The 57,671-nt window shown below is 61.5% G+C and carries 48 protein-coding genes, 3 tRNA genes and 1 pseudogene (1 of these 52 running past the window's edge); 24 read left to right on the forward strand and 28 right to left on the reverse strand.

Going from position 1 to position 57,671, the window contains the following annotated elements; all coding sequences use genetic code 11:
• The coding region (locus CCR96_RS24255) for a hypothetical protein (RefSeq protein WP_207192036.1) at positions 1–187 on the reverse strand (187 nt) is incomplete at its 3' end.
• Positions 188–368: 181 nt separating this feature from the next.
• On the opposite strand from CCR96_RS24255, the gene CCR96_RS20525 reads away from it, so the two are divergent.
• Complete coding sequence (locus tag CCR96_RS20525) at positions 369–677, forward strand: CCDC90 family protein (RefSeq protein ID WP_201223022.1); 309 nt, start codon at positions 369–371, stop codon at positions 675–677.
• A gap of 233 nt (positions 678–910) precedes the next feature.
• Here the strand turns inward: CCR96_RS20525 and CCR96_RS20530 are convergent.
• The 3 genes from CCR96_RS20530 to CCR96_RS20540 form a co-directional block, all read right to left on the reverse strand.
• Positions 911–986 (reverse strand) — tRNA-His (locus CCR96_RS20530).
• Between the two features lie 81 nt (positions 987–1,067).
• Positions 1,068–1,144: transfer RNA gene (locus CCR96_RS20535), tRNA-Arg, on the reverse strand.
• An 85-nt stretch (positions 1,145–1,229) separates the two neighbouring features.
• A tRNA-Pro gene (locus tag CCR96_RS20540) sits at positions 1,230–1,306 on the reverse strand.
• Positions 1,307–1,506: 200 nt separating this feature from the next.
• Between CCR96_RS20540 and folD the strand changes: the two genes are divergently transcribed.
• On the forward strand, positions 1,507–2,364 hold the full coding sequence (gene folD / locus CCR96_RS20545) for a bifunctional methylenetetrahydrofolate dehydrogenase/methenyltetrahydrofolate cyclohydrolase FolD (RefSeq protein WP_201223024.1): 858 nt from the start codon (positions 1,507–1,509) through the stop codon (positions 2,362–2,364).
• A 142-nt stretch (positions 2,365–2,506) separates the two neighbouring features.
• Here folD and cysS read toward each other — a convergent pair whose 3' ends face one another.
• Positions 2,507–3,895, reverse strand: coding sequence for a cysteine--tRNA ligase (gene cysS, locus CCR96_RS20550; RefSeq protein ID WP_201223026.1), 1,389 nt, complete (start codon positions 3,893–3,895; stop codon positions 2,507–2,509).
• A gap of 234 nt (positions 3,896–4,129) precedes the next feature.
• On the opposite strand from cysS, the gene CCR96_RS20555 reads away from it, so the two are divergent.
• Entirely contained in the window at positions 4,130–4,618 is a 489-nt protein-coding gene (locus CCR96_RS20555) for a peptidylprolyl isomerase (protein ID WP_201223249.1), read from the forward strand.
• A gap of 33 nt (positions 4,619–4,651) precedes the next feature.
• Positions 4,652–5,437: a UDP-2,3-diacylglucosamine diphosphatase gene (locus CCR96_RS20560; protein ID WP_242519254.1), complete on the forward strand. Its 786-nt coding sequence runs from the start codon at positions 4,652–4,654 to the stop codon at positions 5,435–5,437.
• A 15-nt stretch (positions 5,438–5,452) separates the two neighbouring features.
• On the opposite strand, the gene CCR96_RS20565 is transcribed toward CCR96_RS20560, so the two are convergent.
• From CCR96_RS20565 to CCR96_RS20575, 3 genes are read right to left on the reverse strand one after another with little or no spacing between them, the layout of a single operon-like run.
• The gene (locus tag CCR96_RS20565) at positions 5,453–5,806 is read right to left on the reverse strand and encodes a hypothetical protein (protein WP_201223028.1); all 354 of its coding nucleotides are present in this window, start codon (positions 5,804–5,806) and stop codon (positions 5,453–5,455) included.
• A 2-nt stretch (positions 5,807–5,808) separates the two neighbouring features.
• Positions 5,809–6,951, reverse strand: a complete 1,143-nt coding sequence (locus CCR96_RS20570) for a phytoene/squalene synthase family protein (RefSeq protein ID WP_201223030.1) — start codon at positions 6,949–6,951, stop codon at positions 5,809–5,811.
• Positions 6,932–8,473: a phytoene desaturase gene (locus CCR96_RS20575; RefSeq protein ID WP_242519255.1), complete on the reverse strand. Its 1,542-nt coding sequence runs from the start codon at positions 8,471–8,473 to the stop codon at positions 6,932–6,934. Before CCR96_RS20575 ends, CCR96_RS20570 begins: the two co-directional genes overlap by 20 nt.
• A 255-nt stretch (positions 8,474–8,728) precedes the next feature.
• On the opposite strand from CCR96_RS20575, the gene CCR96_RS20580 reads away from it, so the two are divergent.
• The 8 genes from CCR96_RS20580 to CCR96_RS20615 all read left to right on the forward strand — a co-directional run bounded on the left by CCR96_RS20580 (position 8,729) and on the right by CCR96_RS20615 (position 18,393).
• The gene (locus CCR96_RS20580; protein WP_201223031.1) at positions 8,729–10,837 is read left to right on the forward strand and encodes a DUF2868 domain-containing protein; all 2,109 of its coding nucleotides are present in this window, start codon (positions 8,729–8,731) and stop codon (positions 10,835–10,837) included.
• Complete coding sequence (locus CCR96_RS20585; RefSeq protein WP_201223033.1) at positions 10,837–12,276, forward strand: GTPase/DUF3482 domain-containing protein; 1,440 nt, start codon at positions 10,837–10,839, stop codon at positions 12,274–12,276. Before CCR96_RS20580 ends, CCR96_RS20585 begins: the two co-directional genes overlap by 1 nt.
• Before the next feature lie 16 nt (positions 12,277–12,292).
• Positions 12,293–15,103 (forward strand): monovalent cation/H+ antiporter subunit A, encoded by a 2,811-nt coding sequence (locus CCR96_RS20590; protein ID WP_201223035.1) that lies wholly within the window; start codon positions 12,293–12,295, stop codon positions 15,101–15,103.
• On the forward strand, positions 15,103–15,429 hold the full coding sequence (locus tag CCR96_RS20595) for a Na+/H+ antiporter subunit C (protein ID WP_201223037.1): 327 nt from the start codon (positions 15,103–15,105) through the stop codon (positions 15,427–15,429). The genes CCR96_RS20590 and CCR96_RS20595 overlap by 1 nt, the downstream gene beginning before the upstream one ends.
• Positions 15,426–17,036 carry a monovalent cation/H+ antiporter subunit D gene (locus CCR96_RS20600; RefSeq protein WP_201223039.1) on the forward strand — a complete coding sequence of 537 codons (1,611 nt, stop codon included), beginning with the start codon at positions 15,426–15,428 and terminating at the stop codon, positions 17,034–17,036. The genes CCR96_RS20595 and CCR96_RS20600 overlap by 4 nt, the downstream gene beginning before the upstream one ends.
• Before the next feature lie 7 nt (positions 17,037–17,043).
• Positions 17,044–17,535, forward strand: a complete 492-nt coding sequence (locus tag CCR96_RS20605) for a Na+/H+ antiporter subunit E (RefSeq protein WP_201223041.1) — start codon at positions 17,044–17,046, stop codon at positions 17,533–17,535.
• A gap of 148 nt (positions 17,536–17,683) precedes the next feature.
• Positions 17,684–17,980 (forward strand): K+/H+ antiporter subunit F, encoded by a 297-nt coding sequence (locus CCR96_RS20610; protein WP_207192037.1) that lies wholly within the window; start codon positions 17,684–17,686, stop codon positions 17,978–17,980.
• Entirely contained in the window at positions 17,977–18,393 is a 417-nt protein-coding gene (locus CCR96_RS20615; RefSeq protein ID WP_338035925.1) for a Na+/H+ antiporter subunit G, read from the forward strand. The genes CCR96_RS20610 and CCR96_RS20615 overlap by 4 nt, the downstream gene beginning before the upstream one ends.
• Before the next feature lie 23 nt (positions 18,394–18,416).
• Here CCR96_RS20615 and CCR96_RS20620 read toward each other — a convergent pair whose 3' ends face one another.
• The 5 genes from CCR96_RS20620 to CCR96_RS20640 form a co-directional block, all read right to left on the reverse strand.
• Entirely contained in the window at positions 18,417–20,798 is a 2,382-nt protein-coding gene (locus CCR96_RS20620; protein WP_201223042.1) for a fatty acid cis/trans isomerase, read from the reverse strand.
• Positions 20,799–21,043: 245 nt separating this feature from the next.
• A complete protein-coding gene (phbB, locus tag CCR96_RS20625) occupies positions 21,044–21,820 on the reverse strand; it encodes an acetoacetyl-CoA reductase (protein ID WP_201223044.1) in 777 nt (258 codons plus the stop codon).
• Positions 21,821–21,925: 105 nt separating this feature from the next.
• The gene (locus tag CCR96_RS20630) at positions 21,926–22,297 is read right to left on the reverse strand and encodes a phasin family protein (RefSeq protein ID WP_201223046.1); all 372 of its coding nucleotides are present in this window, start codon (positions 22,295–22,297) and stop codon (positions 21,926–21,928) included.
• Positions 22,298–22,884: 587 nt separating this feature from the next.
• On the reverse strand, positions 22,885–23,355 hold the full coding sequence (phaR, locus tag CCR96_RS20635; protein ID WP_201223054.1) for a polyhydroxyalkanoate synthesis repressor PhaR: 471 nt from the start codon (positions 23,353–23,355) through the stop codon (positions 22,885–22,887).
• 229 nt (positions 23,356–23,584) lie between these two features.
• On the reverse strand, positions 23,585–24,769 hold the full coding sequence (locus CCR96_RS20640) for an acetyl-CoA C-acetyltransferase (protein ID WP_201223056.1): 1,185 nt from the start codon (positions 24,767–24,769) through the stop codon (positions 23,585–23,587).
• Between the two features lie 198 nt (positions 24,770–24,967).
• Between CCR96_RS20640 and phaE the strand changes: the two genes are divergently transcribed.
• Both phaE and CCR96_RS20650 read left to right on the forward strand, forming a co-directional pair.
• Complete coding sequence (gene phaE, locus CCR96_RS20645) at positions 24,968–26,143, forward strand: class III poly(R)-hydroxyalkanoic acid synthase subunit PhaE (protein WP_201223058.1); 1,176 nt, start codon at positions 24,968–24,970, stop codon at positions 26,141–26,143.
• A 245-nt stretch (positions 26,144–26,388) separates the two neighbouring features.
• On the forward strand, positions 26,389–27,453 hold the full coding sequence (locus tag CCR96_RS20650) for a class III poly(R)-hydroxyalkanoic acid synthase subunit PhaC (RefSeq protein ID WP_201223060.1): 1,065 nt from the start codon (positions 26,389–26,391) through the stop codon (positions 27,451–27,453).
• Between the two features lie 38 nt (positions 27,454–27,491).
• Here CCR96_RS20650 and CCR96_RS20655 read toward each other — a convergent pair whose 3' ends face one another.
• Positions 27,492–27,992, reverse strand: coding sequence for an Lrp/AsnC family transcriptional regulator (locus tag CCR96_RS20655; protein ID WP_201223061.1), 501 nt, complete (start codon positions 27,990–27,992; stop codon positions 27,492–27,494).
• 75 nt (positions 27,993–28,067) lie between these two features.
• Complete coding sequence (locus CCR96_RS20660) at positions 28,068–28,913, reverse strand: Fic family protein (RefSeq protein WP_242519256.1); 846 nt, start codon at positions 28,911–28,913, stop codon at positions 28,068–28,070.
• Positions 28,914–29,398: 485 nt separating this feature from the next.
• Between CCR96_RS20660 and leuA the strand changes: the two genes are divergently transcribed.
• Entirely contained in the window at positions 29,399–31,258 is a 1,860-nt protein-coding gene (leuA, locus tag CCR96_RS20665; RefSeq protein WP_201223065.1) for a 2-isopropylmalate synthase, read from the forward strand.
• Here leuA and CCR96_RS24845 read toward each other — a convergent pair.
• Together CCR96_RS24845 and CCR96_RS20675 are read right to left on the reverse strand one after the other, a co-directional pair.
• The gene (locus CCR96_RS24845) at positions 31,173–32,390 is read right to left on the reverse strand and encodes a calcium:cation antiporter (protein WP_242519257.1); all 1,218 of its coding nucleotides are present in this window, start codon (positions 32,388–32,390) and stop codon (positions 31,173–31,175) included. The genes leuA and CCR96_RS24845 overlap by 86 nt on opposite strands.
• A gap of 101 nt (positions 32,391–32,491) precedes the next feature.
• Positions 32,492–32,881 carry a thioredoxin family protein gene (locus CCR96_RS20675; protein ID WP_201223067.1) on the reverse strand — a complete coding sequence of 130 codons (390 nt, stop codon included), beginning with the start codon at positions 32,879–32,881 and terminating at the stop codon, positions 32,492–32,494.
• Between the two features lie 189 nt (positions 32,882–33,070).
• On the opposite strand from CCR96_RS20675, the gene CCR96_RS20680 reads away from it, so the two are divergent.
• On the forward strand, positions 33,071–33,502 hold the full coding sequence (locus tag CCR96_RS20680) for a DUF29 domain-containing protein (RefSeq protein ID WP_201223074.1): 432 nt from the start codon (positions 33,071–33,073) through the stop codon (positions 33,500–33,502).
• Between the two features lie 36 nt (positions 33,503–33,538).
• On the opposite strand, the gene CCR96_RS20685 is transcribed toward CCR96_RS20680, so the two are convergent.
• The 3 genes from CCR96_RS20685 to CCR96_RS20695 all read right to left on the reverse strand — a co-directional run bounded on the left by CCR96_RS20685 (position 33,539) and on the right by CCR96_RS20695 (position 41,467).
• Entirely contained in the window at positions 33,539–38,350 is a 4,812-nt protein-coding gene (locus CCR96_RS20685; protein WP_201223076.1) for a DUF3320 domain-containing protein, read from the reverse strand.
• A 386-nt stretch (positions 38,351–38,736) separates the two neighbouring features.
• A complete protein-coding gene (locus CCR96_RS20690) occupies positions 38,737–39,633 on the reverse strand; it encodes a hypothetical protein (RefSeq protein ID WP_201223078.1) in 897 nt (298 codons plus the stop codon).
• Positions 39,626–41,467 (reverse strand): AAA family ATPase, encoded by a 1,842-nt coding sequence (locus CCR96_RS20695; RefSeq protein ID WP_201223080.1) that lies wholly within the window; start codon positions 41,465–41,467, stop codon positions 39,626–39,628. The genes CCR96_RS20690 and CCR96_RS20695 overlap by 8 nt, the downstream gene beginning before the upstream one ends.
• Before the next feature lie 627 nt (positions 41,468–42,094).
• On the opposite strand from CCR96_RS20695, the gene CCR96_RS20700 reads away from it, so the two are divergent.
• The 8 genes and pseudogenes from CCR96_RS20700 to CCR96_RS20740 all read left to right on the forward strand — a co-directional run bounded on the left by CCR96_RS20700 (position 42,095) and on the right by CCR96_RS20740 (position 47,408).
• The gene (locus tag CCR96_RS20700; RefSeq protein WP_201223082.1) at positions 42,095–42,367 is read left to right on the forward strand and encodes a type II toxin-antitoxin system Phd/YefM family antitoxin; all 273 of its coding nucleotides are present in this window, start codon (positions 42,095–42,097) and stop codon (positions 42,365–42,367) included.
• Positions 42,348–42,623 carry a Txe/YoeB family addiction module toxin gene (locus CCR96_RS20705; RefSeq protein ID WP_201223084.1) on the forward strand — a complete coding sequence of 92 codons (276 nt, stop codon included), beginning with the start codon at positions 42,348–42,350 and terminating at the stop codon, positions 42,621–42,623. Before CCR96_RS20700 ends, CCR96_RS20705 begins: the two co-directional genes overlap by 20 nt.
• Before the next feature lie 234 nt (positions 42,624–42,857).
• Positions 42,858–43,871, forward strand: coding sequence for a porphobilinogen synthase (gene hemB / locus CCR96_RS20710; RefSeq protein ID WP_201223086.1), 1,014 nt, complete (start codon positions 42,858–42,860; stop codon positions 43,869–43,871).
• A 13-nt stretch (positions 43,872–43,884) separates the two neighbouring features.
• Positions 43,885–44,859: a shikimate dehydrogenase gene (aroE, locus tag CCR96_RS24850; protein WP_242519258.1), complete on the forward strand. Its 975-nt coding sequence runs from the start codon at positions 43,885–43,887 to the stop codon at positions 44,857–44,859.
• A 162-nt stretch (positions 44,860–45,021) separates the two neighbouring features.
• Positions 45,022–45,297: pseudogene (locus CCR96_RS20725) on the forward strand (NAD(P)-dependent oxidoreductase); the annotation flags it as partial.
• 10 nt (positions 45,298–45,307) lie between these two features.
• Positions 45,308–46,003, forward strand: a complete 696-nt coding sequence (locus tag CCR96_RS20730) for a hypothetical protein (RefSeq protein ID WP_201223090.1) — start codon at positions 45,308–45,310, stop codon at positions 46,001–46,003.
• Between the two features lie 103 nt (positions 46,004–46,106).
• Entirely contained in the window at positions 46,107–46,472 is a 366-nt protein-coding gene (locus CCR96_RS20735; RefSeq protein WP_201223092.1) for a DUF6164 family protein, read from the forward strand.
• Between the two features lie 48 nt (positions 46,473–46,520).
• Entirely contained in the window at positions 46,521–47,408 is an 888-nt protein-coding gene (locus CCR96_RS20740) for a 2-hydroxy-3-oxopropionate reductase (protein ID WP_201223094.1), read from the forward strand.
• On the opposite strand, the gene CCR96_RS20745 is transcribed toward CCR96_RS20740, so the two are convergent.
• The 8 genes from CCR96_RS20745 to ptsP form a co-directional block, all read right to left on the reverse strand.
• Complete coding sequence (locus CCR96_RS20745) at positions 47,405–47,983, reverse strand: anthranilate synthase component II (protein ID WP_201223095.1); 579 nt, start codon at positions 47,981–47,983, stop codon at positions 47,405–47,407. The genes CCR96_RS20740 and CCR96_RS20745 overlap by 4 nt on opposite strands.
• A 166-nt stretch (positions 47,984–48,149) precedes the next feature.
• Positions 48,150–48,914, reverse strand: coding sequence for an HNH endonuclease (locus tag CCR96_RS20750; protein WP_201223097.1), 765 nt, complete (start codon positions 48,912–48,914; stop codon positions 48,150–48,152).
• A 65-nt stretch (positions 48,915–48,979) separates the two neighbouring features.
• Positions 48,980–51,085 carry a DEAD/DEAH box helicase gene (locus tag CCR96_RS20755; protein ID WP_201223099.1) on the reverse strand — a complete coding sequence of 702 codons (2,106 nt, stop codon included), beginning with the start codon at positions 51,083–51,085 and terminating at the stop codon, positions 48,980–48,982.
• Between the two features lie 755 nt (positions 51,086–51,840).
• On the reverse strand, positions 51,841–53,382 hold the full coding sequence (gene trpE / locus CCR96_RS20760) for an anthranilate synthase component I (RefSeq protein ID WP_201223101.1): 1,542 nt from the start codon (positions 53,380–53,382) through the stop codon (positions 51,841–51,843).
• A 349-nt stretch (positions 53,383–53,731) separates the two neighbouring features.
• A complete protein-coding gene (locus tag CCR96_RS20765; RefSeq protein WP_201223103.1) occupies positions 53,732–54,418 on the reverse strand; it encodes a phosphoglycolate phosphatase in 687 nt (228 codons plus the stop codon).
• 38 nt (positions 54,419–54,456) lie between these two features.
• Positions 54,457–55,155 carry a ribulose-phosphate 3-epimerase gene (gene rpe / locus CCR96_RS20770; RefSeq protein ID WP_201223105.1) on the reverse strand — a complete coding sequence of 233 codons (699 nt, stop codon included), beginning with the start codon at positions 55,153–55,155 and terminating at the stop codon, positions 54,457–54,459.
• Between the two features lie 169 nt (positions 55,156–55,324).
• The gene (gene mgtE / locus CCR96_RS20775; protein WP_201223107.1) at positions 55,325–56,686 is read right to left on the reverse strand and encodes a magnesium transporter; all 1,362 of its coding nucleotides are present in this window, start codon (positions 56,684–56,686) and stop codon (positions 55,325–55,327) included.
• Positions 56,687–56,807: 121 nt separating this feature from the next.
• Positions 56,808–57,671, reverse strand: partial view of a phosphoenolpyruvate--protein phosphotransferase gene (gene ptsP, locus CCR96_RS20780; RefSeq protein ID WP_201223114.1) — the end only. The gene runs 885 nt beyond the window's last position; 864 of the gene's 1,749 nt are visible here — the last part of the coding sequence; its start codon lies beyond the right edge, outside the window; it ends in the stop codon at positions 56,808–56,810.

A 57,671-nucleotide genomic window follows, 5' to 3' on the forward strand; every position in this document is an offset into this window, starting at 1 on the left:
GGTGCAAAGCTTCTTTGTCCAGGCACTGCAACTCGATGAGTTTACCCTTCGGTTGGAGGGCGTGGAGACCGGTTCTATCGAGGCTTGAACCGGCCAGCATGGCTTTTTTGAACTCCGAAACGTGAGTTATGAGTCTGTCCTTCTCTTGACGATACGGCCGGGTGGCTTTCGCGGCAGCTTGCCGCAAGCGCGATCCTATCTGCAATGCGGCTTCCGGTCACCCGAGCGGTCCTGGCATGGGTGTTCTAGAGCTGGATATCTTGCAAAATCATGGGCCATGATCCTGTCACCTCCTTGATAGCAACAGATCGGTAGCACTGCCCGGATTTTTGCAACACCAAGTCAATCCGCCGACACGGATACCGATGATGGCAACACTGACATTCGACACCCACAAGTTCATTCAGGCCCTGGAAACGACGGGCTTCAGTCGCGATCAGGCCGAGGGGCTGGCCGAAGCGCTCAAACAGATCCAGGAAGAGCAGCGCCCGGTGACCCAGGAGTATCTGGACTACCGACTCAAGAGCGAACTGGCGGAACTCAAGCTCGATCTGATCAAGTGGGTGACCGGCGCGCTGGTCGCCCAAGCTCCTATAACCCCACTGCCCCGTTGGTCGGCGCGACCAAATCCAAGACAGAATGGGCGTTATGAAGGCGGCTATGGACGGTCAAGCTGACTGGGAGGAAGAGCAGGTCCAACCGCGGCTTCGGCAAAGTGAACCTAAAACGAGCAGATGCCGTTGCGTCCGCAAGTGAGAGTTTTCGCGGGCTTAACATGTCGAAGGAGTGTTGTTCGCCGCCGAGGCGAACTTTCAAAATTGGCGCAGCCCGAGATCCTTGGAACCTGGGCCGCCAATAGGAAAAGAAAAAGCGCTTCGGTTTCCCGTAAGCGCTTGTTTTTCTTTTTTCTTGGGGTGGACGATGGGGATCGAACCCACGACCGCAGGAGCCACAATCCTGTGCTCTACCAACTGAGCTACGTCCACCATTGAAACCAAATCCGCCGCTGCACGGCGGATGACGACATCAAAGCTCTGTCATTTCAGCGCCTGTGTCAAGGGAGCGTTTGGCACGCCCGGCAGGACTCGAACCTGCGACCAACGGCTTAGAAGGCCGTTGCTCTATCCAGCTGAGCTACGGGCGCTCGTGTCATCGGTCGTTGCCTACTGGAGAAGTTCCAATCTTCGTCTGCTCTTGTGAGCATAGGCAGGCGCTCGAAGCACCAAATGTGGTCGGGGTAGAGGGATTCGAACCCCCGACATCCTGCTCCCAAAGCAGGCGCGCTACCAGACTGCGCTATACCCCGATATACGATTGCATCGCGGCAAGCTCGAGCGAACCGACCCAGCTTGCCACTGCCCAACCTTGGAATGGCTAAGCCGATATAGAGTACGCGGTTGGGGTTCTTTCGTCAATGCGTCGGTCAACCTGCTTGCGCCAGACCAATGCAGTTGGACCACGACCGGGTTAGCATTGCAGGCTAGCCTGACTGGGAGCACAGCACAGATGAGCGCACAGATTCTTGACGGCAAAGCGATCGCAGCCGAAGTCCGCACCGATGTGGCAGCGAGTGTCGCGGCGCGCTTGAAAACGGGCCGAACGACACCCGGTCTTGCAGTTGTTCTCGTCGGCGAGAATCCGGCCTCGCAGGTCTATGTGCGCAACAAGCGCAAGGCTTGCGCCGAGGTGGGGTTCCACTCGGAACTGCACGAGCTATCTGGCAGTGTCTCGCAAGCAGAGCTGCTCGACGTGGTCGATCGGCTGAATGCCGATCCGGCCATCCACGGCATTCTCGTGCAGCTTCCGCTACCGGCGCAGATCGATCCCGAGGCCGTGATCGAGCGCATCTTGCCGACCAAGGATGTCGACGGTTTCCATCCCTATAATGTCGGCCGACTGTCGCTGCGCATGCCGGTGCTGCGCCCATGCACACCGAAGGGCGTGATGACGCTGCTCGAGCGTACCGGACAACCGTTGGAAGGCTTGGATGCCGTCGTGATCGGCCAGTCGAATATTGTCGGTCGCCCGATGGCGCTGGAGCTACTCGCAGCACGCTGCACCATCAGCGTTTGTCATAGCCGAACCAAAGCCCTCGCCGAAAAGGCCCGCGCTGCCGATCTGTTGGTGGTCGCGATTGGCCGTGAACGATTCGTACCCGGCGATTGGATCAAGCCCGGAGCCATCGTGATCGATGTCGGCATGAATCGCGACGCCGCCGGCAAGCTCTGCGGCGATGTCGACTTTGAAGCCGCACAACCGCATGCCAGCTGGATCACACCCGTGCCCGGCGGCGTTGGACCCATGACGATCGCCAGCCTGCTGGAGAATACCTTGCAGGCCGCTGACCTTGCCGACAACCGCTGAAGTCTAGTGGCTCAGGGGCCATGCCGAGATGCGGCATTAGCCGCATGGCAGCGCGGCAGCATGATGGCATGCCAGGCCAGCATGGCAGCATGGCAGCATGGCAGCATGATGGCACGCCAGGCCAGCACGCCAGCTAGGCTCCTTAGCCGCGGCGCCAGGTGGTGCCGCCGGCACCGTCCTCGAGCTGAATCCCAGCGGCCTGCAACTGGTCGCGAAGACGATCAGCTTCGGCGAAGTTGCGTGCCCGCCGCGCCTCGGCACGCGCCGCGATCAAACCCTCAATCTCGGCATCACTCGGACCCGACGTCCGCGCCGCCCCTTCGCCACGCAGGTAGGCATCGGGTTCTTGCTCAAGCAGGCCGAGTACGCCTGCAAGCTCGCGCAGCACGGCGCCAAGCCCAGCCGCGGCCAGTGGATCGGTGTCACGGAGTCGGTTGATCTCGCGCGCTAGATCGAACAGCACCGCCAGCGCCTCGGGGGTATTGAAATCATCGTCCATCGCCGCCTTAAAGCGCTCCCGCGCCTGCTCGCCCCCAGCCGACGCTGCCGCCGGTAGCCCACGGAGGGCCGTATACAGCCTGGTGAGCGCGGCGCGGGCGCCATCGAGTTGGCTGTCGTCGTAGTTGAGCGGGCTGCGGTAATGACTGCCGAGGATGAAGTAGCGCACCTCCTCGGGTTGGTAGCGCTCAAGGATCTCGCGCACGGTGAAGAAGTTACCCAGCGACTTCGACATCTTCTCGTCGTTGACGCGGACGAAACCGTTGTGAATCCAGACGTTGACGAATGGCTCACCGGTCGCGCCCTCCGACTGCGCGATCTCGTTCTCGTGATGTGGGAACTGCAGATCAGCGCCACCGCCGTGGATGTCGAAATGGTTACCGAGTCGGCAGGTCGACATGGCCGAGCACTCGATGTGCCAACCCGGGCGGCCCTCGCCCCAAGGCGCGGCCCAAGCCGGCTCACCGGGCTTGGCCGCCTTCCAGAGCGCGAAGTCGAGCGGATCACGCTTGGCTTCGTCGACCTCGACCCGGGCGCCAGCCCGCAGATCCTTGGGGTCTTTCCCGGACAGGCGACCGTAGCCGGGAAAGCTCGCGACGGCGTAGTAGACATCACCGTTATCAGCCACGTAGGCATGGCCATTGTCGATCAGGCGCTGGATCATCGCCACGATCTCGTCGATATGGGCTGTCGCGCGCGGCTCGTCTGCAGGCGGCAGGATGCCAAGCGCGGCCGCGTCTTCGTGCATGGCAGCGATGAAACGCTCGGTCAGGTCGCCGAACGCCTCGCCGTTTTCGGCCGCACGCGCCAAGATCTTGTCGTCGATGTCCGTGATGTTGCGGACATAGTTGACCTCGAAGCCGCTGCGCATCAGCCAACGGTAGATCACATCGAACACCACCAGCACCCGCGCATGACCAAGATGGCAGTAGTCGTAGACGGTCATGCCACAGACGTACATCCGGACCTTACCGGGCTCGATCGGCTGGAACGGGGCCTTGCGGCGAGTCAGGCTATTGTGGATGTGCAACATATCAGGTGAGGTCTATGCAGGACGGAAATGGATACTAGCGTACCTAGCAGATCGCCACCTCGGAGGATGGAGCGTTTGTTTCACGGTAACAAAAGGGCGCGGGTAGACCAAAACGAGTCGCTGAATGCCAATCCGCGGCTCAACGCGAGCGCGGCCGCGGGCACGAATCGGCGCCGATGGGCGAATCTAGCGCGTAGTTTTGATAAGCTGAAGCCAGAAACCACGGAGACACCTATGATTAAGCTTCAGACCAACCACGGCGACATCCTGATCGAACTCGATTACGACAAGGCACCCGTCACTGCCGATAATTTCGAGCAGTACGTTCGCGACGGCCACTACGACGGCACGCTGTTCCATCGCGTGATCGACGGCTTCATGATTCAGGGTGGCGGCATGGACGTCAACTTCACACCAAAACCGACCCGGCCGCCGATCGAGAACGAGGCCAACAACGGTCTCAAGAACACGACCGGCTCGGTCGCGATGGCACGTACCAACGACCCGCATTCCGCCTCGTCTCAATTCTTCATCAACGTCTCGGACAACAGCTTCCTTGACCATCCGGGGCAAGATGGGTGGGGCTACTGCGTGTTCGGCCGAGTCATTGAAGGCATGGACGTCGTCAACGCCATCAAAAACAGCAAGACGGGTGGTCGCCAAGGCCATCAAGACGTTCCGATCGACGATGTCATCATCGAGAAGGCCGAGATTACTGATTGAACAATTGTCCGCCTGTCCGCCAGCTCCGGGCAAATGCTGAGTAAAGTCGCCGCTCGGCGGATGCAAGACCCGCCCGTAGGCGAGACGCTGTTCATCTCGGATCTGCATCTCTCGCCACGGCGGCCTGCACTCATCCGGCTCTTCATCGAGTTTCTCGAGCAGCGCGCGCCAGCGGCAACTCAACTCTTCATTCTTGGCGACCTGTTCGATGCCTGGATCGGTGACGACGACGACCCGCTGCCCGAGGTGCGAGCCGCGCTCAAGCGGCTCACTGACCGGGGCACCCGCTGCTTGATCATGCATGGCAACCGCGACTTCCTGCTTGGACGGCGATTCGCGCGGACGACCGGCTGTGAGCTGATTCGCGACCCTTGCCTGATCCAGCTCGACGACGAGCCAATCTTGCTCATGCACGGTGATCTGCTCTGCACCGATGACCTAGCCTACCAGCGCTTTCGACGGCGAGTGCGAAATCCGATCGTGCAGCGCCTGTTCCTCTGGTCGCCGCTGAGCAAACGACGAGGCATCGCCGCCCGCTATCGACAGCGCAGCGGTGAGGCGATGGCGCAAAAGCCCGACGCGATCATGGATGTGAACAGCGCGGCGGTCAGCAAGCAGATGCGCCGCGCTGGCGTGCGCCGGCTGATCCATGGACATACGCATCGGCCGCAGGATCATGCCCTAGAACTCGACGGTCAGCCGGCGCTGAGACAGGTGTTATGCGACTGGACGGACGATCGTGGCGAGCTTCTCGTACATCAGTCAGGCACTTGGCGCCGGGAGCCTTGGGTAGCTACCGGCGCTGGTTACACGCCCTGACCAATCAAAAACCCCTCATCCGTTGGCGAAATCCAGCCCCAACTTGTTGTAGTGGGTCCGAATGACAATCCAGCCCGTGTAGGCGATGATCAGGATCAGCAGCCCGAAAAGATCGAACAGAGAGAGATAGAGCTTCAGGTCAGACAGGAAGTAGCCACCGATGAGCAGTAGCGACGCAAAAGCGCCATAAAACAGGAAAAAGGGCATAAACGACATGCCCATCGCGGTCCAGACGGGATCAACCTCACCCCGACCGCCGTTCGCGTCCGCACGCTCGCGGGCGCTGATCACCAAATTACGATGCCGCGCACTGCGCCAGATGTAGAAGGCGCCAAGCACCAGCGCCACGATGCCGATGTAATAGCTCAAAATCAACCTCCTCCGGTGGAGACCCGCATTAGACTGCCATCCTGGCCGAGTGACGCCATCCGTTGACGCTCGTCTAGGGTCGCAAACAGGTCTAGAACCCAGATCAGCTTCTCACCGACCGATTGCGGGCTATCTTGGCCGATCTGACGCTGGCTTGCAGCTTGGCCTGAACGCAAAACAGCCCCCCGCGACCTTGCCAGGCCCTCCTTCGCCGCGGCCGCACTGACCAGGAATTGATTCTCGGGCAGCGCCGATTCAGCACAGCTTCGGCCCGGAAAGGGTGTCGCAGCAATCGCTCGACTTAAGAGTGTCACCTTTCGACCCGGCGGCACAACCGCGCGCGTTGTCACGGAATCGTAGCCGTTGCGCGTAACCTCGCGACCGATCTCGGCATAGAGCAGACGGGCGGCATAGATGCCGGGCCGGCAAGACACCGGCAGCTTGGCGATACCGGACTCGGCGCGCTGATAGATCGCTTCGGCCATGTCTAGGACACGCTTGACCACAGCGCCAACCGCGTCGTTAAAGGTCGGATTGGCCAGCCAGGCCTCGATATCCAAGCCCTCCTCGCGCAGCCACGCCTTCGGCAGGTAGACACGTCCGTTGCGCGCATCTTCACCAACGTCGCGACAGATGTTGGTCAGCTGCATCGCACTACCGAGATCACAGGCGCGTGCCAGCACGCTCGGCGAGCGGGCCCCCATGATCACGGTCATCATGGCGCCAACCGCAGCGGCAACCCGGGCCGAATAGTCGAGCACGCCCTCGATGGTCTCGTAACTGCGCCCCTCGGCATCCCAAGCAAAGCCTTCGAGCAAGGCCTCCGGCAGCGCGCGCGGCAGGTCGAAACGCTCGACTGTCGCGGCAAAGGCGCGATCGGGAGCCAACGGCAATGGCCGCCCCTGATAGACGCGCTCAAGTCGCTCGCGCAATTGCTCCAAGGCGGCTCGCTGGTCAAGCTGTTCGTCGATCGCATCATCGGCAACGCGGCAGAATGCATAGAGCGCCGCCGCCGGGTCGCGGATCATCTTCGGCAGGAAGAAGGACGCGGCGAAGAATGACTTCGAGCCGGTACTCAACATCTGCCGACAAGCAGCGAGATCGGCTGCTTCCGAGGTTTGGGTTTCACGCAAAAACAGAGGCATCGGGGACCACCGTATCCAGTACACGCGCTGTCGAGATGACGCCGGGAACCCCCGCTCCGGGATGCGTACCAGCGCCGACCATGTAGAGGTGCTCGACCTCTTCGCTCTTGTTGTGCGGTCTGAACCAAGCGCTCTGCAGCAGCACCGGCTCGAGACTAAACCCAGCACCCTTGACCGAGCAGAGACGCTGCTCGAAGTCGTTGGGCGTGGTAATCATCGACACCGCTAGCTCATCCTCAAGATGAGGCAGCAGGGTATCGGAAAGATAGGCCGAAATCGCGCGCCGATAAGGCTCTGCGCGCTCCGACCAATCGACGTCGGCATCCAGGTGTGGTACCGGCGCGAGGACGTAGAAGGTATCGCAGCCCTCTGGCGCTAGCGACGGATCGGTCGCGGTCGGGCGATGCAGGTAGAGACTGAAATCGTCCGCCAGCACCTTGCGATTGAAGATATCTTGCAACAGCCCCTTATAGCGCGGCCCAAGCAGGATACTGTGATGCTTCACATCTTCATAGCGCCGCTTGGTGCCGAAGTACCAGACGAAGAGGCCGTTCGAGTACTGCGCTTTGTCGAGCTTGCGATCCGTCCAATGCTTACGCTCGATACCCGGCAACAAGTGCTTGTAGGTCCAAGCGACATCGGCATTGGAGACCACCACGTCGGCCGCGATCTGCTCGCCATCCTTGAGCTTGACGCCGGTCGCCTTGCCGTTCACAACGGTGATCTCGGCAACCTCGGCCTTCAGGCGCAGCTCGCTGCCCTGGCCCTCAATGAGGCTCACCAGACCGTTGACGATGGCGCCCGTACCGCCCATGGCCGAGTGCACGCCCCAGTGCCGCTCGAGGAAGGAGATCAGAGAGTAGATCGAGGTCACCGTAAACGGATTGCCGCCGATCAGCAGCGGATGGAACGACAGGGCCACTCGCAGGCGCTCGTTCTTTACATACTGCGAGACCATGGCGTAGACGCTACGATAGCTGCGCAGTGCAACCATCTTCGGTACGATCTTCGCCATGTCCTGCCACTGGGTGAAGGGGACATGGCCAAGCTCGACGAAACCGACCTTGAAGATCTCTTCACTCGCTTTGATGAAGCGCTCATAGCCGGCAACATCCTCGGGCGCTAAGCGCTGCACCTGTGCGCGCATCGCATCGGCATCGCCGTTGGTGTCAAACACCTCGCCATCATCGAAACGGATGCGATAGAAGGGGTCCATCGGACGCAAGTCGATGTCTTCCTTGAAGCTGCGACCACACATCTGCCAGAGCTCTTCGAGCAAGAAGGGCGCGGTGATGATGGTCGGACCGGCATCAAACTTGAAGCCGTCGAGTTCGTGCACGTAAGCACGGCCGCCCGGAGCATCCAATTTCTCAACAACGGTTACCCGGTAGCCGCGGGCGCCCAAACGAATCGCCGCGGCCAGCCCGCCAAAGCCGCTTCCGATGATCACGGCGTGAGGCTGGCGCCCTGTTTGCAGCGCGCGAGCGGCAATCGTTCCTGCCTGGGGTGGGTCAGTAGTCAAAGTGTCAACTCAAGCTGATGTCAATCATGCCTGACAGTATAGCAGCCGAAATTTTTCCTGCGCCAGCAGCGTTCGCTGCATTCGTCCATGTCTCTTGCCTTATGTCAAGCACCACGCCACAGGCTTGATCCTTAGACCATGGCCGTTATACCTTCCATCCAGAATCCAAATAACGGCGTGGCGCATGAATGGTTCGCGTGGTCTCTGCGAGCCATCCGGGCAAGCCATCTCACCGGTGAGTCGTACACTTAATTCATGCTCTCCCTTTTACGGCGTCTTGCGCCCAACCGACATAGCGCACGCGACGGCAAGTCCGGGCACTTGCGTTGGCAGGTTCCCGACCTGATCGATTTCGACTACTACGTCGATGAAGACGAACGCTTGCTGCGTGAGCACCCGGCTGAACGCCGGCACTTAGCCGAGCGCGATCGCGCTATCTACAAAGACCGGATCGAGCCGTTTATCGGCGACGCGGATGCCCATACGCGTCAGCATCGCAACCAGGCCCTGCGCTGGTGGCTCGAACGCCGACGCGATCAGGAAGAGCCGGAGATTGCGGAATTGCTTCCTGGCCAGGCCTTCGCGCGCGCGCAGCGCTTAGTCGCCACGGCGATGGGCCTGGTCGGCTTGGCGATCGGCATCGGCGCCGCATCAACGCTGCTCCATTACGAAGGCGATCATCCCGTCAATGTCTCCTGGTACCTATTCTGGCTGGTGCTGTTTCAACTGATCCTGGTCGGCACCACCTTCGGGCTTTGGTACGGCCGGCGCTCCAAGCTCATCAAGGGCGCCACACAGGACATCTCATTCCTCGGCCAGGTGTTGCGCCCCCTGTTCTCGCGCGCTGCGCGCTGGGTGCAAAAACAGCGCCTGACGCATGTGCGACCTGACCTGCAAGAGCGCGCCAAGGCCAAGCGCGGCCTGCTGCAGGCTAACTACGCGCTCTACGGCCCAGCGAGCTACTTGCCCGTGCTAGTACCCGCGCAGGTGTTTGGCATTGGCTTCAATATCGGCGTCATCTTCATGACCATGGCCCTGATCTGGTTTGCGGATCTCGGTTTCGGCTGGGGCTCGGCGATGAATATCCGCGCCGAGACCATCCAGGGCCTGATACGGTTCATCGCCCTGCCTTGGAGCTGGCTGCTCGGCGAAGGAGTAGGCCTGCCAACGCTGGATCAGATCGCTGGCACCCGCATCAGCCTCAAAGACCCCCTGTATGTGCTCGATGCTGGGCACCTACGCTCTTGGCGCTGGTTCTTGGTGCTCTCGGTGCTCACCTACGGCCTACTCCCGCGCATCGCCTTGCTCGGCCTCTCGGCCCTCAAGCAGCGGCGGGCACTGGCTGCCCTGCCCTTCACGCATCAGTCCGCGCAAGCGCCCTATGCGCGGATGATCACGCCAAGCCTCGAGACCAAGATCATCCGTAACGGCGAAGGGCCTGAGATGCCGATCCCGGCCCCGCTCAAGCCGCTCAGCAAACCGACCGCTGCACCGCGACCGGCGAAGACCGACGCTCGTGTTGAACCCAGATCTGAGCCCAGATCTGAGCCCAAATCCGAGCCCAGCGATGAGCCGCATACCACGACCGCGAGTGCACCATCGGCGGCAACGCAAACGAGGTCGGAAACAACCGCTGCAGCGCCATCACATCCACCCTCGGCACCCGAGCCCCAGCAGACACCGCCGGCACCACCATCCGCAGCCTCTAAGCCGAAACCTGAGCCGAAGCCTGAGCCGAAATCGACACCGAAGCCTGAGTCGCGCCCGGAACCGCTGCCACTGCCCGGTCCAGCGGAGACGAGCACCGGCCCGTCGACGCAACCGCCTAGCGCCCATGCAGCGCTCGAACGCACCAGCGCAACGCCTGAATCCGAGGCGCCGCCTGTGGATCGGGTCACTGTCGATGCCGATGCCTGCGTGCTGCTCCTGCATATCGATGTTGCCGACCTGCTGGCGGAGCAGGATCATGCGCGGCTGCAGCAACTGCTGCGCAGCCAGACCGGCTGGCGGGTGGCTGCCGCAGTGACCTACGGCGGCGGCCGTGCGATGGCGGATCAGACCGTCGAACTGATCAGCAATGCGATTTGGCACGCACCGCCGCCTCGGATCGCGCTGATCCAAGACGGATCACAGCCCCCGATCACCGAAAATCTCCGCTTTTTGCGCAGCGTCCGCGCCGCAGCTGGCGAGCAGGCGCAGGTATTACTGGCGCTGATTGGCGATCCTGACGACGATGAAGATGATCCGCTGCCGCCACTGAGCGATTTCGACTTTGCCGATTGGCAGCGCAAGATCGAGCAGATGGGCGACCCCTATTTGCGGCTGGTCATGCTCGCGCCGCCTGATGATGATGAGGCTGAATGATGGAAGCTCAGGTTCCTACACTCGCCATCGTTGGCCATCCGAATGCCGGAAAATCGTCGGTCGTCGCTACGCTGACCGAGAACGATCGCATCGCCATCGACAAGCGCGCCGGCACCACGACACGCTCTGACGAATATCCGGTCGAGATCGATGGCAAGGCGGTGATGCGCTTCGTCGACACGCCCGGCTTTCAGAATCCGACCGATATCCTCGAGTGGTTTCAACAGCATGCAGACGAGATCGATCTCCCGCGCGCATTCTTGAATGCGCACGCCAATGACCGGCTCTACAGTCACGACTGCGCCTTGATGCGGCCGCTTGCCGATGGCGCAGGCATCATCTTGGTGGTCGACGGCTCAAAGCGAATCAAGGAGAAGGACCGCACCGAGATGGAACTGCTGCGCCTCACCGGACGTCCGCGCATGGCCATCCTCAACAACCTGACCAGTAACACCAAGCACATGGCCGCTTGGCAGGACGCACTCAACAAGTCCTTCAACTCGGTGCGCGAGTTCAACGCGCATCGCGCCACCTATGCTGAGCGCATCGCACTCCTGAACGCCCTCAAGACCATCGACCAACGCTGGGAGCCGATGCTGCACGAGACGGTGCGCGCCTTCGAGCGCGACTGGCAGCGGCGCATTGATCACAGCGTCGATAGCATCCTCGACCTCCTGCGCAAGGCGTTGACCTTCAAGGTGGTCAAGATCGTCAAGTTGAACGAACTCAGCTCGGACCGAGAACGCGAGTCGATTCGCCAACGCCTGAACGAGAGCCTGCAGGATGGGCTCCGCACGCTCGAAACGGAGGCCCAGACCGAGATACGAACGCATTTCAAGCATCACGTCTGGAATGTCGCGCCCGACTCCTTGCTGGTCAAGGATCTGTTTTCAGACGAGGTCGAGCGCCATCTCGGTCTCAACCGGCATCAGACGGTCCTCGCGAGTGCTGCCGCGGGTGCCGCCACTGGGGGGGCGATCGATCTGGGTGTCGGGGGCCTCTCGTTCGGCGCCGGCACCCTGATCGGCGCCGGCGTTGGCGGCGTGCTCGGCGTGCTCGGCACCTCGCAGCTGGCCAAGCTCGATATCCAGCGCACACTCGGCGTCGAGCGCTTCACGCTCGGGCCGGTGAGCAACCCCCGCTTCCCGTTTGTCCTGCTCGACCGCAGCATCCTCTACTGCGCGCGCGCCATGAACTGGGCCCATGGCCGCCAGGCGGCCGATGAGAGCGCGCCCAACCGCGTTCCAGATCAGGCGCCGAAGAAGCAGCGTGGATTTACCGAGGCCCTCGACGGCGAAGATCATAAGGTCCTGGCCAAATTCTTTGCCGCCGCCCGCAAGGGCAAGCATTCCACACAGGAACAGCGCGTCCGCGAGATCTTAGGCAGCATCCTGCACGATCTGTCCACCGACAAGATCGACAGCCGCGCAAATCTCTAAGGTTCGTCTTTAAGCCATGACCAACCTGCCACTGATCGTTCTGATCCCGTTCATCGGCGCCATGCTACCGCCCTGGGCCGTGATGACCGGGCGGCCTTGGTCGGCCTGGGTCACTGGCGGCGTCGCCCTCGCAGCCCTGGCGCTGACGATCGTCCCAGGCCTATCGGTGATGCAGGGCGAGACCCTGATCTGGCAGTTGGACTGGTTCCCTGCGTTAGGGCTGTCGCTCGCATTCCGGCTCGATGGCCTGGCGCTGCTGTTCGTGCTGATGATCCTCATCATCGGCCTGCTGGTGATCCTGTACGCGCGCTGGTATCTCGCCGAGCAGGACCCAATGGGCCGCTTCTACGCCTATCTACTGCTGTTCATGGGCTCCATGCTCGGACTGGTGATGTCCGAGAACCTGATCCAACTGCTGATGTTCTGGGAGCTGACCAGCATCAGCTCCTTTCTGCTGATCAGCTATTGGCGCCAGCGTGCGGATGCCCGCCAAGGCGCGCGCATCGCGCTCGCGATCACCGGCGGCGGTGGTCTCGCCTTGCTCGGTGGCATCCTCCTGCTCGGGGAGATCGTCGGTAGCTACGACCTCAGCGCCGTGCTGGCCGCGGGCAAGCGTATCCATGCTGATCCGCTCTATGTGCCGGCACTGGTGCTGATCCTGCTCGGGGTGTTCACCAAGTCGGCCCAGTTTCCGTTCCATTTCTGGCTGCCGCATGCGATGGCAGCGCCAACCCCGGTCAGCGCCTATCTACACTCGGCGACCATGGTCAAGGCTGGCGTGTTCTTGCTCGCCCGGCTGTTCCCGGCCCTCTCCGGCTCTGAGGCCTGGACCTGGATCGTCGCCCCTGTCGGGCTGCTGACGTTGCTGGTCGGTGCTTATAATGCCTTTTTCAAACATGACCTCAAGGGCCTGCTGGCCTACTCGACCATCAGCCACCTCGGCCTGATCACCCTGCTGTTCGGCATTGGCACACCCTTGGCGGCGGTCGCTGGCGTGTTCCACATCATGAACCATGCGACCTTCAAGGCATCGCTGTTCATGGCCGCTGGCATCATCGATCACGAGGCGGGCACGCGCGATATGCGCCGCCTCGCCGGACTCTGGAAGTTCATGCCGCAGACCGGCCTGTTGGCAATGATTGCCGCCGCTGCCATGGCCGGGGTGCCGCTGCTGAATGGATTCTTGTCGAAGGAGATGTTCTTCGAGAAGACCGTCTACATGGCCAGTTTCGCCGAAAGCTTCTGGTTGTTGCCGGTGCTGGCGACGATTGCGGGCGCGCTCGCGGTCGCCTACTCGCTGCGCTTCATCCATGATGTCTTCTTCAACGGCACCCCAACCGACCTGCCGCGTACCCCGCATGACCCCTCGCGCTGGATGCTGGTGCCGGTCGAGGTGTTGGTGGTGATCTGCATCGCGGTCGGTATCCTACCGAGCCTCACCTTCGGGCCGCTGCTCGGGATCGCCGTCGGCGCCGTGCTGCAGGCGCCAGCCCCTGACTACAGCCTCAAGGTCTGGCACGGCTTCACGCCAGCGCTCGGCATGAGCATGCTGGCGCTCGCCGGTGGCGCCCTGATCTACGCGATTCGCCAACCGCTGTTCCGCTGGCACGAGACACTGTTCGGCCGCATCGATGCGCGCGCCCTGTTCGAGGGCTTTGAGCGCGCCCTGCTCTGGAGCAGCCGCGCCTTAGATCAACTGATCCATCGTCGATCTTTGCAGTTCATGCTCATGGTGTTGATCAGCGCCGCGCTGGTCATGCTGGCGCGCGGTTTCTGGGGCATGCCCATCACGGGCAGCGCCACCCTGCTGCCGATCGACCCGGTCAGCACCAGCGCCGCCCTCTGCCTAGCAGCCGGCGCCATCGGCACGGTCGTCTGGCATCGGCAGCGTTGGACCGCGCTGGTGATGCTGAGCGTAGTCGGTCTGATCATCGCGCTGGCCTTCGTCAAGCTCTCAGCGCCGGATCTGGCACTCACCCAGCTCTCGGTCGAGATGGTCACCATCGTGCTGCTCTTGCTGGCGCTGCACTTTCTGCCCAAACGCACGCCGCGCGAATCCTCGCTGCCGCGCAAGCTGCGCGACCTGCTGCTGGCCCTGCTTGGCGGCGGCGCCACCGCGCTGCTGACCTGGGCGGTGCTGACACGCCCCTACGACAGCATCTCCGGTTGGATGCTCGAGAACAGCGTTCCCGGCGGTGGCGGTACCAATGTGGTGAATGTGATCCTGGTCGACTTCCGCGGCTTCGACACCCTCGGTGAGATCACCGTGCTCGCCATCGCCGCGATCGGCATCTACATGATGCTGCGCGATCTGCGGCTCGACGTCCCGCTCACCGACGACCAGGGCCGGCCCTGGAGCAGCGATGTGAATCCGCTCATCCTCGCCACCTTCTCGCGCTTGCTGTTGCCCTTGGCGCTGATGGTCGCGGTGTTCATCTTCCTGCGCGGCCATAACCTCCCTGGCGGTGGCTTCATCGCCGGGCTGATCATCTCGGTGGCGCTGGTGATGCAATATCTGGCCAATGGCATCGCCTGGACCAAACTGCGCCTCTCTGGCGAGCTGCATCCGCTGATCGGCCTGGGCCTGCTGCTGGTAACCGCCACCGGGCTTGGCAGCTGGTACTTCGGCTATCCGTTCCTGACCTCGACCCATGGCCATCTGCATCTACCCGTCATCGGTGATCTCGAGCTGGCCTCGGTCATGCTGTTCGATCTCGGCGTCATGCTGGTGGTCATCGGCATCACCCTGGTGATCCTGATCCGACTCGGCCGCATTGGCCTCGTGCAACGCCGTGTTGCCATCGACGATTCCGACTTAAAGCGCTAATGGAAGCACTCATCGCTCTCTCCGTCGGGCTCCTAACGGCCTGTGGTATCTACCTGCTTCTGCGCGGACGGACCTTTCCGGTCGTGCTCGGCATCACCCTACTGTCGTATGCGGTGAACCTGTTCTTGTTCGTCATGGGCCGCTTGAGCATCGGGGTGCCAGCCATTCTCGAGCCGAATCGCACCGACTATGCCGACCCCTTACCCCAGGCACTGGTGCTGACCGCCATCGTGATCGGCTTCGGCATGACGGCCTTTGTCGTCGTGCTCGCGTTGCGGGCGCGGGCCGACCTGGGTAACGACCACGTCGATGGACGCGAGCCATGACTGACCTTGGCAACCATGTAGTCATTGCGCCGATCCTGGTGCCTTTGCTGACCGGCACCCTGCTGGTGCTGCTGCGCGGCAGCGCGACGCCGCTGCGCCGCACCATCAGCATGCTCGGCATCCAGCTACTGCTCGCGGCCTCGCTCTGGCTGCTGCTGCAGGTTGCAAACGGCGATCTGCTGGTCTATCAGCTCGGTAGCTGGGCCGCGCCTTATGGCATCGTGCTGGTCGCCGATCGACTCTCCGCGGCGATGGTGATGGTGACCTCGGTGCTCGCCCTGTTCGCGATGATGCACGCGATCCAGGGCAGCGATCGGCGCGGGCGCCAATACCACGTGCTGTTCCAATTCCTGCTGATGGGCCTGAATGGCGCCTTCCTCACCGGCGATCTGTTCAACCTCTTTGTCTTCTTCGAGATCTTGCTGATCGCCTCCTATGGCATGCTGCTGCATGGCGGTGGCGCAGCCCGGAGCAAGGCCGGCCTGCATTACGTGGTCGTCAATCTGGTCGGCTCGAGCCTATTCCTGTTCGCGGTCGGCACCCTCTACGGCGTGCTCGGCACGCTGAACATGGCCGATCTCGCGCTGCGTGTCGCCGCCTTACCGCCTGAAGAGGTCGGTCTGGTCCGTGCGGCGGCGCTGCTCTTATTCGTAGTGTTCGCACTCAAGGCCGCGCTGGTGCCCCTCCACCTCTGGCTGCCCGGCGCCTATTCGGCCGCGGGTCCGGCCTCAGTCGCCCTGTTCGCGATCATGACCAAGGTCGGCGGCTATTCGATCCTCCGCGTCTACAGCCTGATCTTTGGCGCCGAGGCGGGTCCGCTCGCCAACCTGGTCGAGCCCTGGCTGCTGGTGCTCGGGCTCCTGACCATCATCGTCGGCACCATCGGCGTCTTGGCCAGCCGCAACCTGGCCCTGTTGGTCGCGTACCTGGTGGTGATCTCGAGCGGCAGCATCCTGACTGCGTTTGGCCTTGGCAGCCAGGCAGCACTGAGCGCCGGCCTCTATTACAGTTTCCAATCCGCATTGGTCACCGCTGCCCTGTTCATGCTCACCGAGAATGTCGCCCGTACCCGCGGTGCCTTTGCCGACCAACTGCGTGCCGGACCGATGCTGCCGGCAGCGAATCTGCTCGGCGGGCTCTTCCTGGTCTTGGCCCTGGCCGTGGCTGGCGTGCCGCCGCTGTCTGGATTCATCGGCAAGGTCTTGATCATCCAGGCCAGCCTGGACACCCCAGCAATCGCCTGGATCATGGCCATCGTGCTCAGCACCAGCCTACTGACGCTGATGGCATTGGCGCGCGCCGGCAGCACCTTATTCTTCAAGACCGACACCAACGCCGGCGCCGCCACTTTGCCAGATACGGCTAACCTGGTCCCGGTGGCAGCGGTGGCGGTGATCAGCCTGCTCTACGTGGTCTTCGCCAGTCCGATCTACAGCTATACCGAGGCGGCCGCGGCCCAGCTCCTGAGCCCTGCAGACTACATCGAGGCGGTCCTCGACGCCGAGACGCAGGCTAGCGATGAGACGCGACTCGACAGCAAGACGTTAATTGAAGGCGAGACGACGCCAGACGGCATGGCATTGCCGTCACACGCTGGTGGGCATTGATTAACCGATGAAAACGTTATTCCCACATCCGATCCTGTCACTCATGCTGCTGGGCCTCTGGCTGCTCCTGGTCAACTCGATCAGCCCCGGTCAGATCCTGCTCGGCGCGCTGCTGGCTTGGCTGATCCCGCTCTACACCGCGCGCTTCTGGACCGCTCAGATCCACATCCGGCGACCCCTGCTCCTGCTCAAGCTCACCGGCACCGTACTCGTCGATATCCTAACCGCCAACATTGCGGTCGCGCGCTTGATCCTCGGACCGAGAGCGCACATCCAGCCTGGCTTTATTCGCATGCCACTGCGCGTGAAGGGGAACGTTAGCGTCAGTCTGTTGGCGAACATCATCACCCTCACACCCGGCACCCTATCAGCCTCGCTGAGTCCCGATCGCAGTGAACTGATCATCCACGCGCTGCAGGGCAATGAGCCCGAGGCGATTATCGCTGACATCCGCGAGCGCTACGAGCAACCGCTACTTGATGCTCTGGAACAGACCTGAGGTTTTTGAAAGGATGAACGATGAAGGGTTAAGTGGATGGATGGCAGTGTCTTGAAATTTCTTCTTATCCGCGGTTGAAAATGCTCTTTTTGGGTGAATCAATCCCGACAATGGTTGACGAAGTCAGGTGACTGATGGAGACAAGGCGATGAACGAGCTGCCCGAGACCGGGCTGATCCTCAACCTGGCGCTAGCAGTGGGCTTCCTGCTGGTGACCGTGGCGGTATTGCTGTCGCTCTGGCGCCTGCTCATCGGCCCAGATCAACCAGACCGCATCCTGGCCCTCGACACCCTCTATGTGAACACCGTCGCGCTGCTGGTGCTGCTCGATATCAAGCTCGCCAGCAGTCTCTACTTCGAAGCCGCGCTACTGATCGCCTTATTCGGCTTCGTCGGCACCGTGGCCCTGGCCAAGTTCTTGACCCGAGGGGACATCATCGAGTGACTACCGAGCTAACAACGCTGCTGGTCGAGATCTTCGTCGCGTTGCTGATCCTGATCGGCGCCGGCTTTACCCTACTCGGCTCCTTCGGCCTGGTCCGCCTACGCGACCTCTATGAGCGGCTGCACACCCCAACCAAAGCCACCACCCTCGGCGTCGGTAGCCTGCTGATCGCCTCAGCGGTATTCTTTACCTGGCGCGAGCCCGGCGTCTCGCTACACGAGGTTCTCGTCGCCGTGTTCCTCTTCATCACCGCGCCAGTCAGCGCACATCTCATCGCCAAGGCGGCCTTACACCAGCGCAGCCCAAGCCGCTCTGGACTGCCGCCCGAGACCTTGCTTGAAAAGCATGATGGTCACGGCGCGAAACCGAGGCCCGACGCCGAGACCAAACAGAAACCTAGCCAACCCGGTTGACACTCACCACTACTCACCACTACTCAGGTCTCCGGCGTGTCGTAGTAGCTGAGGTCGAGCCAGCCTGCGAGGTCACCGCGCTGGTCAAAGTTCCAGGCATTGATCCAGTCGTAGAAGGGCCAGAATCCATGGCTGTTGCGGAGGATGGCGTAGCGCTGTTTGAATGCGGTCCAGTCCTGCTTGGTGTTCACGGCGCTCAAGGCCGACAAGAAGCCGGGCGCCTCTTTTAGATCCAGGTCGACGAACAGGTTCGGAAACCCATTCACCAGGGTCGGATAAACGCTCATCGTGTCCTTCTCCGGCATCGACTCGCCATTCTCGAACACCAGGGTGTACTGAGACTTGTAGGCGCGGTTGGCGATCAGCGAATAGATCCGGTGCGCGTCGCCCTGATTGAGCCGGAGCACGATCACGCTCGGCAGATGCGGCACGAAAGACAAGCCTTCGACAGCGGTTAGCGTCGAGATCGCCGCCTCCCAGTCGCTAAAGCCGGCCATCGACGCGCCAAGCTCGACCTTCGGTTTTTGCCGCGGGTTCAGGGGGTCAGGCAGGCCGCTAACCGTTGGGCCGAGACGGCGTTCGAGCTGCTCGATCAGATTCATCAGCGGATCATCGCCACTGACCTTGACCTGCGTCGGCTGATCCTTACCCGCGAAGGGCACCACGGCCAGGCCAATGCGACCGATGCCCTGCGTCCATGTCTGCCGCAATACCTCCCGATTATCGCTCGGCAGCAGGGTCAGAAAGTTATCCTCGAACGCTTGGCGCAGGAAGTTGAAGAACAGCAGCGTCTCAAGCTTGAGACCATCGCCCTCCCAGTAGGCAAAGCCGGCGACGGTGTCGTAATACATGCGCTCGAAGCCAGCGAAGTTGATCAGCCAGAGTGTGCGCGGCACGCCACCCTGCGCGCCCTTGACCACAGAGACATTGGTCTCGTGACGCAGCACCGTCAGCCAGGCATTGCGATTGGTTCCGTCGCCATCCCAAACCGCATCGAGCGACCAGCCTTCGGGAAACAGTTTGTCCTTCGTCTCGGCGAAGGCCTGCAGGTAATCGGCATTGCCGAACACCGAGCGGTCCATGAAGGTCTCCCAGCTATCCAGACCCAGCATCGGCATTTGCACGGAAGGATCGAATTTCGGATCGAGGAAGAAGACCCAGAACTGGTCCTTGACCGCATAGGTCGCTGTTTGGCCGTTGCAGACCGGCCCGTAGGTGATGCCGCCGACGATCACCTCGGCGTTTTCGAGCATGAATCGGTAGCGTGATTCGGCCGGGATCGCCGCAAAGACCTGGAGTGCATTGTCGCTGCCCCAGCCCGGGGTGAGGTCGATCGTATCGCCCCAGCCCTTGCCGGTGTCGAGTGCGAACAGCTGGGTCAGATGATCAATCTGATCCAGCGACAGGGTCCAGAGGAAATGATTCTTCTGCACCGGCGACGCGCTGAGCTTCTCGAGCCGATACCAAAAATGCTCGACGTTGGCGTAGCTGTAGGGATCATCGTAGGGCAGCCCAGTGCCAATGATCGCGACCGGCTGCCCGGGCGGTGTCTTCGAGCGCACGAGCCGGAACTGATCACCTGGGCTTTCTTCCAGCACGATGGTCGCCAGGAAGACATGCTCGAAGAGATAGCGACTGACCAGCTGCGCCCGCTTGTCGTCTTGATTGAAGAAGGACTCCCAGCGCGCGACGGCTGTCGGCTCCGCAATCTTCTCAGCGGCCTTGTTCTGCGCATCGCTCGGACCTGGCGAGCCGGCCGCGACCCAGTCCTTCAGGATACTGAACTGAGCCTCGGTCAGCGCCGGCAGCCCGAACGGCATGCCGATAGCGGGATGCTTCTTGAGCTCCGCCTTGAGCGCCGCGGGGGTCGGTGGACAACGGGCGTTGAAGCGATCCGGGCGCAGACCGTCGAGCGCATCGCGCGCGAACCCGTGGTCGTTGTGGCGCATGCCGGCCTCGACCATCAAATAGAGTAGCGACTGCTCGAGGTTCTCTGCCGCTGCACCCTTGTCAGCAACAATCGGGAAAAAGCCTCTGTTGCGCCAGGCTTTTACCGAATCGGCCGCGTCCATGTCCGTGCGAGGAGAATTGCCGATATGATTCGAGTAGGCATTCAGGCCGAATCCGCCGCGCCGCAGGCCTCGGAACGAATCCAGCTTGACATTGCAGGGCGAGCCCAGGCAGCCATGGCAGGCAATGCAGCGGCTATTGAACAACGGCTGCACATCATCGACGTAGTCGGGCGTGTTGCCGGCGTCCGAGGATCGCTCCGGCTGCGCCGGATCTGCCACCGACGTTAACGGGTCAGCGTCATCCGCATCAGCGGCGAGTGCCGCGGACCATGCAAGCACCGACAGTAACGCCAAGGCGGCGACGCTATGCCAGCGGATGAGCGATAGAGCCATTCGAAGCGACCTCGACGCAGCTAACCACACAGGGCGGTTAGATTAACATGCTGCATTGGTGCGCTAGCGATCCTTAAACGCTTCACCTGCTGGCTCGAACCCTGCCGAACAGGTCGCACACAGGCCATAAAAAAGGCCCGGTAAAGGGGTACCGGGCCGAACTGTCTCTTAGGAGAGAGACGAGGAGGACACTGAGGCTGGTGGCTCGTCAAGCGGCGAGCCAGCCAGGCTGAATCGATGACCAATTAGTGCATGAATAAGCCGCCGTTCACGGGCAGGTTGGCGCCGGTGACATAGCCATTGGCTTCGTCTAGGAGAAAGGCAACCGCGCTTGCAATCTCCTCTGGCCGGCCCATGCGGCGCATCGGCACACTGGCAACGATGGCCTCGCGCACATCGTCACGCATGGCTAGGGTCATCGCTGTCTCGACATAGCCCGGCGAGATCGTATTCACGGTGACGCCCTTCGAGGCACCTTCTTGCGCCAGCGTCATGGTGATGCCGTGCATGCCAGCCTTAGCGGCGGCATAGTTGGCCTGGCCGAATTGCCCACGCTGGCCGTTCACCGACGAGATGTTGACCACGCGCCCAAAACCGGCCTCGAGCATGTCTTCCCAGACCTGACGGGTGACGTTGAAGACGCTGTTCAGATTGACGTCGATCACGGCGCGCCACTGCGCCTCGTCCATCTTCTTGAAGGTCTTGTCGCGGGTGATGCCGGCGCAGTTGATCAGCGCTGCGACGGTCCCTTGGTCGGCCTTGATCGCGGCAATCATCCGCCCGCAATCCTCGAAGTCAGAGACATCGCCGGCGATGGTGTCGACCGTCAGACCTTCGCCAGCCAGATCATGACGCCAGGCGACGGCGGCCTCTTGCTCCGACGGGTGATGGTTGGCAACCACGCGCCAGCCATCCTGTGCCAGGCGCCGGCAGATCGCTGTACCAATGCCGCCGATGCCGCCGGTGACCAACGCCACGCGGCCAGCGGGCTGCTGGGCAGCCACTGTGTTTGAGTCAGTCATATCAATCAATTCCCCGTCTGCTGCGCGCCACGACCGGACCTCAGCGGTGAGTCGCGAGCCCGCGGGCTCGCTCATCAGCAGAGGTCCAATCTCGCCGATCGCTGTTCAGGCCTTAGCTGCGGCCTCGAACAGGCTGCCACCCTCACGCATCTCGGCAACGGTGGTCTCATACCAGCCCCGATACTCATCACGGGCTTCGGTCGCGAACTCCAGGTTGGTCTTGGTCTCGGCCATCATCTGCTCGCTGGCCTCCTTGGTCATGTCGACTTGGGCCTTGTACAGATCGCTGTAGCCGCGGGCCTCGGTGGCAATGCGCATCAGCTTGGTGCCCTGCTCCATCCAACGGCCGAACATGTCCATCTGGCGAGTCGCCATGCGCTCGGCCAGCTTCATGTTCAGCTCGCCCAAGGCGGTCATGCGCTCGACACTGTTGTTGGTCAGCTCGTTCAGGGTCTTCATGTTTTCGTTGAGGTTCATGGTGGTGCTCCGATTTGTGCAGTGCAGCATTTGTTGCAGTGCACAATAGTCGTCGTCCGGACCGCTGTCAAGACGTCTGAGCAGAAAAATGCTGCAGCGCAGCATTCAGTAGGAGTCGACAGCCCGTCGAACCGGTGCTGATACCGGATCACATCCTGTTGAGAAACGCCCGGGTTGGGCTGTGAATAAGTTGTCGATCGATTCAAGAGGCTTTTTTGTCCACAGGTCATCAACCACTGACAAGCACCTGTATCACGGCCTTATCATTTTCTTAAAGCATTGAAAATTAAGTTTTTTAAGCGCAATTATCAAGCTATCAACAGGGCTTACTATGATGACTAGTAGAATATTCAACTAATAATAGTAAAACCAGAAACCAATCTGGCATTGCGCATCCGAGCCGATCAGCTAAAGCCGCTGACATCGGCCGAAAATGACAAGATGGATAAGATGAGTTTCATGGCGCTGGATCAGCGCCTTGATGGCCTGAGCGCTAGCCTCGACAGCTCGGTAAGGCGGCAGGACTAGCGATAACGGCGTCGAAGTGAGCGTCTTGGCTTGTGTGCGAGGGGGGGGTATAAGTTGGCCTACTCGCCTTTGTGCTCAGTCTCAGGATCATGAGGCTCAAAGCCGGCGGCGCGGAGAAACTCTTTCTGCGCATTGGCCCAAAGTTCGAGGTTGCGCTCGGTCATGCGGCCAAGCAGCTCTAAGGGCTTGGTGCCAAGATCATCGGCCAGATGTTGTTGCTGACGGGCGAAGGCATCGAGCGATTGCTCGAGATAATGTGCGAACATCCCCTGCATGGTGCCGCCATAGAAGCGGATGATCTGGGCCAGCATGTTGGCGCTGAACAAGGGCTCGCCGCCGGTCTCTTCCTCGAGCATGATCTGCAATAGGATCGAGCGCGTGAGATCCGTATCATTGGCAGTATCCAAGACCCGAAACGGGGTGCCCTGCATCACCAGCGCGCGAACATCCGCCAGTGTGATGTAGCGGCTCAGCTCGGTGTCGTAGAGCCTCCGGTTTGGGTATTTTTTGATGATGCGCTCGGCGGTCATCGCATAGCCCTGCGGGGTTCGTGGGACGTCTAAGCCCAGTAATCCTTCAGTTTAGTCCAGCGCGAAGCCGCACGAACTGTGTGGGATCAACGATGTTTCTCGGATCGACGCGGCGGAGCGACGGTCAAATCAACGCGCCGAATGAGTTCGATCCGCCACTAAACAGGCCCGAGCCCATGCATCCGTTTCAGGCGCCGATGCACTGGGACGGATCGAACAAGCGCCGAACTCAGTCGCGCGCCACGGCCAAGGCCACGCCTTGCCCACCACCGATACAAAGCGTCGCCAGACCCTTCTTCGCATCACGCCGCTGCATCTCATGCAGCAAGGTCACCAGCACCCGCGCGCCAGAGGCGCCGATCGGATGGCCAATCGAGATGGCGCCGCCGTTGACGTTGACCTTGTCTTGATCCCAGCCCATCTCTTGGTTGACCGACATCGCCTGGGCGGCGAACGCCTCGTTGGCCTCGATCAGATCCAGATCGGCGACCGTCCAGCCGGCCTTTTCCAAGCACTTGGTCGAGGCGGGAATCGGGCCAGTACCCATGATCGCGGGATCAACACCGGCGCTAGCGAAGGCGACGACGCGCGCCAGCGGTGTCAGGCCCAGCGCCTTGGCCTTCGACTCGCTCATCACCAGCACCGCCGCCGCACCATCGTTGACGCCGGAGGCATTGCCCGCGGTGACGGTGCCCTCCTTATCGAAGGCCGGACGCAGCTTGCTCAGGGTTTCCACGGTCGTACCCGCGCGCGGGAACTCATCGCGGTCGAACACCACCGGATCACCCTTACGCTGCGGCACCGTGACCGGCACGATCTCGTCAGCAAAACGATTGGCCGCCTGCGCCGCCTCGGTCTTCTGTTGCGAATCCGCCGCGAACTGATCCTGCAGATCGCGCGAGAACGCATATTGCTTGGCAATGTTCTCGGCGGTAACGCCCATGTGGCACTGATTGAAGGCATCCATCAGACCGTCGCTGAGCATGGTATCGATCATCTTCCAGTCGCCCATGCGCTTGCCCTGGCGCGAGCCGGGCACGACGTGCGCGGACTGGCTCATGCTTTCCTGACCACCGGCGATGACCACCTCGGCATCACCGAGGGCGACCGCCTGCATGGCCAGATGTACCGCTTTCAAACCGCTGCCGCAGACCTTGTTGATCGTCATCGCCGGCACCTTGTGCGGCAAGCCCGCGTTAAGCGTGGTCTGGCGCGCTGGGTTCTGACCGACACCCGCCGCCAACACCTGCCCGAGGATGACTTCATCGACCTGCTCTGGGTCGAGCCCAGTCTTTTCCAATAGCGCTTTCACCACAGTGGCACCGAGCGCGGTTGCCGGCAGTGACGATAGGCTACCGCCGAAGCTTCCGACTGGGGTGCGCACAGCGGCGACGATCACAACATGTTCTGGCATCAGAGTTCCTCCTCACGGATAGGGGGTTCGACAGGGGTCGAATGAGCTTATTTGTCATGCATGTGCCCATCCCGCTCGTCTAAGCGGGCGGTGCACCGATCAACGGTGGAAGTCTACGGCCTTTTGTTGCAGTGCACAAATTTCCATGCTAGCTTCGCCAACACTTGATCAGAGGAGGCCCTGGCAGGGGTAAGCACCATGACACAAAACACATTCTTCGACGACAGCTGGCTCAAGCTGCAGCGCGACTATTGGGACGGGCTGGCCAAGATGGGGCGCCAGGCGATGGGCGTCGAGAGCAACACGGCTAGCAACAGCGCCGCGGCGCCCTGGCTAGCGGCGATGGAGCAGTGGCGCAAGGCCCTCGCGCCCGCGGCACCTGACCCGGCGCGCGACTTCATGCAGCGCCTGATGGATCAGGGCCAGGCCTACTTCAGCCTCGCCGAACAATTCACCAAGGGCCTTAGTGACGCCGGTCTTGGCCAGGGTGCGGATAGCAGCCGCGCCTGGGATTGGCTGAATCAGACCATCGAGCAGATGCAAAAGGGCTTCAGCGGCATCGGCGCTGACCAAGACGAGAGCCTGCGCCGGATGCTCGGCTTCTGGGAGATGCCACTCGACAACTGGCAGCGGATGATGTCGTCACTGTCGCCGATGATGCCCGGCGATCTGCTGCGCAACATGCCACACGGGATGATGCGCAGCCCAATGCAAGAAGGCCTGGAGCAGATGCTCTCGGCACCGGGTCTCGGCTACAGCCGCGAGGAGCAGGCCCAGTATCAAGACCTGATGCGCGCCGGCATCGACTACCAACGCGCCTTCCAAGCTTACAGTGGTTTCTTCAATCAGCTCGGCGTCAAGGCGCTGCACCGGATGCGCGATCTGCTAAAGCAGAAATCCGAGGCTGGGGAGACCATCGATTCCGCCCGCGGCCTCTACGACACCTGGGTCGGCTGCTGCGAGGCGGTCTATGCCGATGAGGTCATCACGCCTGAATACTCGCGCGTGCACGGCCAGCTGATCAACGCTCAGATGGCGCTCAAGCAGCGACTCTCGATCATGGTCGACGAATCGCTCGGCGCGATGAACATGCCTACCCGCGGCGAGCTGCGCACCCTGCAGGACCGCTTGCAGGAGACGCGACGCGAGAACAAAAAGCTACGCCAAGAGCTGGACCAAATCCAGCGCCGGCTCGCGACCCTGCCAGCGGGCGCACCGGCCGGAGTTGCGAGCGCACCTGCCGACAGTCAAGCCAAGGCCAGCCCTAGCCCAGGTGGATCGACCACCAGTAGCACGAGCACCGGCGCGGCCAAAAAGACCAGCGCCCGCAAGAAGACCGCGGCGAAGCCGAGCAGCCAATCCGATGCCAGCTGATGCCGCATCCTCGGCCCGCTGGTCGACTGCCAGGCACAGATCAAGACGCAACAGCGGGTTGTTCAGCCAGTGATGCAGCGAGCGATGCAGCCACGGATTCAGCCGACCACTCAGCCCGGAATGCGCTGCAGCGCCTGGCCCCGCATCGACCGGGCCGGCTCAACACCACCGACTCAACCCCCAAGCACACACAGGACACCGCCAAGACGGGTCCGAGCCAACGAACTACAGAGGAGCGCCGCCGCATGTTTCCCATCGATATCCGCCCAGACAAGCTCGGCGAGGAGATGCTCGACTACAGCCGCAAGCTCGGTCAGGGCATGCAGAACCTGCTCGACGCCGGCGACATCGACAGTGGCGTTAGCCCCAAGGATGCCGTCTACCGCGAAGATAAGCTGGTGCTCTACCGCTATCAGCGCCCAGCCGAGGTTGCCCAGCAGGAGACGCCGCTGCTGGTCGTCTACGCCCTAGTCAACCGGCCCTACATGACCGACATCCAGGAAGACCGCTCGACCATCAAGGGCCTGCTCGCCACTGGCCAAGACGTCTATCTGATCGATTGGGGCTATCCGGATCAGGCCGATCGCTCGCTGACCCTGGATGACTACATCAATGGCTATATCGACCGCTGCGTCGATCACATCCGCCACACCCATGGCGTCGACAAGATCAACATCCTCGGCATCTGCCAGGGCGGCAGCTTCAGCCTGATGTACACGGCGCTGCATCCCGACAAGGTGCGGAACTTGGTGACCATGGTCACCCCGGTCGACTTCAAGACCCCGGACAACATGCTGTCGAACTGGGTGCAGCACGTCGATGTCGACCTCGCCGTCGACACCATGGGCAACATCCCCGGCGAGCTGTTGAACTGGACCTTTCTGTCGCTGAAGCCGTTCAGCCTCACCGGGCAGAAGTACATCAACATGGTCGACATGCTCGACAAGCCGGAGAAGGCGAAGAACTTCCTGCGCATGGAGCAATGGATTTTCGACAGCCCGGACCAGGCCGGCGAGACCTTCCGCCAGTTCATCAAGGACTTCTACCAAGGCAACGCCTTCATCAAGGGCACCGCCCGGGTTGGCGAGCGCCCGGTGGATCTGAAGCAGATCCGCTGCCCAGTACTCAACATCTACGCGCTGCAGGATCATCTGGTGCCACCGGATGCCTCCAAGGCGCTCAATGGCCTCACCGGCAGCCAGGACTACACCGAGCTGGCCTTCCCCGGTGGCCATATCGGCATCTATGTCAGCGGCAAGGCGCAAAAGGAGGTCACGCCGGCGATCGGCGAATGGTTGAACGCGCGCTGAGGCGCTGAATCGGCCCGAACACCACCCTGGCACCGACGTCAAGCGTCTCTCGCGGGCGCTTTGACGGGCTGGCCCTCGGCGAGTGGCAGCGCGGTGCGCTCGAACACCTGGCGCAAGACAAAGCTGGAGTGCACCCCGGAGACGCCCTCGATGCGCGTGATCTTCTGCAGCAGTAGCTCCTGATAGGCCGCCATGTCGTGCACAATCACCTTGAGCTGATAGTCGGCATCGCGCCCGGTGATCAGCGAACACTCCAGCACCTCCGGCAGCGTCGCGACGATGGCATCGAAATTGGCGAAGCGCTCCGGGGTGTGCTTATCCATCGCGATGCTGATGAAGGCGATGAGGTCCAGCCCAAGCCGCTTGGCATCGAGCATGGCCCGATAGCCGCCGATGATGCCGGCCTCCTCCAGCGCCCGCACCCGACGCAGACAGGGCGAAGGCGAGAGGCCGATGCGATCGGCCAACTCCTGATTACTGATGCGCCCCTCGGCTTGCAGGATCTCGAGGATGTGGCGGTCGTAGCGGTCGAGTGTCATGGTGGTGGACGTATCATCCGGTCATCGCGGGTGCTCAGGGTGCTCGAGCACAGGTCTCGAGCACAGGTTTGGCGGTCATGGTCGCCCTGCGCCAGAGTCCGCCCGCGCTCTGCGTGCGGCCTGTTGCTCGCGGGCGCCGTCGATCAGCGCCTGCGTGGCCGCATAGGCCTCCCGGCAGAGCGCGATGAAGGCCGTCTCAAGCTCGGGCCTTGGCCAGACCCCCATGCCCGGGGTTAGCGGCCCAACGGCGAGTTGGTAACTGGCCAGGGTGTCGATATAGCGCTTGCGCTCGCGCACATCGATCACCACCGGCAGATGTCCGGCCCGCAACACAGGCAAGTTGGCCAGCAAACGCGCCATGCGCCCATTGCCGTCCCAGAACGGATGGATGTGCACGAAACCCAGATGCAGCCTCGCGTAAGCGGAGAGTGCTGCCGCCTCGTCTAGCGGCTCCACACCCAGGCGATTCAGCTCTGCGAGCCAAGTGTCCATCAACTCCGGCACATTGCTCGGCGCCGCATAGTCGATAAACGTCTGCCGCCCCTCCTCGGTCATCGCATAAGTCCCGTTCGGCTCAATCTTCCAGCCAACGATGGGCTTGTACATATCAATGACGACGCGCGTTTGCACCGCACGGTGCAGCTCGAAGAGTTGCGCCGCAGTCACTGGCCGCGCCGGCCAATCGTCGAGCAGTCCGTACAGCAGCTCGATCGCGCGGGCGTGGCCAACCACCTCTTCGTGATCTTTCAGCGGCTTGCCGGAGACCGTGAGTCCCTCCTCGATGACGAATTTGGTCTCGCCAAGGGTCAGGGTGTTGCCTTCCAGCGCCGTGGAGCCATGCGTCCAGAGATCCCGCACCTGGGCCAGCAGCGAACGCTGGAGATCTGGATCCAGGCCGGCTAGGGGGGCGAGCGTTGGCAAAGACGTGCTCATGTTCCGCATTGCTTGCAAGTTGCAGGTTGAAAACCCTGTTGGGAGTCTAGACGAGGCCGCCTTCACAGGTCGTTTGAATTTCGCTCAACGGCGCTTGCCCCTTGATTGCGCACCGATTGCGCACCGATTGCGCACCGATTGTGCGCCGATTGCGCGCCGATTGCGCACAAGCGAGCAAGAACGACAGATTATTGCCTTAATTTGAGATATAAGCAGCAAGATAGCAATCGTCTATCCATTAGGTTAGCGCATCCTATCAACCATCGGCCACAAGCCGGCAGCCAGGGGAAGGCCCACAAGGCCAGACCCCGATCAGGATCACCGGCGGCAGCGCTCAACCGAAGACACCACTGACAGGTCCGAACGCGCCGCCGATCGATCCGATCATAGGCCGAGCAGCTTGCCACGCGCCCACTGCCAAGCCGTTTGCTCACAGCCAAGCCACTCGCCCACTGCCACAAGGAGTTCGCATCATGCCCGCCCACCACGCCAAATACCGCCCAAGCCAGCCGGTACCAATCCGCGACCGCACCTGGCCCGACCGCCACATCCAACAGGCTCCGCGCTGGGCCAGCGTCGACCTGCGCGACGGCAATCAGGCCCTACGCGCACCGATGAGCGTGACGCAGAAGCAGCAGCTCTGGGCCTTACTGGTCGACATCGGCCTGAAAGAGATCGAGGTCGGCTTCCCCTCGGCCAGCCAGCCGGATTATGACTTTGTGCGCTGGCTGATCGAGGCGCGGCAGATCCCCGAGGATGTGACCATCCAGGTCTTGGTGCAGGCGCGCCAGGATCTAATCGAGCGCACCTTCGCGGCACTGGATGGGGTGCATCGGGCCATCGTCCACGTCTACAACTCGACCTCGCCGGTGCAGCGCGACTGGGTGTTCGGCGCCGATCGCGCGCGGATCAAGGCCATTGCGGTGCAGGGCGCCCAGTGGGTGCGCGATGAAGCGGCCAAGTATCCGGGCACCGACTGGACCTTTCAGTATTCGCCCGAGAGCTTCTCGCAGACCGAGCCTGAGTATGCGGTCGAGGTCTGCAACGCCGTGTTGGAGGTCTGGCAGCCGACGCCCGAGCATCCCTGCATCCTCAATCTGCCGGCCACGGTGGAATCCGCCAGCCCGAACGTCTTTGCCGATCAGGTCGAATGGTTCTGCCGCCACATCGAGCGGCGCGACAGTGTGGTCGTCTCCTTACACACCCACAATGATCGCGGCGGCGCAGCGGCCGCGGCTGAACTCGGCCTGCTGGCGGGCGCCGATCGCATCGAGGGCACCCTACTCGGCAATGGCGAGCGCACCGGCAACTGCGATCTGGTGACCTTGGCAATGAACCTCTATAGCCAGGGCATCGACCCGCAGCTGGATCTCAGCGACCCAGACCACATCATCGAGACCGTTGAGGCCTGCACCGGCATCGCCTGCCATCCGCGCCATCCTTGGGTCGGCGAGTTGGTCTATACCGCCTTCTCCGGCAGCCATCAGGACGCGATCAACAAGTCGCTGAAACATCAGCGTGCCGAGCACAACCGCGACCTGCCGTGGCAGGTCGCCTATCTGCCGATCGATCCGCAGGACGTCGGTCGCAGCTACGAGGCGGTGATCCGCGTCAACAGCCAGTCCGGCAAGGGCGGCATGGCCTTCGTGCTCGAGCGCGATTATGGACTGCAACTGCCACGTTGGGCGCAGGTGGAGTTGGCGCCGGTGGTGCAGCGCGCGAGCGAGGAGCAAGGCGGCATCATCGACTCGGCCAGCATCCGGGCGCTGTTCGCGGCCCAGTTCATCCGCGACCAGGCGCCGCACCGGCTCGGCGGCTACCGCATCAGCCGCAATGGCCATGATCGGATCGAGGCGACCATTGTCAGCGTTGGGGAAGAGGTTGCAGCTGTGACTGGTCAAGCAGGGCAAGACAGGCAAGGCACGTGTAGGGAGCGGGATGTTCAATCTGTGCGAGATATCGTGACGGCGCGAGATGCACGAGAGCAGCGCATCCAAGGCGAAGGTGAGGGCGTGATCGCCGCCTTCGCCAATGCCTGGAGCCAGGCCTTTGGCCAGACCATCGACGTGCGCGACTACCGCGAGCATGCGATCGGCGCTGGCACCGATGCCGAGGCCGCCGCCTATGTGCAGCTCGCCATTGACGGCCAACCAGTCGCCGGCGTCGCCATCGATCGCGATACCGTCAGCGCTTCGCTGAAAGCAGTGCTCTCGGCCCTTAACCGAAGCGCTAGCAAAGCGCGCGTCCTCAAGGCGCAAAGATCAGCATCACATAGGCGCCGAACAGGATCAGATGCACCACGCCTTGCAGCACATTGGTGCGCGGCGCGCTGAAGGTCAGCACCGCGACCAGCAGCGTGGTCACCAGCATCAGGATATCGGTCGGGTCGAGGCCAAGCTCGACTGGCTTGCCGGTCGCCAAGCTGATCGCCAACACCGCGGGCACGGTCAGCCCAATGGTCGCCAACACCGAGCCAAGGAAGATGTTCACCGCCCGCTGTAGCCGATTGGCGAGTGCCGAGCGCACAGCGCCAACGGCCTCGGGCGTCAGCACCAGCACGGCGACCACAAAACCACCCAAGGCCGCCGGCAGTGAGAGCGACTCGATCCCATAGTCGATCGGGAGCGCGATCTTCTTCGCCAACAACACCACCGGCACCAGGTAGGCGAGCAAGAGCAGCGCGTGCAACGGCACCGGACCCGGCGCATGAGCCTGGGCATCAGCACCCTGATGCACTTGCCGGTCAACCGCCGCGGCATCGACCCGCGTCGCGGCATCGACCTGCGCCGCAGCATCAGCATCAGCATCAGCATCGGCATTGGATGCGACAGCCGGCGCCACCGCATCGGCGCGGAAGTAGCCACGGTGACGCACCGTCTGGATCAGCAGAAAGCTGCCGTAGAGGGCGACACTGGCAAGGATCAAAAAGGTCGCCTGAAAGCCGCTCAGGGTTCGCACCGGCGTCGATTGGGTGAAATCCGGCAGCACCAGGCTCAGCAAGGCCAGCGGGATGATCACCGAGAGATAGGCATTCGCACCCTGCAGGTTGTAGCTCTGCTCACCATGGCGCAGCGCCCCGAGCAGCAGGCTCAGGCCGACCATGCCGTTGAGCACGATCATCACCACCGCGAACATGGTGTCACGGGCCAGGGTCGGATTGTTGTCGCCGACGAACATCAGCGAGGCGATCATCAATACCTCGATCGAGATCACCGAGAGGGTGAGGATCAGGGTGCCATAGGGCTCGCCGAGCCGCTCCGCGAGCATGTCCGCGTGATGCACCACCTTGAGCGCGGCCCAGAGGATGGTACCGAACAGCCAAGCGAACATCAGCGCAAGCCAGAGCGGATTGCTCAGATCCGCCAGCCAACCCTTGCCGTAGAGCAGAAAGGCCGCGGTGGTCGCCAGAATCAATAGCAGGGGGGCCTCGGCACGCAGTCGGCCCGCCGTCTTGTCGCTGCTCATCGGGCCTGCGCTCACCCGTTCTCCGTTCACCCGTTCTCCGTTCATCGCTGCTCCATTCGTCGCTGCTCCGTTCACCGGTGCTTCGGTCGTCTGCTCTCCGCTCATTGGACGCTGGCCTCTGGCTGTTGATCGAGATGCTCGTCGAGCCAGGCACGAATCTGCACGCTCGAACGCGAGCCGCTGAAGCGCCCACGCTCCTCCCCATGCTGGAACAGCATCACGGTCGGAAAGCCGCGCAGCCGATAGTGACCAGCCAGCTTCATATTCTCGCCCTCATCAACCTCGACCTTGGCCAGCCCAACCGAGCTTTGCAGCTCATCGATCACCCGATAGAGATGCGGCGCCAGCTGATGGCAAGGCGCGCACCAATCGGCCCAAAAATCGACCAGGATCGGCCGCGTGCGCGAGGCCTCGATCACCGCCTGCTCGAAGCCTTCGTGGTCAACATCGAAACAATCGCCGCACGGCGGTTGGTCGGAAGGAAAGCGCATTGAGTCTTCTCCATCATCATCAGAGGGCTATGGCACCACAGTGGCAGCCAAACCGCCATTGTTGAGTCTTCGTGTCAGCACCCCGCATCCACAGAGCACATCCGCTTGTCCGAGTGGATATCGATGGTAGCATCAGCGAATCCTCAGCCTGACACAGCGGCAGTCATTGATCATCCAAGGGTATCTTTGATGAACACCTATGAAACCGACTTCCATCAGTGGATCGAAGAGCAATCGGACCTGCTGCGTTCCAGCCAGCTAACGCAGCTCGACATTCCAAACTTGATTGAGGAGCTACAGAGCATGAGTGCACGCGAACGACGCGAGCTGATCAATCGTCTCGCCGTCTTGCTTGCGCACCTGCTCAAATGGGCGTTTCAACCTGAGCGGCGCAGCACCCGCTGGCGCCTGACCATCAATGAGCAGCGGCGCCAGCTCGCCCTGTTGTTGGAAGACAGCCCCAGCCTGCGACAGCGCCTGCCAGACCTGTTGCCGCGCAGTTACCGCAACGCGACCCGAGCAGCGATGGAGGAAACAGGCTTTCTCAAGTCGCCGTTCCCAGAGAGCTGTGCCTATAGCATCGCCGATATCCTCGATGAAGACTACTGGCCGGATGATTGAGCAGCAGCATACAAGACGGAAAGCTGAGCAATTTGGTCACTCCCGTAATGCCTCCTGAATCTTCTCTCGCAAATCAGGACCAGTACGCTGGAATCCCAGCAAACGGGCTACCGCCTGAATGCCCTCTTCTGGGTCAACTCGACCATTCTCGCGTTGGACAACCGCTGCAGCTGCTTGGATCTCAATGCTCGAGAGGTAGATTGCCTTATTTGTTGGCGAGCTTTCTTGGGATCGATCACGGACAGGCGGATCATCACGCTGCGACGAAGTGAACCAAAATTCATCGTTCTCGTAGATGCGATCCTGCTTTTGTGCATGGATAAGTGCCGCCTGAGTCGCATCTTGAATCCGAGTACCCGTGCGTGTCTTGCCGCAACCAACAGCAATACGGCGGGCAACCTCTGAGACATGGATTGGCCCCTCGCCCTCAACTACCTTTACAACATGCTCGGCCAAGATTTCGGTCGCTATTTCATGGGGCTCAACCTGTGCTCCGATCTGGGGAATCACTCGTTGGTAGGGGACCGCCTGGGGCAGTATTGGCACCGTCAGATTCTGTTCAGCTAAGGATGAATCGTCTACCGCTGCCAGTTCAGGCTGATGAGTCTCACCATTGTCCGGTAGACCTTCGAAGATATCCTTTTGCCCAAATTGCCCAAAGGCCGACTGATTAGCCCCCTCGATAGACCATGAATCCGCAGCAAGTTGGGCATCTCGCAAGGCTTTCTTAAGTCGCTCGATTTCTTGGTCACGCCGATAAAACCAATCCGTACTCCAGATACGGTAAAAACGCCAGCCCAAACCTTCCAGGACTTGCTGCCGGAGTCGGTCGCGCTCACGTGCCCACAACGCGCGGTGATAAGTTGCTCCATCACATTCAACCGCCAATATATATTGCCCGAGACGATCAGGATTGCGAACACCTAAGTCAATACGGAAACCCGCGCTGCCTACTTGCGCATCACATGGATAACCCAACATTTGGATAACAGTCGCAACATCTTCTTCAAACGGACTATCGGCATCAGCACCCGTTGGCAAAGCTTGTTCAAGCTCACCTATCTCGGCAAATTTCAGGAAACGTTTGAGTACACGCGGACCATCCTTTGTCGTTCTTGACAAATCTATCTCTTCCGGTGCAAATGATGAAAACACCTGGCAGCGGATTCGAGCCCGGCTGAACAAGACATTCAGCCTCCGTTCACCACCGTCCGTATTAACCGGACCAAAGTTCATGCTGGAAAGCCGTCCATTAGGCTCATGAGGACCGTAACCGACGCTGATCATGATGACGTCACGTTCATCCCCCTGCACATTCTCGATGTTTTTTACGAAGACATCTTCGTTTCGCCCCTCACGTAGCAGGGCATCGAGGAGCGAGTCGTCACGGCGCCTAAGCTCCAGTAGTTCCGTGACCATGTCACTTTGTGACTTGGAAAAGGTGACAACGCCTACAGAGAGTTCAGCATTATGCCTCGCATGCCTAGAGAGTGCCGTGACGATGGCCTCAGCTTCGATGCGGTTAGTCCCAGGCCGCCCGCCACCCCGGCTTTTGCTGCTATAGACGCCTGGAACGCGAGTCAACTGTAGACCAACATTGTCATCGTGCTGAGTTGGCGTCGGCGGCAGTATGAGACGATTTTCATAGAACTCAGCATTCGAGACAGTGATCAAGGAAGGATCACGGGAGCGATAGTGCCACTCGAGCATGAGACGCCGCAGACCCCGAGCTTCACACAACGTGAGAATACTCTCAAGCTCAATCGCTTGGGCCATTGGTGCAGCTCCATCTTCCTCTTCGTCCTCATCACCATCCTCGTCGGTTAAGCGGTCGAAAAAGGAACTGGGCGGCAGCTGTTTACTATCACCTACAACCACAATTTGCCTAGCTCTCGCCATCGCGCCGATAGCGTCTTCCGGTTTAATCTGGCTTGCTTCATCGATGATGAGCAAATCAAAGCTCATCTGTTCTGGTGGCAAGAACTGCGCGATGGAGATCGGACTCATTAGGAAGACAGGCTTGATACGCTGGACCATGCGGCCGGCGTTAATCATAATTTGGCGAATAGAGCGATGCCGACGTCGCTTCGCCATTTCGCCACGTAAGAACCCCATCTCACCGGTAGCTCCCGTAGGCAATTGCTGTCGATGCTGGTTGCGGATCAGCGCTCGGACGTCTGCTACCCTTTCAGCATCTAACGTCTGAAATTGCTCGACCAACTTATGCCGATCGCATGCGGCTAACCGCGCAAGTTCTGGCTGAGCGGAACGTGCATAATTCCAACGTGCCTCGGCGACCGCGTAGTCGAACTCATCTACCGCTGAAGCTAACGCGACATGCTGGTTATCAAGCGCTTGCAGTAGTGTTTTCAAGCCATTATTGCTTTCTTCTAGCTCGTTGCGACTCTGCTTATAGCGCACCCAGTCCACATAGCTGCTGAGATTAGCAAGCATGTGGCGAAGGCGTTGCAGTAATACCAATAGCTGGGAATTTCCCAGGGGTGACTTGCTGGCATCCGTAGTAGAGCCTTCAGGCTTATACTCGTCGAGGTCCTTCATGGGCTTGGAAACCGCGTCCTCGGCTTTCTTGAGCAGCTCTTTGAGCTGATCGGCGCGGGCTGCCGCTTGAGGAAAATCCGCAGCCCAAGAGTTCAAGGTCTGAGGTTCCTGCGGTAACCAGCCGGTTTCTGCCAGCGATCGCAACCAGTTGAGTGTCGCCAATGCAGCCTGAAAATCTGTGCGCTCGCCACGCCAAGCATCACCTAAAACCCCACGCAACCAGTCTTCATCCTCACTGAGCAAAGCACGCTGACCTTGCACTTGTAGAAGCTGATCGAGCAGTTCGAGTCGTTCTGTTGGCGCCTTGGGAGGCGGACCTTTGAGCAACACCCTAAACTCTCGGCTTGCACTGCGATAACGACCGAAGAGGCGCGACAAGCCGGAAGACACGCCTTTGGCGATTGGCTCCCGGAGCGCTTGTACCTCTGCATACCAAGCAGCATCTTTGAACACCGCCGCCGCTGTATCCCGCTCGCGTCGCCAGGTAGCCCCTGTCTCGAGGCCTTCTAATAGACGCGTCTCATCGAGTTGACCGAATAAGGCGTTGACGAGACTCGTCTGCACCGCAGAATCCGGCTGCAGACGGGAGAGAAAAGAACAGAACGCCAGCGTGCGACTAAGGTCATTCGGTGGTGACACCGCTAAGGCGCTCGCGACCACATCCAACTCTGTGACGAGAGCTTCTAGCGCTCCAACCGCAGATGTCAAATCCTGCTTAAGCCGCTGCTGATCCACTGGCTGTAGATCCAAACGTTTCACATCGTAGAATGCATGTGTCGATGGATCCCCAATCGTCTCGCAGGCAGAAACATACTGCTGCACCAACATCCGCCGGCGCGTACGCTCTTCATCATTCCACTCACTAAGAGTGTCGTTCTGAAAAACAGGCGGTTGTAATTCACGGCCGAGGAATCCGATTACCTCTGCCATCGCTTGAAAAGGTGTGTAGCTGCGATCGGTCAGAGGTGTGTGCAGACTTTCCGCGATCACATTGAGCTCATCACGACAATCGCGCAGCGCCGACCCATCGGTCGGATTTTCAAAGGCATGATTGACTCCATTCAGCGTCCGCTTCAACTCCTGGAGTACACCCTTTTTGTTAGCCTGACGCGAATGCAGCTCCAGGCAAAGATCAGCTAGCCCAAGCTTCTTCATGCGTCGGTGGACGACGTTCAACGCAGCCATTTTCTCAGCCATGAACAAGACCGTCTTGCCGTCATACACAGCCTTAGCAATCAGATTGGTAATGGTCTGAGATTTGCCAGTGCCAGGGGGTCCTTGTACGACTAGATTCCGCCCAACACCGACCTCCTCTATGACCTTGGTCTGAGATGCATCAGCATCAATGACATGCAACAGATCAGCAGGGTCGAGTTTAGTATCAAGTCGCTCGCCGTCTGAAAACAAAGGTGGTGTTGACTCAAATCCGCCTGTCAGCAGTCCCTTCAAAATCGGGTTGGAAGCCAAATGATCGCTTGACCAGCGATCCGGCTCTAAGTCATGCATCATTAGCAGCTTAGCAAATGAAAAAAACCCGAGCTGCAAACCATTTTCATCGATCGACCAACGTGTCTTTTGCGCAATGGCCCTCGATACCTTTTCAAAGTATGCGCTAGGTCTCCACTCATTTTCTGAATCTTCTCCAGCTGCCTGATCGCTAGCTGTCTCTTCAAGCATGGGCAGTGTAATGCCAAAATCCGTTGCTAACCGCTCTTGCAACGGCAAGTTGGCATTCATTTCCTCATCACGCACCTGCAACTGGTAGTGCCCCGTTTTCTTATTGCGAACCAACTCGACAGGCAAAAGAAGCAGAGGCGCTTCACGTTGTACTTGAGATCGCTCATCCTCGAACCAGGACATAAAGCCGATAGCTAAATAGAGGATATTAATGCCTTGTTCTTCTTCAGCCGTCCGAGCATCACGATACAAACTGAGTAGGCGTTTCTGTAACGCATCAGCAGTTAGTGGTGTTTCGAGGAAAGAATCTGAACACCGATCCTCTTTTACCGAATTGTCCGATAAAGCAAGGTAAAGTTCATCAGGGAATTGTTCCTTATCGACCTGCTCTGTTGCGGTAGCCTTAAACTGCATAGGCCTGCCGCGTTGATAAAGTACTTCGTAAACACTATCAGCCCTTTTATTAACGATGTTTAATGACTTGCTACGTTTCTGTTCCCGGTTGACATGGATAAGCCGATTACGCGTACCAGTTTCGATCAGGCGACGACGCGCACTTCTTAGCTCATGTGCCAACCGCTCGATGTTAGAAGAGTTTACTTCTTGATCCATTGCAAGCATCCTAATCTGTTTTGCTTATTGAGGTATTCGAACTAAGCGGTAATGGTGACAAAATATTGTCTACCAAGTCAGCGGATCATGCCCGAGTGCGAACTCTAACACCAAGCCCTTCAGGTACAGTAGAGCGTGGATGTGTAGCGACTCCACGCGCGCGAGGCGATCCGACGAAGGTTGTCACGGCTCTCGCAGCACCAGTGCACCAGTGCTGCTGAAGCCTCGGCAAGCTGCCGCCCACCGGCCGCTTGAGACTCTCGTATACTTCGGACCTTGCTTTCAGCCATTGGTCCTGGGTGCTCGACGGCTCGCACCCTTCCACGCGAGCCATGCCAAGATGGTCGTTGGCACCCAGGCACGGGATCAGTCTGACTTTCGTTGGCTCAGAAATCCCAACTCCAGCTCTCGACGACAAAGCGCGGCCGCTGCGCCGCGATATAGATATCCCGCAGCCGAAGATGCAGTGTTCGGTCGAGCAGTGAGACATCCACTAACTCTTTCCCGTGGGAGGCCTGAAAGCCTTTGTCATACCGCAACCCTCCCTCACCAGTCAGCAGATACCGAGCGTGGAATGCTTTCTCGGTACGGTTCGGATCGACGCATCGGAACTCGAAGCGCGCACCGCTGAGTCCGGCTATCTCTGCAATTCTCCCGAACTCGCTGCGTGCGGCACGGCCCCGATCCCGGGGTAGAAATTTCGTGCTGGTGTAGACGTAGAACTGCTCGAAACGCCTGCCCGCCACCGCCGACTTGGCCAAAGCGACCAGTACCGACAGGCAACTGTTGATGTCGACCCTGAAGTATGGATCCACAATGGCAGCCTCACTGGCGTGTGAGAGCAATGGCTCCGCAGGTCTTGCCAGACCACGTGGCGTACTCTCGCACTCCACCTCCCGCGCGACCTCGAAGAACGCCTCATCGATCACATCGATACTCTGAACGGTTGACTCGCGGTGACACTCCTCGCTCCCATCGGCCATGATCACGCGATCGAAGGCGTTCACGTGCTTCAGCGCGTTCTCGCTCCAAGGCACATCACCGCAATACGGAACGCCCGAGTTCACCATGCGTTCCTGCTTGATCACTTGCAGCTTCGCGATGAAGCGCTTGCGCTCCATTTCACCTGCGTCGACGAGCTGCTTTTCGATAAACTCCTTGATCCACGCCTTGGGGAAAGCCGCCAACACCCGCCCATGCGAGAAGCCCAGCTTCTCGGTGACGTAACGAAAATCCTCCCACCGACGCAGTGCGGCAGGCTCAATCGCGAACTTCTTAATCATCCTCGAGAAACAGCTCCGCCTCTCGCTCAGAGAAGAAACCTCGCGGCCACCGGTCGAGGAACTCCCCATCAGCAGATACGCGCAGAGGGACTATCTCAGTAGCTTCCTCTTGGGCGTCGAAGAAGAAGAACGCGACATCCTCAGGGCGCAAGTGATAGTCGACGTGACGGATGTGCGACTGGGATGTCTCCCTTATTCGGCGCAGCAGCCTCAGCGCGACATGCTCGCTGTGGGTCTCAAGGATGAAGCGGTGGCCGTGTCGGTTCTTGCAGGCCGCAAAGAAATCCCCCAGCGATGTCTGAAGCTTGGGATGCAGATGCAACTCAGGCTGCTCCACGATGCTCTGCGGCACCAAGACGCCGGCGGCCAGCACGGGCACGACCTGAGGTATACCCACACCGACTTCGTCCAGGTTGACTGGCGCACCGAGACGCTCATCGATCAAGCGCAGGAGGAGTAGCCGTTCGGGCAGTGCGCCCCAATCCGCGCGCAAACCTTCAGAGCCGGGGACTGTTGTCGCCGAACTGCACTCGGTGTATGTGATCGCGAGGTGGTGTCCTAGACCCAGCCGCTGAGGTGGCGAGAGCCAGTCGTTGATCTCCTTGAGGCCGATCGTCTTGAAGCGCCAAAGATCCCAGTTCTCCGCTCGGCGTCGCCACTCCTGTTGCATGCGGGGGCGAGTCTTCGGGTTCATCCACAGTTGCATGCCAACGTAACCGTAGTCAGTCAGTAGATCGCCTGTCTCCGGACTGCCTTGATCATCAGACGCAGCTGCAATGGCAGCATAATGAGCATGCTCATTGAAATCTCGCACGATTGCGAACCACGCCTGACTGCCGTCACACCATATCCACTCGCAGATACCCGAGAGTGTTGAGCACACAAACCCGTCACGGGACAGAAAGGTGACATCCTGCTCGCTCGGGATGATCCGGGTAGGGCCAATGCAGGCCGCCTGATCGATCGTATCGGCGACAAGGTTCAGCGGGGTTTGAACCAGGAAGTCCAAAATATGGCGGAGCTGGAAGTAGCGCGTGCGAAACTCCTCGAAAGGTAGGCGCCCATCGTGAAACCGCAGCGCAATGTCATCATCGATATAGAACACGCCATCCTTGAACTGATGCTCGATGAAGAAGGCCAGGTAACCGGCTGCGGTCTTGCCCTCCCAGAAGAAATCGACCAACGAGCGTAGTGTGTGTCCGTATTCTGAGAGTTCTTCGTCGAGCGTCCGGATGATCGGGTGTGACTCGTTGATGTAGATCGAGTACGTGGTCAAGGTCAGAAGCGGTATCGCGTCGACCGAAATCTCGGTCGCCCAAGATGCGCCAAACTCCCCCCTCTCGCATTCCGAAACCTCAGGCTCCAGCCGAAGCCAGTCGATCGCTGTTTCCTTCTCCGCATCGAACTCGATTCGGAAGATCACCGTCACCTCATAGGAGGGTGGCTCGTCGTCGGGCGCCGCATCGGGCAACTGATAGAATGCGCCAATCAGGCGCGGGAACTGCTCAGCGAAATCATTCGTGAAGGCGCCACGCTTCTTTGCATTGATAGGAGCCTTGAGCGCAGTGCAGCTGGCGGATACTCCGAGCATCATGTCGCGGGACAGATCGTGGTTTCTTGCCGCACGTTCGAGCTGTGAAACGAAGTCGAACGGGTCGCCGGCCCGGCATAGTGCCCCGATCAGCCTTAATGCTCCGGTTGCGGCACTTTTCCCGGCTGAGTTGGGACCGTAAAAAAGCGTGATCGGCGCTAGGTTGAGCTCGAAAGGACCGCCGATGCTTTTGTAATTCTCGATATAGAGCCGTGTTAGATAGGTCTTCGCTTCCGATGTCATGACTCAGCAGGGTTGGGTTTCGGATGGCAGGAGCGACGGGGTATCGTGGTGTCGGAGGCGGTGAGCCGCAGCGCGGACCGATAGCATAGGTGCCTCGTGCCGATTCGTAGAAGGCGCGGGGGGGTGGCCGCTCCGGAGTTTAGCGCACATCTGCGCAATAGCGTCGATAGTGCGGAGGTTTGACCCCCTTCGAGCCGATTCATCATTGATCTCAGTCATGCCTGTAGAGTCGATCGGGGTCGCGACCTTCGATCCCTGGCGGTGGTGTCGCGTATCTACGCGGTTAGCGCTTCTGAAGCCAGCGAGTCAGCATCGTGCTGGTTGTTTCGCCCCTGGGGCCTATCGACGCCAATGGACCCACGGCCGTTGCTGATCGCCGCACGTGCTCCAGATGCCGAACCCCGGCGGCTTTGGCAGCGGCTTCAGCTCGGCTGTAGCTCCGATCAGAGTTATGTTTGGGTTCGGCTGCGAACGAGCGTGAAGGTCCGGTCCCGCCGATTTTCTCGCTAACGCCAGCCATCATCGGCCCAGAGCGAGCGTCGCAAGTGAAGGGTCTGAGCGCATGGCATTGTTCGGGCTTTTCTCCTAGACTGTACGGAGTTACCGTACAGAATCAGGTGTCCGACAATGGAAACCACAACCGTAAACAAATTTAGAGACAGTCTAAAAAGCTTTATTGAACAGGTGGCTAGTCAACATGTGCCACTTCGCGTGACACGGCGTACGGGCTCGGATTTTGTGGTGATCAGTGCCGAGGATTGGGAGCGTGACCAAGAAACTTTGTACGTGCTCCAAAATACTAGCCTTATGCGCCAGATCGCCGATTCCAGTGCTACCCATAACGCCGGTACCGGATATGCCCCAACCAAAGAGCAGTTAGATGAGATCACTGGTCTTTGAGGGGAGAACATGGGAGGTGTACGAGGACCTACGGCAGCGCGACAAACGGATGCACAAGCATCTTTGCGCAATCTTGAAAGACATGTTGCGCGGCGATCCCAGCACAGGCTTAGGGAAACCCGAAGCCCTTCGACATCATCTTTCCGGTTTTTGGTCGAGGCGACTTAGCCAGAAGGATCGGCTTGTGTATACATTTGACGACACTCGCATCTATCTCTTTGCCATAGGCGGTCACTACGACACTTTTGAGTCCTAACCCTCAGGATCAGAGCACGTCAACCCCGATACGTGGGTGTTACCCCATTTTTCGGGCCACTTCAACATCCACATCAGCCAACCGCAAGCGCTTCAGCCCAAGTTTCCTGTCGTAACACTGGCCGCCGATCGACCGGGTGCGCTATGGTTAGCGGCCCATGCGTGAGCCGATGATCAATGGCCGTCGCGTACCCCGAATCGCCTGCACCACCTCGTTCTCAGAGAAGAGCCGCCGATGTCCGATCTGCACCCCAACCGCGCCCCCTACCCCACCACCCGCATGCGCCGGATGCGCCGCGATGACTTCTCGCGCCGGCTGATGCGCGAGACGACGCTGACGCCCGATGATTTCATCTACCCCGTCTTCGTGCTCGAAGGCCAAGGCGAACGCGAGCCGGTGCCTTCAATGCCCGGCATCGAGCGCATGAGCATCGACCTGCTGGTCGAGGAGGCGCAGACCGTCGCCAAGCTCGGCATCCCGGCGATGGCGCTGTTCCCGGTCACACCGATGTCGGCCAAGTCCTTGGATGCCCGCGAGGCCTTCAACCCCGATGGTCTAGCGCAGCGGGCGGTCAAGGCACTCAAGGATGCGTTGCCAGAGCTGGGGGTGATGACCGACGTTGCCCTCGACCCCTTCACCACCCATGGCCAGGATGGGCTGATCGATGACAGCGGTTATGTGATGAACGACGCCACCGTCGAGGTGCTGGTCAAGCAGGCGGTCTCACACGCCGCTGCCGGCGCTGACATCGTCGCGCCGTCCGACATGATGGACGGACGCATCGGCGCGGTCCGCGAGGCGCTCGAGTCCGAGGGACAAATCAACACCCGCATCATGGCCTATTCGGCCAAGTATGCCTCCAGCTTCTATGGCCCTTTCCGTGATGCGGTTGGCTCCGCGGCTAATCTTGGCGGCGGCAACAAGTACACCTATCAGATGGACCCGGCCAACTCCGACGAGGCGCTGCACGAGGTCGGGCTCGATCTGGCCGAGGGCGCCGACATGGTGATGGTCAAGCCCGGGATGCCCTATCTGGACATCGTGCGTCGGGTCAAGGATCGCTTCGGCGCGCCGACCTTCGTCTACCAGGTCAGCGGCGAGTACGCGATGCTCAAGGCCGCGAGCCAAAACGGCTGGCTAGAGGAGCGCGCGGTGGTGCTCGAGGCGCTCACCGGTGTCAAGCGCGCCGGCGGCGATGGCATCCTCACCTACTACGCCAAGCAGGCCGGGCAATGGCTGGGCGCCTAGCCGGGCAGCCGTGATGACCGACCGTTACGCGGTGATCGGCAACCCCATCGCGCACAGCAAATCGCCGCTGATCCACGCCGCCTTTGCCGCCCAGACCGGCGAGCCGATCGAGTACGGCCGCATCCTTGGCAATCCCGAGGACTTCGCCGGCGATGTGCGTCGCTTTGTGGCTGAGGGCGGGCGCGGGCTCAACGTCACGGTGCCGTTCAAGACCGATGCCTTCGAGCTGCTCGAGGATCTCAGCGACCGGGCGCGCAGCGCCGGTGCCGTCAACACGCTGATCGTGCGCGATGGCGGCCTGCTGCGCGGTGATAACACCGATGGCGTCGGCCTGCTGCGCGACCTGACCGAGAATCATGGCTTCGCGCTGGCCGGCAAGCGCGTGCTGCTGCTCGGCGCCGGTGGTGCCGCGCGCGGCGTGCTACGCCCGCTCCTTGAGGCCAGTCCAGCGCGGCTGCTGATCGCCAATCGCACCGCGGCCAAGGCCGAGGCGCTGGCCGCTGAGTTCAGCCACGCGGCAGCCGCGGGAGACTTCGCACTCAGCACCCCAGCGGTAGCCAAGGTCGCTGTCACCGCCGAGGGCGTGGTCGACTCCCGCGCAGGGGCCATTGCGACCGATGCCGAACCGGGTCGAGGCAAGGCTCAGCAACCCGCGAGCCGCCAGCCGACGTCAGTTGCGCTGCAAGGCGGCGGTCTCGACGCGCTTGTCGGTGAGCGCTTTGACCTCATCATCAACGCCACCTCCAGCGGTCTCGAGGGCCGGGTGCCGGAGATCCCCGCCGACTGTCTCGCCGAGGGCGGCTGGGTCTACGACATGCTCTACGCCGATCAACCCACGCCGTTCTGCCGCTGGGGTCAGGCACGGGGCGCCGCGCGGGCGCTCGATGGCCTCGGCATGCTGGTCGAACAAGCCGCCGAATCCTTCTGGCTCTGGCGCGCCGTGCGTCCGGATACGGCGCCGGTCATCGCGCGGTTGCGCGGCGGTTGATAGCAGCGCGGGGCTCCCGCATCTGCCCGATCTGAGCGGCCAATCATGATCGGCCAAGGATGCCAAACAACCTTCCCACCAGCGGATTAGAGGATCGCTATGCAACTTGCCATCATCGGCATCGGACTGCTCGGACGCGAGTTCGCGCTCCGATTACAGGCACGTCAGTTCATGGGCCTGCTGCGCCAAAGCGCCCTCTATGCCCCGACCTTCAATAAGAAGCTCGATAAGTACCTGAACCACGACTATGGCCAGGCCAATTTCCCGCTCAAACATCTGCACAAGGACTTAGCCCTGTTCCGCCAGGTCGCCGAGCAGTCCAATCTGCACAGCGCGCCGCTCGTCGCCCTCGAGGCGATCATGGCGCAAGCCATCGGACGAGGACAGGGTGATCTCGACTATTCAGCCCTCTACGAAGCCCTGGTCAACGGCCGCTAGGAGGATCGCGATGGAACTGCCCTTCACCCACAAGCCCGGTCGCCGCGAGCGCCATCTGCGCCGCAAGCACGAAAACCCACTGTTTGCCTGGCCACCGCAAGAGGTGCCGCCCGAGGACCTGCTGGCCGCGCAGAAGGCCGACCATGACGACATGCTGGCCTTTCGCGAGCAGTTCCAGACGCTGATCCAGCGCGCGGTCGATCTCCCCGCCGATGCCGGCAGCGATGCCGTGCTCGGCCTGAAAGAGGCGCTCGAGGCCCATTACGAGCAGAGCTACGCCTTACCAGAGGACCATCGCGAGGAACGCGCGGCGCTCAAGCGGCTGATCGCGCTGATCATGAAGACGCTGTGGCGCCATGCCGGCTCGGACCCCATCGCTCAGCAAGAGCTGAGCGACGAGGAGAGCGCCCGCGCCATCCATTTCCGCTTACTCGAGCAGCCCTTGGTCGCCGATCTCCTGCATCTCGACAGCGACATCGGCCCAGAGGAGCTTGCACCGACGCTGCTGTCGGCCTCCGAGGTCGAGATCGAAGCGGCTTGCGAACTCTTTGACGGTCGCGAGTTGGCCGAGCTGCTCGAACAAGGCGAAACCCGACTGGATCAGCTGGATGAGCTCGGCATTGACGACCTCAGTCAAGCGCGCAACCGCTTGGCGCTGATCCGTCTGCGGGCACAACAATTCGCCCCTGCCGGACCTCGGCACTGAGCGAAGCGCCTCAGCCTGGCAGGACGCGTCACTCATTCACGTCTTCACGTCACCCATTCGCGCCACCCATTGAACAGATCGCAATCGAACCAGCATCGCGGCCATGTCCATACTGATCTTCCGACTCAACGGCGTCGAAGACGACGAAGCGGCTGAGGTTCGGCAACTGCTCGACGCGCAAGGCTTCGCCTACCACGAAACCAGCGCCGGCTTTCTCGGTCTTGGTGTTGCGGGGCTCTGGCTGCTGGATGGCCGCCAAAAGGCGGCGGCTCGCGCGCTGATCGACCACTATCAAGCCGAACGCTCGGCACGGCTCGCGGCCGAATACCAAGCCCTACGTCGCAGCGGCCAGGCCGAGACCACGCTGCAACGGGCCATGCGCCATCCGCTGCGCACCCTGTTTTATCTCGCTGGCGCTTTCGCCGTACTCTATCTGGTGCTGGTGCCCTTCCTGACGCTGGGGCGCTGAGTCACCCAGCTCGCTTTGATCAACCCGACAGTGGACCGGGAGACATCGATGACTGACACCATTGGCTTCATCGGACTCGGCATCATGGGCCGTCCGATGGCCCTGAATCTGATCAAGGCCGGCTACCGGCTCGCCGTGCACGCGCGCCGCGAAGCCTCGCTGCAACCGCTGCTCGAGGTCGGAGCCGAGCCCTGCTCGAGCCCGGCCGAGGTTGCCCGCCGCGCCCCGATCCTGTTCACCATGGTCTCGGATACCCCTGATGTCGAGCAGGTCATCCTTGGCGAGCAGGGCGTCATCGAGGGCGTTCAGACCGATGCGGTGGTTGTCGACATGAGCACGATCTCGCCGTCAGCGACCCGCGCCATGGCCGAACGGCTGCACGCGGCGGGCGCCGAGATGCTCGATGCACCCGTCTCCGGTGGCGACATCGGTGCGGCGGCGGGCAGCCTATCGATCATGGTCGGCGGCCCCACAGCCGCCTTTGAGCGCGTGCGGCCCTTGTTCCAAGTGATGGGCGAGAATATCGTTCATGTCGGCGATCACGGCGCCGGACAGGTCTGTAAGGCCTGCAACCAGGTGCTGGTCGCGCAGACCATTGCCGGTGTCAGCGAGGCGATGCTGTTGGCCAAGGCCTCCGGCGTCGATCCCGCCAAGGTGCGCGAAGCGCTGCTCGGCGGTTTCGCCAACAGCCGGATTCTGGAGGTGCATGGACGGCGCATGCTGGAGGACGACTACGCCCCCGGCTTCACCGCCAGGCTGCATCAAAAGGACATGCGCATCGTCCTCGAGGCCGCGCATGAGCTGGGGCTTGCCCTGCCCGGTGCAGCCCAGGCGGCGCAATGGCTCAACGCCCTGCTCGGCCAGGGACTCGGTGACCTGGACTCGGCAGCGATCCATCGCATGCAAGCGCGGTTGCACGGTCAAGACGGCGACTAGCGCTCGACGAAGTTGCGCAGCAGATCATGGCCGTGTTGAGTCAGGATCGACTCTGGATGAAACTGCACGCCCTCGATGGGCAATTCACGATGGCGCATGCCCATGATCTCATCACGCTCGCCCGCGGTCGTTTCGGTCCAGGCCGTGATCTCGAGTTCAGCCGGTAGCGATCTCTCATCGACCACCAACGAGTGGTAGCGCGTCGCCTCGAACGGCTGCGCAAGCCCCTGGAAGACGCCCAGCTGTTGATGATGGATCGGCGAGGTCTTGCCATGCATCACCTCACGCGCCTTGACCACCTTGCCGCCGAAGGCCTGACCAATCGACTGGTGCCCCAGGCAGACCCCAAGCAGTGGCACCTTACCAGCCGCGGCCCGAATCAGCTCGACCGAGATCCCCGCCTCATTCGGCGTGCAGGGCCCCGGCGAGATCACGATCCGCTCCGGGCGCAACGCCAAGGCATCGGCAACCGACAGCTCATCATTGCGCACCACCCGCACCTCCACCCCGAGCTCACCTAGGTACTGCACCAGGTTGTAGGTGAAGGAATCGTAGTTGTCGATCATCAGTAGCATTGAAGCATTCACCTACTTGTGCAATCCCGATCGTGGCTGGTCTCGGCGCCTTTGCGACACCCCGCATGTCCGACAACTCGTGGCGCGGCGCCAGAGCGATGATAGCGCCCTTAGTGATGGCCGCGAAGTCTTGGCTAGCTGAAGGCGCGGTTCCTTTCATCTCACCTCAGGCATCAGCCGGCAACAAGCCCGAACGATGGATCGCAAGCCGTGCTCGGTGCTTGTCGGTCAACGGCAAGGGACACTGCCAGCGCAACGCGGCACGGGCCGGCTCACTCAGCAACGGCGAGAAGCGCGGCTCACCGCTGTCCTCGAAGCTGACTAGGCGGCGATCGAAGGCGGCATCCCAGAGCGCGGAGAGCAGCAAGCCGTTGTGCACATCAAGCCGTTCGGCATCGCTGCTGCAGTCTGACCAGGGGATGATATGCGACGCACGCAGGAGTTCGGTGTCGGTGATGCCGGTGAGCGGGCAGCGGCTCTGCCAATAGTCGAGCAGGCGCGCACGGAAGAGGTCTTGGCCGATGCGCTGTATCACCAGCCGCTCGGCCTCGGTGGTCTTTGGCAGGCCTTTGACCTTGGTTTGAAACGCCATCAGCGGCGCCTCGGGCAGGCTGGCCGAGAGCCGGTAGACATGCGGCAACGCGCGGTAGAGCTCGCCCAGGGTCGGGAACGCATAGCGCGTGAGACCTGGCCCCGGCATCGCGGCCTCTGGGAGGCCAAGCTCTTCGATGACGCCCGCATGATCCAGCGCGAGGAACCAAGGTCCTCGGGCATCTGTCGCCGCGAGATGGATCGTGCCCGGCACCGTGGTCGACGCGAATCCCGCCCAGCCTTCGCGGTGCCCGAGCTGGCGGCGAAAGCCGTGCTGCCAGGCCGCCTTCTCGCACTCTTCGCGGACGACGAAGGACTGGGGATCCTGAATCGGCCTCATGCGACCACGTGAATCACCTGCTTATCGATCATGGTCTGGAGCCGCGGTGCCGGGCCACCGGAGCATTAGTGGCCCCGACGGTGTTTCTTCAGCCAAGCCTCGATCGTGGCAGGATCAAAGCGCGAAAACACCTCGTCTGGATCGAGCCCCTTGAGCCGCACCTCGGGATCAAGTCCCTTGAGCCGCTCTTCAGGATCAAGCCCCTTGAGCCGCTCTTCTGGGCCATAGCACTGCAGCACCTCTTCGGGATCGAGCTTGCGGATGGACGCTTTTAACCATTCGTGGGCTTCGCGTTGCATGTCTTCAAAGGTGTGGGCCATGTTGCCGTCTCCGAGCAGGTGCTGGGTGAGGAGGTTGCAGAGGTGAAGGCCGATCTCGCTGCGCGGATGATACTGGTGGAGCGCCGCGCTTTGCTGCGCTTTGTTGCTGGAGAATAGCCGCCAGGGGGCGTTGTGCGGCAGCGCGCGCAGGTCGTTGATGCCGATCAGGCGCACCTCGCGGGTGCCGGCGCGCAGGGTGTAGATGCCGGGCTGTTCGGTCCTTTGACAACTGCCGGGCGGGAGTTGTTTGATCAGCTTGCGTGGAAAATGCGTAGCAACGGCGTAGCTGCGGAAGTCGAGCGCTGGCAGCAGTGGATAGGCCTTGCTGGGTTCGCTGATCGGGCGCTCATCATCGGCGGGCCGCTGTTGCAGGGCACGGATGGAGGCGAGCTTGCGGTAGGTGACGTAGTGACTGTTGAGTTCTTCCAACGCCCAGGCGTCATAGGGCGCGCCGGCGGCTTTGAAGCTGAGCAGGTTGTGCGCGGCGAGGTCGTCGAGACCATCGGGGCATTGCAGATCGGCGGCGGTGACTTGAGCGCCGCGACGGTTGCTGCTAACCGCGGCGGCTTGCTCGATGATCAGCACATCCAAGCGCTGGCTGCGGAGGGCGAGTTCTTCTTCGGTGCTGACACTGTAAGGCAGCCCGATCAGTGCATCGGTGAGGGCTTTGCCGAGCAGTTCATGCCAAGCGATACGGTGGGTACGGCTCATAGCAGCAGTGTCACTGGCCAGTTGGGCGACGGCTTCGCCGAAGGGGACAGGCTTCTGACGCTTGAGCGTCAGCCCATCCTCCAGGCCAATCGCCAGCTCGACCCAGACCGCCAGCGGATGTCTGACCAAGTCGGCGTCGAGCAGGGTCTCGGGCAGTTCATCGGTGAGGGTCTGGGCGAGCCTTGGGCGGACATCGGCCAGCGTCAAGCGTTCATCGGTGGCGCGCCGCAGCGATTCATCGATCACCGCGTCAGGGCCGATCGCGGCGCCAAACAGGCGCGAGGCGACGTCAGCAACGGCCTGCGCACGGCCGGCCTCTGATCCTTCGCTCGCCATGGTGGCGGAGGTGCCGATGCAAATCGGCGCGCCATCCGGATTGCAGCGGTTGCGCAGGCGACGCACCAGGATGGCCACATCCGCACCCTGCCGGCCGCGGTAGGTGTGCAGCTCATCGAGCACGATGAATGCCAGCCCCTGGGCGTTGTCGATCACCCGAGTATCGAGCGCATCCTGTCGCGTCAACAGCAGCTCGGCCATCATGAAGTTGGTGAGCAGGATATCCGGCGGATGCTTGGCGGCGCGTTCCCGCTCCTCCTGGTTCTCCTGTCCCGTATAGCGCCGCACCACGGGCTTGAGTGTATCGGGCAGGCCCGACTGCGCGATGAACTTCTCGATCTCCTTGAGCTGGCTGTTGGCCAGCGCATTCATCGGATAGACGATGATCGCTTTGGTTTGGGGCGGGCGTCCACGTTTCCTGGCCCTGACAATCGCATCGATGATCGGCACGAAGAAGCACAGCGACTTGCCTGAGCCGGTGCCCGTGGTGACCACAAAGCTCTGCTCAGCCCGCGCCTTGGCGATCGACTGTGCTTGATGGCGGTGAAGTCTGAGCGGTCCCGCGTCGAAGCAAAAGATCCTGCCCGTCGCCTCGTCAAGATCCCCAGAGGCGACCAGCTCATCGATGCTTGGCCCGGACAGATAGCGTGGATTCAGCGATAAGAGTGCATCTGGCCAAAACCGGCCCTGCGCGTACTGACGAGCGACCGCGGCATTCAGGTCTTCGGCCCGAATGCGGGTGAAGGACTGTGAGAACCGAGCATAGGACCCGATCAGGTGGTGCTCGAAATCAAAGGCCTTCATTCATCATCTCCTTGCTCAGGTTGCCCCCATTCCTTCTCGCCCCCTGCCCTTTCCTGTAGTCCTGAGTTTACAGGCCGCGCTCAACCCCTGGTGACCGATACTACCGGCTTTGCCTGCAAGCAAGCACTGATCTGGGCTAACCGTTGGGCTGACGATGAACCTCAATACAGCAGTTGAGCCCCTCGGCGGCCGCCAGAGCGACCCCGATCAGGTGCGGGAGCGCGCGCTGAGCGCCGCCCGCAGGCCTAGTCCCGGGCTGGCAATGGGCGCCGGCGGTTGCCATTTACGCCCCTGGAGGTACTTGCGCAGCGCCCGTGAGACCGAGCAAAGCGTCCGCTGCATGCTCGCGCGTTGACCTGGCATTTTTCGCCCGCTAATCTCGCCAACGGTGTCTCGTGATTAGTGGACAAACCATGCAGAATCTCACCGTACAACAACGCCTGTTGATTGCCTTCGCACTGGTGCTGCTGATCCTACTTGTGCCGATCAGTGTCGCTTATACGGGACTCGATGCGATCGAACGACAGCTTGCCGTCGGACTCTCGGGGTTGGCGCTGGCGGCGCTGGGATCCCTGACAACCAAGATCAGGCCATGCACCCGCAGCCGGGACACGCTAGCAGTGCGCCGCCACGCCAGCAACAGTCTAGCCGATCGGCTGTTGGTCGGTTCTTGGCGCTCTCAGCCTTGGCCTCTGGACCTGGCGGCAGCAAGGGCTGCGGGCGGCGTTGCCCAGTGTCTGGGGGCGGCCGCGAGGTCACTCAGGCGCGCGATGCCCAAGCTCCGGCTCCTCGGCCGCAGCGGTCGCACCGGCGACACAGGGCTGGCGCTCAATGCCGGCCTCGGCCATGGCCACCGCGCGGAAGATGGCGCGACCCTTGTTCATGGTCTCCTTCCATTCCAGCTCCGGCACTGAGTCGGCGACCACGCCGGCGCCGGCCTGGATGTGCAGTTGGCCATCCTTGATCACCGCGGTGCGGATGGCGATGGCGGTGTCCATGTTGCCATTGAAGGCGAGATAACCGACCGCGCCGGAATAGATGCCGCGCTTGATCGGTTCGAGTTCGTCGATGATCTCCATCGCGCGGATCTTCGGCGCGCCGGAGACAGTGCCGGCGGGGAAGGTGGCGCGCAGCACGTCCATCGCGCTCATGCCAGCCTTGAGCTGGCCGGTGACGTTGCTGACGATGTGCATCACATGCGAGTAGCGCTCGACGATCATCCGATCGGTGAGCTGGACGCTGCCGACCTCGGCGACGCGACCACAGTCGTTGCGGCCAAGATCGATCAGCATCAGATGCTCGGCCAGCTCCTTGGGGTCGGCGAGCAGCTCCTGTTCGAGCGCGCGGTCCTCGTCCTCGGTGTAGCCGCGGCGACGGGTGCCGGCGATCGGGCGCACGGTGACCAGGCCATCCTCGAGCCGGGTCAGGATCTCCGGCGAGGAGCCGACGATCTGGAACCCGCCCAGATTGAGAAAATACATGTAGGGCGAGGGGTTGAGCCCGCGCAGCGCGCGATAGAGATCGAGCGGGCGCGCGCGGTAGGGGATCGACAGCCGCTGCGAGAGCACCACCTGCATGCAGTCGCCCTCGAGGATGTAGTCCTTGATGCGCTCGACCGCCTGCTGGTAGCCGGCCTCGGTGAAGCCCGAGACGAAATCGGTCTCGTCGATGTGCCGACCGCCGGCGCTCGGATCGCGCGGGGCGCCGCGCTGCATGCCGCGCACCAGCGCGTCGATGCGCGCCTGGCCGGAGTCCAGGGTATCGCCTGCTGCCGGGTCCAGATGCACGATGATGTACATCCGCCCCTGCAGGTTGTCGAACACTACCACCTCTTCCGACACCATCAGCAGGATGTCGGGTGTGTCCATCGAATCCGGATTTGGACAGGGATCGAGCCGCGGCTCGATGTAGCGCACGGTGTCATAGCCGAAATAGCCGACCAGCCCACCGGCAAAGCGTGGCATGCCGAGATGCTCGGCGACCTTGAAGCGCTGCTGATAGGCCTCGATCCAGGCCAAGGGATCGGCCGCTTCGGCCTCCTCGACGATCGCCCCATCGCGCTCGATCAGGATGCGGTGACCAAAGACCTTGAGCACCGTGTGGCAGGGCAGACCGATGATCGAATAGCGGCCCCATTTCTCACCGCCCTGCACGGATTCAAACAGGTAGCTGTAAGGGGCATCGGCCAGCTTTAGATAGCAGCTGAGTGGGGTGTCGAGGTCGGCGAGGACCTCGCAGATCAGCGGAATACGATTATGGCCCTGCGCGGCGAGGGCGTGGAGATTCTCGGGGGTCATCGGACGGACTCCAGACGATGCGGAAACCAAGGGCGGGCTCGAGACCGGCAGTCGAGCGACGCCATCGGCCTGTGAGGCACATGCCAGAGCCAACGTTTGGATCACCGCCGGCGCGCGACCGCTGGCGATCGCTCAGCTCGGTTTCCGTCTGAGAAACGCGCCAAAAACCAAACTGTAACGCTTGGGCGCAAACTTCGATGCAGGCTCCGGATCGATGTCGAACAGAACGCTCTGCAGCACAACCCGCTAGCGATGGGTGCGGGTCTGGGGCCTTGTCACGCTCGGAAGCCGTCATCATGCGCGTCGGGATCGACTCTTCGGCACTGTGGTCTGAGTCGCCGGTGTCAACCTAGCCTCGCGGGTCCGCGAGGAGGCCGTCAAGCTCGGTGAGAGCGTCGATCACCGCATCGGGCTCGGCAGTGCGAATGTCATCGCCGTGATTGTAGCCATAGCTGACGCAGATAATGGCAAATCCGGCCGCTCGCGCCGCCCTGACGTCACTGACCGAATCGCCGAGCATCAGCGCTGCCGCCGGCTCAACGCCAAAATGCTTGGCCGCGTGCAACAGCGGCAGCGGGCTGGGCTTCTTCTCGGGCAAGGCGTCGCCGCTGACGACCAGCTCGAAGGCATCGCGGATACCAACGGCCTGCAGCAATGGTTCGGTAAAGCGGCCCGCTTTATTGGTGACGCAGCCGAGTCGGTAGCCTCGGGCGCGCAGCAGATCGAGCCCTTCACGAACACCGGGATAGAGCACTGAGCGCACGGCCGTATTCTCTGCGTAAAGCTCGAGGAAGATCGGTAGCGCACGCTCGAAGTCGGCAGCATCGGGCTCACCATCGAGCTGGCCGATCAGCGCGCGGACGACGAGGCGCTCGACGCCGTTGCCGACCCACTGACGCACCGCCGGCTCGCCGCGCGGCGGACGTCCAAGCCGAGCCATCATCTCATCGACGCAAAAGGTCAGATCCGGCACGCTATCAACCAGCGTGCCGTCAAGATCGATCAGGACCATACCGGGGCGGAAGGGGAACTGCATGTGGGCGTTGCCGAGAACTGCAAATCAATGATTGAGGGTCAACGGCCAGCGCCTGCGAGCGCCTCGCGCATCTGGCGGATGATGCCGTTGTAGCGGTTCGGGTCGCTGTCTTGCCCCTTGCCGAAGATGCCAGAGCCGGAGACGAAGGTATCGGCACCCGCCGCCTTGATCTCAGCGATGTTATCAACCTTGACTCCGCCATCGATCTCGAGCCGGATGTCGCGGCCGCTGGCATCGATCATCGCCCGCGCCTCCCGCAGTTTATCGAGCGCCGAGGGGATGAAGCTCTGGCCACCAAAGCCCGGGTTCACCGACATCAGCAGGACCATATCGATGTTGTCGAGTTCGTACTTCAGATAGTCGAGCGGGGTCGCCGGATTGAACACCAGGCCCGCCTTGCAACCCTCTGCCTTGATCAGCTGCAGGGTGCGGTCAACGTGCTCACTGGCCTCGGGGTGGAAGGTGATATAGGTCGCGCCGGCTTGGGCGAAGTCTGGGATGATTCGGTCGACGGGCTTGACCATCAGATGCACATCGATCGGAGCGGTGACACCATGCTTACGCAGCGCGTCACAGATCAGCGGACCAATGGTTAGATTGGGTACGTAATGGTTGTCCATCACATCGAAGTGCACGATGTCGGCGCCAGAGGCGAGCACATTGTCGACCTCTTCACCAAGGCGCGCGAAGTCGGCGGATAGGATGGACGGGGCGATCAGGTCTTCTGCTGCGGCCATGGGAGCCTCCAGTTAAGGGCACCTAGCGGTTCGGCTACCGTCGTGCCAAGCATGAAAAAGATGTTGAGTGTAGCCGACTGGAGGCCTTTTTTCACTGGCCAATGCCAGATTGAGTGCTGCAACCGGGACTCCCGACGCCGCCTTGGTGCGGAACGAGGAGGACGGCCAACTAAAGCAGGAAGAGGGTCGCTAGCCCGAGGAAGCTGAGGAAGCCGACGACGTCGGTGACCGTGGTGAGGATGACCCCACCAGCAAGGGCGGGGTCGATGCCGAAGCGGTCAAGAACGAGTGGCAGGAGCGCGCCGGAAAGCGTGGCGGCGAGCACGTTGAGGGTGATCGCGGTGGCGATGATGAGCGCGATACTGCTGTTGCCGAACCACAGCCAGGCGATGCTGGCGACGACAAGCGCCCAGAGCAGGCCATTGAGGGCGGCGACAGCCATCTCTTTGGAGACCAGCCAGCGGATATTCTTCGCTGAGAGCTGCCCGAGCGCAATGCCGCGAATGGCGAGGGTGAGGGTCTGGGTGCCAGCGATACCGCCCATGCTGGCGACCACCGGCATGAGCACGGCGAGGGCGACGACCTTCTCGATGGTGGCCTCGAACAGCCCGATGACCCAGGCGGCGAGGAAGGCGGTCATCAGGTTGATGCCGAGCCAGACCGCACGCCGGCGGGCGCTGAGCAGGACCGGCGCGAACATGTCCTCGCCTTCGCTGAGGCCGGCGTGGCCGAGGAATTGGTGGTCGGCCTCTTCGCGGATGACGTCCATCACATCGTCGACGGTGATGCGCCCGAGAACGCGACCATCGGGATCGATCACGGGCGCGGTGATGAGATCGAGCTGCTCGAAGCGGTTGGCGACGTCCCGGGCCTTGGCATCGGCGGGGATCGGCTTTACGTCGAGAGTCATCACCTCCGCTACCGAGTCGTCCGGGTCGCTGGTGAGCAGGTCAGTGAGGTAGAGAACACCAAGGTATCGGCCCTGGCGGCTGACCACGATCAGGTTATCGGTCTGCTCGGGCAGGCCATCTTTGCGCCGACGCAGGTAACGCAGGACGACGTCGAGCGTCACCTCGGGGCGGACCGTCACCACATCGGGGTTCATGAGGCCGCCAGCGCTATCCTCCGGATAGCCGAGCGCGGTCTCCAGACGCTCCCGGCGCTGCTCATCGAGTGAACTCAGAACCTCCGAGGTGACCTTGGCCGGGAGATCCTGCACCAGGTCGGCGAGGTCATCGACGTCCAGTCCCTCGGTGGCTGCCAAGATCTCGGTCGCGTCCATGCCACGCAGGATCTCGTCGCGGACGTCGTCGTTGAGGTAGAGCAGCACCTCACCTTCGGCAGCATGATCCACCATCTGCCAGACGATCTTGCGCTGCCGCGGCGGCAACGACTGCAGCACGTGGGCGATCTCGGCCGGGTGCAGCGCATTCAGCATCCGCGTCGCCTTGCGCACGGAGCCACTCTCCAGGACCTGATGGAGAAGATCGATGCGGTCAGCCTCGGGCGGGTTCTCGGCGGGCTCGGTCATGCGGCAGGCCTCGGGCAACGGTGGGGCGGCTCTAGGACGCGACTAGCCGCTCAGTGTAGCGAGAATTCGCCAGAGACGGTGAATGGACCCAGCGTCGGCGCAATGGCCTGGGGCTATCCCATCAGTCGTTCGCGACCTCGTTGACGGCATCGAGCAGCTGCACTGAGGTCAGGTCGTCGAGGCGATCCAAGAGCTGATCCATGCGGTTGCTAACGCGGCCGACATCGCAGCTGCGCACAACCTCCTTGACCTCCAGCAGCGAGGCCGGCTGCATGCTCATCTCACGCAGGCCAAGCCCGAGTAGGATTGCGGTGTAGCGCGGATCACCCGCCATCTCGCCGCACATGCTGACGCGGGTGCGTGACTCCGCCGCGCGGCTGAGGGTGATGCGGATCAGCCTGAGCACAGCGGGATGCAGGGGGTCGTAGAGGTAGTTGACGCTGTCGTCGACGCGATCGATGGCCAAGGTGTACTGGATCAGGTCGTTGGTCCCGATCGACAGGAAATCGACGCGCTTGGCGATACCGCCGGCGCAGAGTGCCGCAGCTGGGACCTCGATCATCGCGCCGACCGGCATCAACGGATCGAACGGCAGCCCTTGGCGGCGCAGTGTTCGGCGGGTCTCGGCGATCATCCCGAGCACGGTCTCGACCTCGGCGATGGAGGAGATCATCGGCAGCATGAGCCGCACCGGGCCATGCGCCGAGGCACGCAGGATCGCCCGCAGCTGAGGCACAAAGAGGCCCGGCTCGCGCAGGCAGAGCCGAATCGCGCGCAGCCCCAGCGCAGGATTGGTCAGGCTCCCTGAGCTGCCGGCAAGCCCATCGACCTGCTTATCCATGCCGAGGTCGAGCGTGCGGATCGTCAGCGGGATGCCATCGAGCCCGCGTATCACCCCGAGATAAGTCTCCAAGTGCTCTTCTTCGTCCGGCAATCCGCTGCGGTTCATGAACAAAAACTCAGTGCGGTAGAGCCCAACCCCCGA

The organism is Halochromatium roseum, assembly GCF_016653315.1.
Classification (GTDB): Bacteria; Pseudomonadota; Gammaproteobacteria; order Chromatiales; family Chromatiaceae; genus Lamprobacter; species Lamprobacter roseus.

Bases quoted from the DNA above. Each gene is read 5' to 3' on its own strand.
- CCR96_RS20525 (WP_201223022.1), top strand. From the start codon at position 369: ATGGCAACACTGACATTCGACACCCACAAGTTCATTCAGGCCCTGGAA.
- folD (WP_201223024.1), top strand. From the start codon at position 1,507: ATGAGCGCACAGATTCTTGACGGCAAAGCGATCGCAGCCGAAGTCCGC.
- cysS (WP_201223026.1), bottom strand. From the start codon at position 3,895: ATGTTGCACATCCACAATAGCCTGACTCGCCGCAAGGCCCCGTTCCAG.
- CCR96_RS20555 (WP_201223249.1), top strand. From the start codon at position 4,130: ATGATTAAGCTTCAGACCAACCACGGCGACATCCTGATCGAACTCGAT.
- CCR96_RS20560 (WP_242519254.1), top strand. From the start codon at position 4,652: ATGCTGAGTAAAGTCGCCGCTCGGCGGATGCAAGACCCGCCCGTAGGC.
- CCR96_RS20570 (WP_201223030.1), bottom strand. From the start codon at position 6,951: ATGCCTCTGTTTTTGCGTGAAACCCAAACCTCGGAAGCAGCCGATCTC.
- CCR96_RS20580 (WP_201223031.1), top strand. From the start codon at position 8,729: ATGCTCTCCCTTTTACGGCGTCTTGCGCCCAACCGACATAGCGCACGC.
- CCR96_RS20585 (WP_201223033.1), top strand. From the start codon at position 10,837: ATGGAAGCTCAGGTTCCTACACTCGCCATCGTTGGCCATCCGAATGCC.
- CCR96_RS20590 (WP_201223035.1), top strand. From the start codon at position 12,293: ATGACCAACCTGCCACTGATCGTTCTGATCCCGTTCATCGGCGCCATG.
- CCR96_RS20595 (WP_201223037.1), top strand. From the start codon at position 15,103: ATGGAAGCACTCATCGCTCTCTCCGTCGGGCTCCTAACGGCCTGTGGT.
- CCR96_RS20600 (WP_201223039.1), top strand. From the start codon at position 15,426: ATGACTGACCTTGGCAACCATGTAGTCATTGCGCCGATCCTGGTGCCT.
- CCR96_RS20605 (WP_201223041.1), top strand. From the start codon at position 17,044: ATGAAAACGTTATTCCCACATCCGATCCTGTCACTCATGCTGCTGGGC.
- CCR96_RS20610 (WP_207192037.1), top strand. From the start codon at position 17,684: ATGAACGAGCTGCCCGAGACCGGGCTGATCCTCAACCTGGCGCTAGCA.
- CCR96_RS20620 (WP_201223042.1), bottom strand. From the start codon at position 20,798: ATGGCTCTATCGCTCATCCGCTGGCATAGCGTCGCCGCCTTGGCGTTA.
- phbB (WP_201223044.1), bottom strand. From the start codon at position 21,820: ATGACTGACTCAAACACAGTGGCTGCCCAGCAGCCCGCTGGCCGCGTG.
- CCR96_RS20630 (WP_201223046.1), bottom strand. From the start codon at position 22,297: ATGAACCTCAACGAAAACATGAAGACCCTGAACGAGCTGACCAACAAC.
- phaR (WP_201223054.1), bottom strand. From the start codon at position 23,355: ATGACCGCCGAGCGCATCATCAAAAAATACCCAAACCGGAGGCTCTAC.
- CCR96_RS20640 (WP_201223056.1), bottom strand. From the start codon at position 24,769: ATGCCAGAACATGTTGTGATCGTCGCCGCTGTGCGCACCCCAGTCGGA.
- phaE (WP_201223058.1), top strand. From the start codon at position 24,968: ATGACACAAAACACATTCTTCGACGACAGCTGGCTCAAGCTGCAGCGC.
- CCR96_RS20650 (WP_201223060.1), top strand. From the start codon at position 26,389: ATGTTTCCCATCGATATCCGCCCAGACAAGCTCGGCGAGGAGATGCTC.
- CCR96_RS20655 (WP_201223061.1), bottom strand. From the start codon at position 27,992: ATGACACTCGACCGCTACGACCGCCACATCCTCGAGATCCTGCAAGCC.
- leuA (WP_201223065.1), top strand. From the start codon at position 29,399: ATGCCCGCCCACCACGCCAAATACCGCCCAAGCCAGCCGGTACCAATC.
- CCR96_RS24845 (WP_242519257.1), bottom strand. From the start codon at position 32,390: ATGAGCAGCGACAAGACGGCGGGCCGACTGCGTGCCGAGGCCCCCCTG.
- CCR96_RS20675 (WP_201223067.1), bottom strand. From the start codon at position 32,881: ATGCGCTTTCCTTCCGACCAACCGCCGTGCGGCGATTGTTTCGATGTT.
- CCR96_RS20680 (WP_201223074.1), top strand. From the start codon at position 33,071: ATGAACACCTATGAAACCGACTTCCATCAGTGGATCGAAGAGCAATCG.
- CCR96_RS20685 (WP_201223076.1), bottom strand. From the start codon at position 38,350: ATGGATCAAGAAGTAAACTCTTCTAACATCGAGCGGTTGGCACATGAG.
- CCR96_RS20690 (WP_201223078.1), bottom strand. From the start codon at position 39,633: ATGATTAAGAAGTTCGCGATTGAGCCTGCCGCACTGCGTCGGTGGGAG.
- CCR96_RS20695 (WP_201223080.1), bottom strand. From the start codon at position 41,467: ATGACATCGGAAGCGAAGACCTATCTAACACGGCTCTATATCGAGAAT.
- CCR96_RS20700 (WP_201223082.1), top strand. From the start codon at position 42,095: ATGGAAACCACAACCGTAAACAAATTTAGAGACAGTCTAAAAAGCTTT.
- CCR96_RS20705 (WP_201223084.1), top strand. From the start codon at position 42,348: ATGAGATCACTGGTCTTTGAGGGGAGAACATGGGAGGTGTACGAGGAC.
- hemB (WP_201223086.1), top strand. From the start codon at position 42,858: ATGTCCGATCTGCACCCCAACCGCGCCCCCTACCCCACCACCCGCATG.
- aroE (WP_242519258.1), top strand. From the start codon at position 43,885: ATGACCGACCGTTACGCGGTGATCGGCAACCCCATCGCGCACAGCAAA.
- CCR96_RS20730 (WP_201223090.1), top strand. From the start codon at position 45,308: ATGGAACTGCCCTTCACCCACAAGCCCGGTCGCCGCGAGCGCCATCTG.
- CCR96_RS20735 (WP_201223092.1), top strand. From the start codon at position 46,107: ATGTCCATACTGATCTTCCGACTCAACGGCGTCGAAGACGACGAAGCG.
- CCR96_RS20740 (WP_201223094.1), top strand. From the start codon at position 46,521: ATGACTGACACCATTGGCTTCATCGGACTCGGCATCATGGGCCGTCCG.
- CCR96_RS20745 (WP_201223095.1), bottom strand. From the start codon at position 47,983: ATGCTACTGATGATCGACAACTACGATTCCTTCACCTACAACCTGGTG.
- CCR96_RS20750 (WP_201223097.1), bottom strand. From the start codon at position 48,914: ATGAGGCCGATTCAGGATCCCCAGTCCTTCGTCGTCCGCGAAGAGTGC.
- CCR96_RS20755 (WP_201223099.1), bottom strand. From the start codon at position 51,085: ATGAAGGCCTTTGATTTCGAGCACCACCTGATCGGGTCCTATGCTCGG.
- trpE (WP_201223101.1), bottom strand. From the start codon at position 53,382: ATGACCCCCGAGAATCTCCACGCCCTCGCCGCGCAGGGCCATAATCGT.
- CCR96_RS20765 (WP_201223103.1), bottom strand. From the start codon at position 54,418: ATGCAGTTCCCCTTCCGCCCCGGTATGGTCCTGATCGATCTTGACGGC.
- rpe (WP_201223105.1), bottom strand. From the start codon at position 55,155: ATGGCCGCAGCAGAAGACCTGATCGCCCCGTCCATCCTATCCGCCGAC.
- mgtE (WP_201223107.1), bottom strand. From the start codon at position 56,686: ATGACCGAGCCCGCCGAGAACCCGCCCGAGGCTGACCGCATCGATCTT.